This is a genomic window from Capnocytophaga sp. oral taxon 323, from assembly GCF_001278825.1.
Taxonomy (GTDB): Bacteria; Bacteroidota; Bacteroidia; order Flavobacteriales; family Flavobacteriaceae; genus Capnocytophaga; species Capnocytophaga ochracea.
Genome location: NZ_CP012589.1, coordinates 480,172 through 537,842, shown reverse-complemented (window position 1 = coordinate 537,842; position 57,671 = coordinate 480,172). Strand labels below are relative to the sequence as shown.

General features: G+C 37.0%; 54 protein-coding genes and 2 pseudogenes (2 of these 56 only partly in view). 18 read left to right on the top strand and 38 right to left on the bottom strand.

Annotated elements, in window-relative coordinates; genetic code table 11:
* A protein-coding gene (pyrF, locus tag AM608_RS02360; RefSeq protein ID WP_053580639.1) for an orotidine-5'-phosphate decarboxylase crosses the window boundary here: on the bottom strand, positions 1-9 show its beginning. Its footprint begins 810 nt before the window's first position; 9 of the gene's 819 nt are visible here — the first part of the coding sequence; its start codon is at positions 7-9; the stop codon falls past the left edge of the window.
* A protein-coding gene (locus AM608_RS02355; RefSeq protein ID WP_002672069.1) for a hypothetical protein crosses the window boundary here: on the bottom strand, positions 1-238 show its 5' portion. 2 nt of this gene lie to the left of the window's left edge; 238 of the gene's 240 nt are visible here — the first part of the coding sequence; it begins with the start codon at positions 236-238; the stop codon is cut by the window's left edge — 1 of its three bases falls inside, at position 1. The genes pyrF and AM608_RS02355 overlap by 11 nt, the downstream gene beginning before the upstream one ends.
* Positions 235-924, bottom strand: a complete 690-nt coding sequence (locus AM608_RS02350; protein ID WP_016479549.1) for an NAD-dependent deacylase — start codon at positions 922-924, stop codon at positions 235-237. The genes AM608_RS02355 and AM608_RS02350 overlap by 4 nt, the downstream gene beginning before the upstream one ends.
* 397 nt (positions 925-1,321) lie before the next feature.
* Positions 1,322-1,600 carry an HU family DNA-binding protein gene (locus tag AM608_RS02345; protein ID WP_002672062.1) on the bottom strand — a complete coding sequence of 93 codons (279 nt, stop codon included), beginning with the start codon at positions 1,598-1,600 and terminating at the stop codon, positions 1,322-1,324.
* A 198-nt stretch (positions 1,601-1,798) separates the two neighbouring features.
* On the opposite strand from AM608_RS02345, the gene AM608_RS02340 reads away from it, so the two are divergent.
* Entirely contained in the window at positions 1,799-2,740 is a 942-nt protein-coding gene (locus AM608_RS02340) for a transcription antitermination protein NusB (RefSeq protein ID WP_053580638.1), read from the top strand.
* Between the two features lie 82 nt (positions 2,741-2,822).
* Positions 2,823-3,131: a preprotein translocase subunit YajC gene (yajC, locus tag AM608_RS02335; protein WP_002672058.1), complete on the top strand. Its 309-nt coding sequence runs from the start codon at positions 2,823-2,825 to the stop codon at positions 3,129-3,131.
* 78 nt (positions 3,132-3,209) lie between these two features.
* Here the strand turns inward: yajC and AM608_RS02330 are convergent, their stop codons facing one another.
* Positions 3,210-3,899, bottom strand: a complete 690-nt coding sequence (locus AM608_RS02330; protein ID WP_009419714.1) for a PAS domain-containing protein — start codon at positions 3,897-3,899, stop codon at positions 3,210-3,212.
* 371 nt (positions 3,900-4,270) lie between these two features.
* Between AM608_RS02330 and AM608_RS02325 the strand changes: the two genes are divergently transcribed.
* The gene (locus tag AM608_RS02325; protein ID WP_002672050.1) at positions 4,271-5,926 is read left to right on the top strand and encodes a ribonucleoside-diphosphate reductase subunit alpha; all 1,656 of its coding nucleotides are present in this window, start codon (positions 4,271-4,273) and stop codon (positions 5,924-5,926) included.
* Positions 5,927-6,029: 103 nt separating this feature from the next.
* On the opposite strand, the gene serC is transcribed toward AM608_RS02325, so the two are convergent.
* From serC to AM608_RS02310, 3 genes are all read right to left on the bottom strand, one after another.
* Complete coding sequence (gene serC / locus AM608_RS02320; protein WP_053580637.1) at positions 6,030-7,091, bottom strand: 3-phosphoserine/phosphohydroxythreonine transaminase; 1,062 nt, start codon at positions 7,089-7,091, stop codon at positions 6,030-6,032.
* Positions 7,078-8,043: a D-2-hydroxyacid dehydrogenase gene (locus tag AM608_RS02315; RefSeq protein WP_053580636.1), complete on the bottom strand. Its 966-nt coding sequence runs from the start codon at positions 8,041-8,043 to the stop codon at positions 7,078-7,080. The genes serC and AM608_RS02315 overlap by 14 nt, the downstream gene beginning before the upstream one ends.
* A gap of 164 nt (positions 8,044-8,207) precedes the next feature.
* Positions 8,208-8,489: a GNAT family N-acetyltransferase gene (locus tag AM608_RS02310; protein ID WP_002672042.1), complete on the bottom strand. Its 282-nt coding sequence runs from the start codon at positions 8,487-8,489 to the stop codon at positions 8,208-8,210.
* A 209-nt stretch (positions 8,490-8,698) separates the two neighbouring features.
* Here AM608_RS02310 and AM608_RS02305 point away from each other — a divergent pair, with 209 nt between their 5' ends.
* The gene (locus tag AM608_RS02305; protein ID WP_009417152.1) at positions 8,699-9,367 is read left to right on the top strand and encodes an alpha/beta fold hydrolase; all 669 of its coding nucleotides are present in this window, start codon (positions 8,699-8,701) and stop codon (positions 9,365-9,367) included.
* 75 nt (positions 9,368-9,442) lie between these two features.
* Here AM608_RS02305 and AM608_RS12220 read toward each other — a convergent pair whose 3' ends face one another.
* The gene (locus tag AM608_RS12220; RefSeq protein ID WP_172672739.1) at positions 9,443-9,607 is read right to left on the bottom strand and encodes a hypothetical protein; all 165 of its coding nucleotides are present in this window, start codon (positions 9,605-9,607) and stop codon (positions 9,443-9,445) included.
* 119 nt (positions 9,608-9,726) lie between these two features.
* On the opposite strand from AM608_RS12220, the gene hemN reads away from it, so the two are divergent.
* Positions 9,727-11,091 (top strand): oxygen-independent coproporphyrinogen III oxidase, encoded by a 1,365-nt coding sequence (gene hemN, locus AM608_RS02300; protein WP_053580635.1) that lies wholly within the window; start codon positions 9,727-9,729, stop codon positions 11,089-11,091.
* Between the two features lie 158 nt (positions 11,092-11,249).
* Positions 11,250-11,633, top strand: a complete 384-nt coding sequence (gene mscL, locus AM608_RS02295) for a large conductance mechanosensitive channel protein MscL (protein ID WP_009417159.1) — start codon at positions 11,250-11,252, stop codon at positions 11,631-11,633.
* 96 nt (positions 11,634-11,729) lie between these two features.
* Here mscL and AM608_RS02290 read toward each other — a convergent pair whose 3' ends face one another.
* From AM608_RS02290 to recQ, 5 genes and pseudogenes are all read right to left on the bottom strand, one after another.
* A complete protein-coding gene (locus tag AM608_RS02290; protein WP_053580634.1) occupies positions 11,730-12,629 on the bottom strand; it encodes a NifU family protein in 900 nt (299 codons plus the stop codon).
* 26 nt (positions 12,630-12,655) lie between these two features.
* Positions 12,656-13,290, bottom strand: a pseudogene (locus tag AM608_RS02285) (viroplasmin family protein).
* An 88-nt stretch (positions 13,291-13,378) separates the two neighbouring features.
* Positions 13,379-14,452, bottom strand: a complete 1,074-nt coding sequence (gene prfA, locus AM608_RS02280; RefSeq protein WP_053580633.1) for a peptide chain release factor 1 — start codon at positions 14,450-14,452, stop codon at positions 13,379-13,381.
* A 113-nt stretch (positions 14,453-14,565) separates the two neighbouring features.
* Positions 14,566-16,149, bottom strand: coding sequence for a phosphoenolpyruvate carboxykinase (ATP) (pckA, locus tag AM608_RS02275; protein ID WP_053580632.1), 1,584 nt, complete (start codon positions 16,147-16,149; stop codon positions 14,566-14,568).
* 668 nt (positions 16,150-16,817) lie between these two features.
* Positions 16,818-19,007 carry a DNA helicase RecQ gene (gene recQ / locus AM608_RS02270; RefSeq protein WP_009419726.1) on the bottom strand — a complete coding sequence of 730 codons (2,190 nt, stop codon included), beginning with the start codon at positions 19,005-19,007 and terminating at the stop codon, positions 16,818-16,820.
* Between the two features lie 532 nt (positions 19,008-19,539).
* Here recQ and gldF point away from each other — a divergent pair.
* The 7 genes from gldF to AM608_RS02230 all read left to right on the top strand — a co-directional run bounded on the left by gldF (position 19,540) and on the right by AM608_RS02230 (position 28,002).
* Complete coding sequence (gene gldF, locus AM608_RS02265; protein ID WP_053580631.1) at positions 19,540-20,259, top strand: gliding motility-associated ABC transporter permease subunit GldF; 720 nt, start codon at positions 19,540-19,542, stop codon at positions 20,257-20,259.
* Positions 20,256-21,944 (top strand): gliding motility-associated ABC transporter substrate-binding protein GldG, encoded by a 1,689-nt coding sequence (gene gldG, locus AM608_RS02260; RefSeq protein WP_053580630.1) that lies wholly within the window; start codon positions 20,256-20,258, stop codon positions 21,942-21,944. Before gldF ends, gldG begins: the two co-directional genes overlap by 4 nt.
* 1 nt (position 21,945) lies before the next feature.
* Positions 21,946-23,139: a tRNA 2-thiouridine(34) synthase MnmA gene (gene mnmA / locus AM608_RS02255; protein ID WP_053580629.1), complete on the top strand. Its 1,194-nt coding sequence runs from the start codon at positions 21,946-21,948 to the stop codon at positions 23,137-23,139.
* A 69-nt stretch (positions 23,140-23,208) separates the two neighbouring features.
* A complete protein-coding gene (locus AM608_RS02250) occupies positions 23,209-24,483 on the top strand; it encodes a glycosyltransferase (protein ID WP_053580628.1) in 1,275 nt (424 codons plus the stop codon).
* A 355-nt stretch (positions 24,484-24,838) separates the two neighbouring features.
* Entirely contained in the window at positions 24,839-25,150 is a 312-nt protein-coding gene (locus AM608_RS02240) for a hypothetical protein (RefSeq protein WP_002672015.1), read from the top strand.
* Positions 25,151-25,285: 135 nt separating this feature from the next.
* Entirely contained in the window at positions 25,286-26,584 is a 1,299-nt protein-coding gene (locus AM608_RS02235) for a TolC family protein (protein WP_053580626.1), read from the top strand.
* Positions 26,585-26,775: 191 nt separating this feature from the next.
* Positions 26,776-28,002: an alpha/beta hydrolase gene (locus tag AM608_RS02230; RefSeq protein ID WP_053580625.1), complete on the top strand. Its 1,227-nt coding sequence runs from the start codon at positions 26,776-26,778 to the stop codon at positions 28,000-28,002.
* Positions 28,003-28,108: 106 nt separating this feature from the next.
* Here the strand turns inward: AM608_RS02230 and AM608_RS02225 are convergent, their stop codons facing one another.
* Both AM608_RS02225 and dnaA read right to left on the bottom strand, forming a co-directional pair.
* Positions 28,109-29,281, bottom strand: coding sequence for an alanine dehydrogenase (locus AM608_RS02225; protein WP_053580624.1), 1,173 nt, complete (start codon positions 29,279-29,281; stop codon positions 28,109-28,111).
* Complete coding sequence (gene dnaA, locus AM608_RS02220) at positions 29,281-30,702, bottom strand: chromosomal replication initiator protein DnaA (protein WP_009417739.1); 1,422 nt, start codon at positions 30,700-30,702, stop codon at positions 29,281-29,283. The genes AM608_RS02225 and dnaA overlap by 1 nt, the downstream gene beginning before the upstream one ends.
* Positions 30,703-30,903: 201 nt before the next feature.
* Between dnaA and AM608_RS02215 the strand changes: the two genes are divergently transcribed.
* On the top strand, positions 30,904-31,320 hold the full coding sequence (locus AM608_RS02215) for a thioesterase family protein (protein ID WP_048747655.1): 417 nt from the start codon (positions 30,904-30,906) through the stop codon (positions 31,318-31,320).
* A gap of 97 nt (positions 31,321-31,417) precedes the next feature.
* Here the strand turns inward: AM608_RS02215 and AM608_RS02210 are convergent, their stop codons facing one another.
* The gene (locus AM608_RS02210) at positions 31,418-32,245 is read right to left on the bottom strand and encodes a purine-nucleoside phosphorylase (RefSeq protein ID WP_009417762.1); all 828 of its coding nucleotides are present in this window, start codon (positions 32,243-32,245) and stop codon (positions 31,418-31,420) included.
* A 117-nt stretch (positions 32,246-32,362) separates the two neighbouring features.
* Positions 32,363-33,178, bottom strand: coding sequence for a M48 family metallopeptidase (locus tag AM608_RS02205; RefSeq protein WP_015782949.1), 816 nt, complete (start codon positions 33,176-33,178; stop codon positions 32,363-32,365).
* A gap of 946 nt (positions 33,179-34,124) precedes the next feature.
* Between AM608_RS02205 and AM608_RS02200 the strand changes: the two genes are divergently transcribed.
* The 3 genes from AM608_RS02200 to AM608_RS02190 are packed head-to-tail and all read left to right on the top strand — an operon-like array spanning position 34,125 to position 36,796.
* Positions 34,125-35,384: a tetratricopeptide repeat protein gene (locus AM608_RS02200; RefSeq protein ID WP_034575722.1), complete on the top strand. Its 1,260-nt coding sequence runs from the start codon at positions 34,125-34,127 to the stop codon at positions 35,382-35,384.
* Positions 35,385-35,423: 39 nt separating this feature from the next.
* Positions 35,424-36,212, top strand: coding sequence for a tRNA pseudouridine(38-40) synthase TruA (gene truA / locus AM608_RS02195; RefSeq protein ID WP_053580623.1), 789 nt, complete (start codon positions 35,424-35,426; stop codon positions 36,210-36,212).
* 59 nt (positions 36,213-36,271) lie between these two features.
* Positions 36,272-36,796: a membrane protein gene (locus AM608_RS02190; RefSeq protein ID WP_009421613.1), complete on the top strand. Its 525-nt coding sequence runs from the start codon at positions 36,272-36,274 to the stop codon at positions 36,794-36,796.
* 56 nt (positions 36,797-36,852) lie between these two features.
* Here the strand turns inward: AM608_RS02190 and rsmG are convergent, their stop codons facing one another.
* Positions 36,853-37,470 carry a 16S rRNA (guanine(527)-N(7))-methyltransferase RsmG gene (gene rsmG, locus AM608_RS02185; protein WP_053580622.1) on the bottom strand — a complete coding sequence of 206 codons (618 nt, stop codon included), beginning with the start codon at positions 37,468-37,470 and terminating at the stop codon, positions 36,853-36,855.
* Between the two features lie 67 nt (positions 37,471-37,537).
* On the opposite strand from rsmG, the gene AM608_RS02180 reads away from it, so the two are divergent.
* Entirely contained in the window at positions 37,538-38,482 is a 945-nt protein-coding gene (locus tag AM608_RS02180) for a DUF4421 family protein (protein WP_253273501.1), read from the top strand.
* On the opposite strand, the gene AM608_RS02175 is transcribed toward AM608_RS02180, so the two are convergent.
* The 19 genes and pseudogenes from AM608_RS02175 to AM608_RS02085 form a co-directional block, all read right to left on the bottom strand.
* Positions 38,430-39,581: a class I SAM-dependent methyltransferase gene (locus AM608_RS02175; protein WP_053580620.1), complete on the bottom strand. Its 1,152-nt coding sequence runs from the start codon at positions 39,579-39,581 to the stop codon at positions 38,430-38,432. The genes AM608_RS02180 and AM608_RS02175 overlap by 53 nt on opposite strands.
* Before the next feature lie 31 nt (positions 39,582-39,612).
* Complete coding sequence (gene corA, locus AM608_RS02170) at positions 39,613-40,701, bottom strand: magnesium/cobalt transporter CorA (protein ID WP_009417725.1); 1,089 nt, start codon at positions 40,699-40,701, stop codon at positions 39,613-39,615.
* Positions 40,702-40,937: 236 nt separating this feature from the next.
* Positions 40,938-41,567, bottom strand: a complete 630-nt coding sequence (locus AM608_RS02165) for a class I SAM-dependent methyltransferase (protein ID WP_053580619.1) — start codon at positions 41,565-41,567, stop codon at positions 40,938-40,940.
* Between the two features lie 15 nt (positions 41,568-41,582).
* Entirely contained in the window at positions 41,583-41,870 is a 288-nt protein-coding gene (locus AM608_RS02160; protein WP_053580618.1) for a YciI family protein, read from the bottom strand.
* Between the two features lie 34 nt (positions 41,871-41,904).
* Positions 41,905-42,582 (bottom strand): SDR family oxidoreductase, encoded by a 678-nt coding sequence (locus AM608_RS02155; RefSeq protein WP_053580617.1) that lies wholly within the window; start codon positions 42,580-42,582, stop codon positions 41,905-41,907.
* A 1-nt stretch (position 42,583) separates the two neighbouring features.
* Positions 42,584-44,059, bottom strand: a complete 1,476-nt coding sequence (locus tag AM608_RS02150) for a DASS family sodium-coupled anion symporter (RefSeq protein ID WP_053580616.1) — start codon at positions 44,057-44,059, stop codon at positions 42,584-42,586.
* A gap of 165 nt (positions 44,060-44,224) precedes the next feature.
* Positions 44,225-44,503: a SemiSWEET family transporter gene (locus AM608_RS02145; RefSeq protein WP_009417746.1), complete on the bottom strand. Its 279-nt coding sequence runs from the start codon at positions 44,501-44,503 to the stop codon at positions 44,225-44,227.
* Between the two features lie 71 nt (positions 44,504-44,574).
* Positions 44,575-45,082, bottom strand: a pseudogene (locus tag AM608_RS02140) (hypothetical protein).
* On the bottom strand, positions 45,079-45,522 hold the full coding sequence (locus AM608_RS02135; RefSeq protein WP_009417735.1) for a hypothetical protein: 444 nt from the start codon (positions 45,520-45,522) through the stop codon (positions 45,079-45,081). The pseudogene AM608_RS02140 and the gene AM608_RS02135 overlap by 4 nt, the downstream one beginning before the upstream one ends.
* 261 nt (positions 45,523-45,783) lie before the next feature.
* Positions 45,784-47,238, bottom strand: coding sequence for a lipopolysaccharide biosynthesis protein (locus AM608_RS02130; RefSeq protein WP_009417722.1), 1,455 nt, complete (start codon positions 47,236-47,238; stop codon positions 45,784-45,786).
* 3 nt (positions 47,239-47,241) lie between these two features.
* On the bottom strand, positions 47,242-48,591 hold the full coding sequence (locus tag AM608_RS02125) for a lipopolysaccharide assembly protein LapB (RefSeq protein WP_053580615.1): 1,350 nt from the start codon (positions 48,589-48,591) through the stop codon (positions 47,242-47,244).
* Between the two features lie 42 nt (positions 48,592-48,633).
* A complete protein-coding gene (locus tag AM608_RS02120; protein ID WP_053580614.1) occupies positions 48,634-49,080 on the bottom strand; it encodes a GyrI-like domain-containing protein in 447 nt (148 codons plus the stop codon).
* A gap of 314 nt (positions 49,081-49,394) precedes the next feature.
* A complete protein-coding gene (locus AM608_RS02115; protein ID WP_053580613.1) occupies positions 49,395-49,952 on the bottom strand; it encodes a hypothetical protein in 558 nt (185 codons plus the stop codon).
* Positions 49,953-49,968: 16 nt separating this feature from the next.
* A complete protein-coding gene (locus AM608_RS02110) occupies positions 49,969-50,661 on the bottom strand; it encodes a hypothetical protein (protein ID WP_053580612.1) in 693 nt (230 codons plus the stop codon).
* Between the two features lie 110 nt (positions 50,662-50,771).
* On the bottom strand, positions 50,772-52,391 hold the full coding sequence (locus tag AM608_RS02105) for an ABC-F family ATP-binding cassette domain-containing protein (protein ID WP_053580611.1): 1,620 nt from the start codon (positions 52,389-52,391) through the stop codon (positions 50,772-50,774).
* Positions 52,392-52,568: 177 nt separating this feature from the next.
* Positions 52,569-53,264, bottom strand: a complete 696-nt coding sequence (locus AM608_RS02100) for a bifunctional 2-polyprenyl-6-hydroxyphenol methylase/3-demethylubiquinol 3-O-methyltransferase UbiG (RefSeq protein WP_053580610.1) — start codon at positions 53,262-53,264, stop codon at positions 52,569-52,571.
* Positions 53,265-53,283: 19 nt separating this feature from the next.
* On the bottom strand, positions 53,284-54,597 hold the full coding sequence (locus AM608_RS02095) for a restriction endonuclease (protein ID WP_053580609.1): 1,314 nt from the start codon (positions 54,595-54,597) through the stop codon (positions 53,284-53,286).
* Positions 54,578-56,923, bottom strand: a complete 2,346-nt coding sequence (locus AM608_RS02090) for an McrB family protein (protein ID WP_053580608.1) — start codon at positions 56,921-56,923, stop codon at positions 54,578-54,580. The genes AM608_RS02095 and AM608_RS02090 overlap by 20 nt, the downstream gene beginning before the upstream one ends.
* Positions 56,924-57,019: 96 nt before the next feature.
* Complete coding sequence (locus tag AM608_RS02085; protein ID WP_015782926.1) at positions 57,020-57,526, bottom strand: Lrp/AsnC family transcriptional regulator; 507 nt, start codon at positions 57,524-57,526, stop codon at positions 57,020-57,022.
* Positions 57,527-57,671: the final 145 nt, after the last annotated feature.

The window sequence follows — 57,671 nt, the reverse complement described above, 5'->3', positions numbered from 1 at the left end:
AGTAGTCATTTTCTTCTATACGGGCGATTTCTCGTTCGTAGAAAGCGATAGCTTCTTCTATAAGGTTCTCGCTTTCAGCCTCTAACTCTTTGGTGTCTTCTTCGTCAAACTCTTCAAGCCATTCTACTTCATCGTTGTCTAAGTTCAGCACGAAGCGCGGATACTCTAAATGCACCACAAACATAGCGTCGGGCATATCGGTGTTGTCACCTAAAATAAATTTTGGGAAGTTACTCATTTCAATTCTTTTATTAGTTCAATAGCTTTAGCTACCCCTCTTGAAGCAACGTCTTTAATTACAGTGATTTTATCTTTACTACTGATGCTTGGACGTGGGTCTATATAATATATAGGTGTATCTTTCTTGGCACAGTTCATCAATCCAGCAGCGGGATACACTTGTAATGAAGTACCTACAATAACCACTATATCGGCAGTTTCTACCTCTTCGGCAGCCTTTACAATCATTGGTACATCTTCGCCAAACCACACGATGTGAGGTCGTAATTGTGCTCCACTGGGGCTCAGATCGCCCACTTTAATGTCGTCAGTACAGTCGTAGAGCGTATAGGGGTCATCTACTCCCCTCATTTTTAGCAGTTCGCCGTGTAAGTGAATAATGTGATGGCTACCCGCACGTTCGTGCAAGTCATCTACATTTTGAGTGATGATCACTACGTCGTACTCTTTTTCCAACTCGGCTAATAATAAGTGAGCGGGGTTAGGTTGCACATTTTTCACCTGTTTGCGCAAACCGTTGTAGAAGTTCAATACAAGTTCGGGGTCTTTCTCAAAACCATAAGGTGTTGCCACTTGTTCTATATCGTGACCTTCCCACAAACCATCGGCATCTCGGAAAGTTTTTACACCACTTTCAGCGCTAATCCCTGCTCCCGTGAGGACTACTATTTTCTTCTTTTTCATATTGGTAATGTTAGTTATAGTCTTGTCAGAGAATTAATTTGCGCTTTCGTGCGCTTTGCACCTTGCCAAAGTTTTAAATTGTCCGTCGTGCTACGACTTGCCTGTTGGGCTACGACTCTTAGCAAAGTAGAAGTCTACCAATTTCCTACTTCTTATCTCTACTTTAGAATCAACTTAACTTCACTTTTCCTTCGTTCATTGTTCGTCTTTTGTTCGTCTTTTGTTCGTCTTTTGTTCGTCTTTCCTATAAGCTTTCTATAAGCTTTCTATAAGCTTATCCCAAATTAACCATTAATCGTTAACCATTAATCATTAAATAAGGCTTCTATGCTAATTAACTCATCTACTAATAAATAAAAAAAGTCCCTTTCAACTGAAAGGGACTTTTTTACTGCAATTACTTTTTGTTTACTGCTTCAGATAATTCAGCCCCTGCTTTGAATTTTACAACTTTCTTAGCAGGCACTTTAATTACTGCACCAGTACGAGGGTTGCGAGCCTCTCTGGCTTCTTTTTTAGCAACTGACCAAGAACCGAATCCTACGACAGCTACTTTGTCACCTTTTTTTAGAGCCTTTTCAACACTTGAAAAGAACGCTTCAACAGCTTTTTTAGAGTCGGTTTTTGTAAGTCCAGACCCTGCTGCAATTGCATCAATTAATTCTGATTTGTTCATATGATAACTTATAAATACAGTTAATAAGGACAAAGGTAGTAATATATTTCATCATAGCAAGTATAAAACAAGAAAAAATGCGATTTTTAGTAAAAAATTAACATTTTAGGTGCTTTTTTAGCGCTTTTTTTTGGCTTGTTAAACCTTTTTTTCTACTTTTGCACTCTCAAAATAAAGTTAAGAAAGTTCTTACAAATTATGCTTACAAGACGACATATTAGGGCAAAAGTAATGCAATCAATTTATGCAATGCGTCAGAGCCAAAGTCAGGATTTAGACAAAGAATTGAAGTTCTTGCAAAACAGTGCTGATGAAATGCGACACCTATATTTATTAATATTATCACTTTTCATTGAACTGCATTCTTTGGCAACTCATCAACACAAAGTAGCTCAGAAAAAATATTTGGCTACTACTGAAGAAAGAACAGTACATCAAAAATTTTCTGAAAACCTTTTGCTCTTAGCCATCGTTCATAATACATTATTACAAGAAGCCATTGCTGATGCACGTATAAACCATTGGGAAATACACGAAGAGTATGTGCGTACTATATATAAAAGCATTATAGAAAGTGAGTTTTATAAGAAATACAGCAAACAAAAGAGCAGTTTTGAAGTTGATAAATCTTTTTTAATGACTATTTTTGAAGAAATTATAGCTCCCGATGAGACAATATATGAATATATTGAAGATTATAATCTCACTTGGGTAGATGATTATCCCATTGTAAATACCTATATAAGTAGGTTATTTAGAGAAGTGCTTCCTACCTCACCTGATAAATATTTTGTTCCTTCACTTTATAAAGATGAAGAAGAAAAAGATTTTCTTACAGGGTTACTAAAAAAAACAGTGCTCAATGATAGTAAGTGGGAGAATGAAATTATTAGTAGAATGACGGGTTGGGAGAAAGATCGTGTGGCTGTAATAGATAGTATATTGTTAAAAATGGCTGTTTGTGAAATGCTTAGTTTTCCTAGTATTCCAGTGAAAGTAACACTTAATGAATATTTAGAACTTGCCAAGGAATATTCTACTACTAAAAGTAGTGCGTTTATTAATGGTGTAATGAAAAATGTACATAAAGAACTCGAAGAAAGACAACAAATTAAAAAGATAGGAAGAGGACTTTTATAATTGAAAATTGAAAGCCAAAAGCTAAAAGTTCTTAATTACAATTTTCTAAAATAACTAAAAACTAATAATTAAATTAATAAATATGCAACAATTGATGAACAGTGGTTTACTACCTCTTATATTGATAATCTTAGTATTCTACTTTTTTATGATTCGTCCGCAAGTAAGACGACAAAAACAAGAAAAAAACTTTATTGAAGGAATGAAAAGAGGCGATAAAGTAATTACTAAAAGTGGTATGCACGGACGCATTGTAGAACTTACTGATGATACTTGTGTCTTAGAAACACTTTCAGGAAAAATCAAATTTGAACGTTCTGCTATTTCTATGGAACTGTCAGCTAAATTAAAAGACGATAAGAAAGAAATTCAAGACAAGAAAGAATCATAGTCATAGAAAGAACCAAAAATGAGAGCGTATCTATTGCAATAGATACGCTCTCATTTTTATTGTGATATTTGCAAAAATCTAATTCGTAGAAAATAATTTTGCAAAGAAACTCTTGCGTTGCATCATAGTTTCTTCTTCGTGATGTTCTTCACTAAATATATCATCAGAAATTTCATAGTCTCCAATGTTAGTATCAGTGTGAGGCATATTAGGGATAGGATCAAAGTGAATTTCTCGCTTGCTTTCGTCCATAATATCCATAATATATTCAATATATGATTTGCCTTGTTTTTCTAAAAAGCCCTTAAAATAACGATTACTGAGCTCCATATCTCCTATTTTTTCAAGTTTAAGGAGCGTTTGATATAAAGGCTCAATATGCTCTGTAATTACATACTTAGGTACTGAATGCTGACGCGCCATAATAGTAACAACATCCCCAATAATATTCCTGCCTACTTCAAAATCGGTAATTACCCAATAATACTTACCCGATTTAGCTAAGTTTTTAATAATAGCGTGAAAGTTCCTCCCCGCCAAAATATTATCCCAAGTAATCTTAAATATGATTTTAGGCATATCGGGGTGACGAATGATGCTATGTGGTTTTCCTAATAATTCAACCGCAGGATAACCACAAACATCTATAAATGTTTGATTTACGTCAGTAATAGCACCCAACTTATCAGTAGTACTGATAATAGTTTTTGTTTTATCCCACACTACTTCTTCATCAATAGGTATAGGTCTAGTAATTAGTTCTGACATAAGATTTCCTTTTATACTTAACGCTACAAAAGTACAAAAGTTATCTGAAAGAACAAAATATTTTAGATAAAATCGTATTACTATTTTGTTTTAAATATAACAATTCTTTTTAACACGTTGATTTGTAGTAATTAACAGCTATATTTCTACTCTTCTATATCTTCTTATTTTTAGTAGTTTTTGCTTTCCCGTACATTTATTTTTTATTATTTTAGCTATTCAAGTAATATAAAAGTATAACTGTATGTTAAAAAATTATCCTAAGAGGCTGATTTTGCTATATTGTTAAAAACTTTGTTAATAACTTATTTTGGATAGAGGGTGAAATTAGAATATAAAGCTGTTACTTTGCACCCCGAAAATAAAAAGTTATGAACGAAGAAAAAGACATTTGGTGGCTCAATGAAGAGTCTGAACAAATCCTCAATAGAGGCTATTTACTAAAAGGAGAAAGCGTAGAAGGTGCAATAGACCGCATTACAAGTGCTGCTGCACATAGGCTTTATAAACCCGAATTACAGCCCGCTTTCAAAGAAATGATTACTAAAGGGTGGATTAGTTTCTCATCTCCTATTTGGGCAAATATGGGTACTGAAAGAGGTTTGCCTATTTCTTGTTTCAATGTGCACGTACCTGATAGCATCGAGGGGATTACTCATAAACTTGGAGAGGTGATTATGCAAACCAAAATAGGGGGGGGTACTTCTGGTTATTTTGGCGAATTGCGTAGTCGCGGTTCTGCAGTTACCGATAATGGTAAATCAAGTGGGGCAGTTAGTTTTATGAAGTTGTTCGATTCAGCTATGGACGTTGTATCACAAGGAGGAGTAAGGCGCGGTGCTTTTGCTGCTTATTTAGATATAGACCATCCCGATGCCGAAGAGTTTCTACAAATTAAAGATGTAGAATTTCCTATTCAGAATCTTTTCTTTGGTATTTGTGTACCTGATTATTGGATGCAAGAAATGATAGATGGTGATGTAGAAAAACGTCGCCTATGGGCTCGTGTCTTGGAGTCTCGCCAGCAAAAAGGTTTACCTTACATTATCTTTACGGATAATGCCAATCGTAATCGTCCTCAAGTGTATAAAGATAAGGATATGCTCATCCGTTCAAGTAACTTGTGCAGTGAGATTATGTTACCTTCTAGTGAAGATGAATCGTTTATTTGCTGTCTTTCTTCTATGAACTTAGAGCTCTTTGATGAGTGGAAAGATACCAAAGCGGTAAAGTTAGCGGTATTCTTTTTAGATGCGGTACTTTCAGAGTTTATAGAAAAAACAAAGGGTAATTACTATTTACAGGCAGCTCGTAATTTTGCTATTCGTCACCGTGCTTTAGGTTTGGGTGTGTTAGGATATCATTCTTACTTGCAACGCAATATGATACCTTTTGAGAGCTTTGAGGCAACTCAGTTCAATGCCCGCGCTTTTAGATACATTCGTGAAGAAGCTGATAAGGCAACTAAAGAATTAGCTCATATTTATGGAGAACCAGAAATTTTAAAAGGATATGGTAGACGAAATACTACCACTATGGCAATCGCTCCTACCACTTCCAGCTCGGCTATTTTAGGACAGGTATCACCAGGTATCGAGCCTTATTCGAGCAATTACTATAAAGTAGGGCTTTCTAAAGGGAACTTTATGCGCAAAAATAAGTATCTCACCCAACTTTTGGAGGAAAAAGGTCTTAATAATGAAGAAGTATGGCGTTCTATTCGTTTGAATAATGGCTCTGTACAACACTTGCAAGAGTTATCTCAATTAGAGAAGAATGTGTTTAAAACTTTTAAAGAGATTTCACCGATGGAAATTATATCACAAGCGGCGCAGCGTCAAGCGTACATTGATCAAACGCAGAGTTTGAACTTAAATATTCCTTCAGCGATGCCTATTCGCGATGTGAATAAAGTGCTTATTGAGGCTTGGAAATTAGGAGTTAAAAGTTTGTACTATCAGCGCAGTCAATCAGTAGCAAAAGAAATGATGATGAATTTTGTAAACTGTAGTAGTTGCGAAGCTTAATACATTTGATTATAAAGCCTTAGAGATTAAATAACATATTGTATAATATAAAATAAGTCCGATATTTGTATCGGACTTATTTTGTTTTCCATATTATTCTTCTTTACGCGGTGCGTTCAAATTCTTTAAGTACATCTACTAATACTTGTACACTTTCTAAAGGCAAAGCGTTGTAGATAGAAGCGCGATAACCTCCCACACTGCGGTGTCCTTTTATTCCACTGATGTTGGCTTCTTTACACAAAGCGTCAAAGCGTTTTTTGGTGCTTTCATCGGTGAGGTTGAACACTACATTCATTAGGGAGCGGTCTTCTTTATTAGCATACCCTACTACTAACGGATTGCGGTCGATTTCTCCGTAAAGCAAATCGGCTTTAGCTCGGTTGCGTTTGCCTAAGGCTTGCAATCCACCTTGTGCTTGTATCCATTCGAGTACTAATAGGTTTACATATACTGCAAAAGTAGAAGGTGTATTGAACATACTATCGTTTTTAATATGCAACTGGTAGTCCATCATCGAAGGTAGTTTCCGACTTACCTTGCCCAATAAATCCTTCTTCACAATCACTAAGGTAGACCCCGAAGCTCCTAAATTCTTCTGTGAACCCGCATAAATCAAACTAAATTGTTTGTAATCTAACGGACGTGAGAAAATATCAGAACTCATATCGGCTACCAAAGGGACGCTCGTTTGAGGTAAACTGTGGTACTCGGTACCGTAAATCGTATTATTGGTAGTGATGTGCAGATAATCGATATCAGTAGGGACGGTTACATTTTTTGGAATATACTTATACCCATCGGCTTTAGAAGAGGCTATCACTTCGGCATAGCCAAAGAGAGCAGCTTCCTTTTGTGCTTTGTTAGCCCAAGTACCTGTATCTATATAAGCAGCTTTGGTTTCGAGGAGGTTGTAAGGCACCATCAGGAATTGCATACTAGCTCCTCCTTGCAAGAAGAGTGTAGTGTACGAATCGTCCAATCCAGCGATTTCCAATGCCAATGCACGAGCGCGTTCTATCACGCGTACAAACTCTGGACTGCGGTGTGATATTTCTATTACCGATAAGCCAGTCCCCTCAAAATCTAATAAGGCTTCAGAGGCTTTTTGGAATACCTCAGGTGCTAAGATAGAGGGGCCTGCGCTAAAATTATGCTTTTTCATTTTCCTTATGTTCTGTTTTATATTTTACGATAAAATCTTCTACTTGGCGTTTCAAGATACGCCATAACTTATCTTGTGCGTATTCGCTCGCCCAAGCCACGTGAGGAGTGTAAATCACACGAGGGTGGTTGGCTATTTTTAGTAGAGGGTCATTAGCCATTGGCGGTTCTTCTTCAAACACATCGGTAGCAAAGCCCATAATGCGGTTACTTTCTATAGCTTCATATACCGCCTGAGGGTCTACTATAGCCCCACGAGCCATATTGATAATTAATGGTTTTTTACGCAATTTGGAGATGAAATCTTCATCTACTAAATGCTTAGTCTCAGGAGTAAGCGGACAGTTAAGCGAGATAATATCACTCTGTGCCAATACCTTGTCGAACTCAGTATATTCTTTACTACGTGGCGCTTTACCTTGGCGTTCAGCCCATAGCACTTTCATACCAAAGGCTTCAGCTACTTTACTAATAGCTTTCCCTATGTTGCCTACTCCTATAATCCCTAAGGTTTTGGTATGCAATTCAAACACCAGTGGTTCAGTAAGGCAAAAACGACCATCTTTTTCCCAAGTACCATCTTCTACACTTGTGTGATAGGTTTTTAGGGCACGCATAGCCGATAGTAACAACAAGAAGAAGTGTTCTGTTACACTTTCAGTAGAGTAACCCGCTACGTTTTTCACTTCTATACCTAAGGCTTTCGCAGCCTCTTTATCAATATTATCCATACCCGTAGCAGTAAGGTGAATGAGCTTAAGGTTAGGCAATTGCCTAAGGATACTCTCATCGAGTTTCACCTTGTTCACGATAGCTATATCAGCAGGTTTGAGACGTTGAACAATTTCATCGGGAGCTGTTTTTTGGAAGGCTACCCATTGGGCTATCCCTTTTGGGATATCTACATCTATGCGCTCAGAGAGCGTGTTGCGGTCTAAAAATACGGCTTTCATATAATATATTATTAATTCTTTTTTATCTACATAGTTAAGAGAGTAGGGGAGAGCCCTGCTCTTTTTGTTAGAGCGTATACCTTACATACTCTGCCCTCGCATACTTCATCTGTATATAATCAATCTAAAACGAAGTTTTTTAATTAACCGTTAATCATTAACTATTATATCCTAATACCAGCAGGAAGTATGTCTTTACACTCCTTATTGCGCTTAAAAAAAGCAATAGCCACAGGACAAACGGGCACCACTCTATATTTTTTCTCAGCTACTAAGGCTATTACCCCTTTAAAGAATTCATCAATGAGCGCTTCGTCCGTCGTTTCAGGTAGCAATGTTTTGGTAAAGAATATCTTACGTTCCTGAATAGCGTATTCTACAAAGGCAAGTTCACCGTTGATTTTGGCTTGGTATTGACGTGAAAATTCGCTGTCTATTACTTCCATTGTACTATGTTTTTAATTAGTAATATTCGTTATTTGACAAAAATGTTGTACTTTTGCTTCTATCTAGATAAGAGATAAGAAGTAAGAAATGAGCATTATACCTCATTCACATATCTAACTATCGTTAGTTTTTACTTTTTACCTATAACCTGTTACTCATTTAAAATTTGGTGCAAAGTTACTTATTTTTCGTAAAAAAGCAATATCAAATGAATATAAAAGATAATCTTTCTATTTATTTAATGCCTGGAATGGCTGCCAGCCCTAAGATTTTCGAGCGTTTGCAATTCCCCAACAATTTTCGTGTGCACTTACTCGACTGGATTACTCCTGAAAAAGAAGAAAGTTTAGCACACTATGCAGGACGTATTGCAGTAGCAATTACCGAGCCTTCTCCTGTGCTCTTAGGAGTGTCCTTTGGAGGAATTATTGTACAAGAGATAGCTAAGCAACTGAACGATTATCGAAAAATAGTCCTCATTTCCAGCGTAAAAACACAGTATGAACTACCTAAGAAAATGCTCTTGGCACGCTATACAAACCTGCATAAGCTATTGCCCACTCGTACTATCAGCGATTTGGAGTTTTGGAAAAGATTTTCTTTTTCTGAACTGATGACCAAACGAATAGCTCTATACGAGAAATATATAGGAATGCGCTCCCCTGCCTATCTCGATTGGTCAATAGACCGTATAGTGAATTGGCAACAAAAAGAACCTTTACCCCACACAGTCCACATTCACGGAGATAAAGATCCCGTTTTTCCTATTCAGTATATAAAAAATGCTATTGTAGTAAAAAATGGTACTCATATTATGATTATAAATCGGTATAAGTGGTTCAATGAAAACCTTTTAAATATATTGCAGTCAAATTAGAAAAGTACAAGATTAAAAGAGTCTTGCTATTTTTTCTGCAAACGAATCTAAACATAGATGTCTAATATTCAATATTCAAATAACTTTCCTTTGCCTTAGGTTCGTTATTCCTTCGTTCATAGTTCGTCTTTTGTTCGTTGTAGAGCCACTGTAGAGCCACTGTAGAGCCACTGTAGAGCCACTGTAGAACCTCTTGTTGTTCGTCTTATAATTATTCACCCGTGTAGCTTGTTCCGTCATTCGTACCTCGTCATTAGTTTGATATTATTGGTATTACGGTATTAGCGAATCTATATTTTTTTTCTTTTCTCTTTTCACTTTCCACTTTTTTTTATACCTTTGCCCCGTTTTTACAGAAAATGGCAATATCTCTCATTCAGAAATACAATGTAGCTGGACCTCGCTATACTAGCTATCCTACTGTTCCCTATTGGGATAGTAGTACTTTTTCTACTGAAAAATGGTTAGAGAGCTTACGAAAATCCTATGCTGAGAGCAATAGTACCGAAGGGATTAGCCTATACATTCATTTGCCTTTCTGTGAGAGTCTTTGTACTTTCTGTGGTTGTCATAAACGCATTACTAAGCGTCACGAAATGGAAGCCCCTTATATAGAGGCAATACTTAAAGAATGGCAGTTATACACTGATTTTTTGGAAGAACGCCCTCGTATTAAGGAAATACACTTAGGGGGAGGTACGCCTACCTTTTTTGAACCTTTGCAGTTGCGCCGTTTGATAGAAGGTATTTTTGAACGTGCTGATAAAGCTGATGCTCACGAATTTAGTTTTGAAGGTCATCCTAATAATACCACTGAAACTCACCTACAAACGCTTTACGACTTAGGTTTTAGGCGCGTGAGTTATGGTGTACAAGATTATTCGCTTAAGGTACAAAAAGCCATTCACCGCATTCAACCTTTTGAGAATGTACAGCGTGTTACCCAGCAAGCCAGAGCTATCGGCTATACCTCTGTAAGCCACGATTTGGTCTTTGGTTTGCCGTTTCAAACCTTAGACGATGTACTCTTCACCATTGATAGGAGTAACTCTCTTCGTCCCGACCGTATTGCTTTTTATAGCTATGCGCACGTACCTTGGATAAAAGGCAGTGGACAACGCGGTTTTAAAGATGAAGATGTGCCCACAGGTGAAGTAAAGCGAGAGCTGTATGAAGTAGGAAAACAATACTTATTGAAAGCAGGATATGCCGAGATAGGAATGGATCACTTTGCTTTACCTACTGATAGTATGTATAAGGCTTTCAAAAATCATCAATTACATCGCAACTTTATGGGCTATACAGCCTCCAAAACTCAAGTGATGATAGGCTTAGGAATGTCTTCTATCAGCGATAGTTGGTACGGTTTTGCCCAAAACGAGAAAGATTTAGATGCTTATTATGCACGTCTTGAGAAGAATGAAATACCCGTGTGTAAAGGGCATATTCTCAATAAAGAAGATTTAATTATTAGGCGTCATATCCTCAACTTGATGTGTCAGTTTACTACTTCTTGGAACGACGAATCTCTTCAGTTTCCTGAAATAACAGAAGTGATAGCACATCTCAAAGAGATGCAAAACGATGGTTTACTGCATATAGCAGGTAATCATATAGAAGTTCCCGATGAGGGAAAACCTTTTATTAGAAATATCTGTATGGCTTTCGATTTGCACTTACAACGCAAAATGCCTAATACCAAAATATTTAGTATGACTGTGTAAAGTTATACTTAACCATCATAGTGATTGAGTTTTTTAGTTAGTGATGAAAAGGGACAGTTGTGAAATTCGTCCCTTTTCTTTTTGTATTTCCGAAAAAAGTATTATTTTTGCCCCGAATTAAGTAACAAATTATTTTTATAAACTTAAAATGAATCATTATGGGATTTTTAAAAGAATTTAAAGAATTTGCCGTAAAAGGTAACGTAGTCGATTTAGCCATCGGGGTTATCATTGGGGCAGCTTTTGGTGCTATTGTATCATCATTAGTGTCTGATGTTATTACCCCTTTGTTATTAACACCTGCTTTGAAAGCTACGGGTGCTGAACACTTAGAAGGTTTGGTATGGAATGGAGTAGCTTATGGTAAGTTTCTTGCCGCTGTAATTAACTTCTTCTGTATTGCACTTGTATTGTTTATGCTTCTAAAAGGTATCAACAAGCTAAACAAACAGAAAAAAGAAGAAGAGGCTCCTGCTACACCAGCTGGTCCTACTCAAGAAGAGTTACTTACTGAGATTAGAGATTTATTGAAAAATAAATAAGAAGAATTTCGTGTAACCGCAACACTACACATTTCAAGAATTGTTTAACTAAACCACGCTCTACAAGGCGTGGTTATTTTATTTCAGAAAATGTTCTTATCCGTTAAGAGCGTTTACATTAATATAAGGATTTTGTAGCTTATCTTTTAAGATGACTTCAATTCCCTTTTTTAAGGTTAGGGTAGAGGAGGGGCAACCACTACAAGCTCCTTGCAGTATTACCTCTACGTAATGCGTTTCTGGATTGTACGAAATAAACTGAATATTTCCTCCGTCAGAGGCTACAGCAGGTTTTACAAACTCATCTATAATAGCTACAATTTGTTTTGATACCTCATCAGTAGTAACCATAGAGAGTAGTCGTTCTTGTGTTGCTTGCTGATGTCGTTTAATTTCAGAAGAAGAAATAAGCGTATGCCCTTCTGAAAGATAATTCTTAATGAATTCTCGTATATTAGGAGTAACCATTGCCCATTCTTTGTTATCTTTTTTAGTAACTGAAATATAGTTATCATCAAAAAATACCTCCTCAATAAAAGGAAACTGAGTGAAAAGAGCTTTAGCCATAGGAGCCTCATCAGTCTCTTTTATATGCTTATATTCTATAATAGTAGGAACAAGACGTTTATTGACGACAAACTTCATTACTGAAGGGTTAGGTGTTGTTTCAGTATATACGGAAATAACCTTCTTTTGTTCACCCTCAGTGTTTACAATTTCTCTCCCTGACTGTAAATAAAGCAATACTTGCTGTGCCACTTCTTCTTGTACATCTTTCCATTCTATAATTGGAAATCGTTTCAACGCAATAAAATTACTCGAGATATATACTGTCTTTACAAAAGGAAGGTAAAACAGCTCTTTTGCTAAGGGTGAGTTTTTAGCTTCATCAATATTTTTATACTCGTAACTACCTTTTACTAAGGCTTTATTCGCCTCCAATTTAATAATATCAGGACTGGAAGTAGGCTGTACAGATAGAGTAATATCAGTCATTTATTTTTTAGATTTAAGAAGAAAAGTTAAGAGTCTTTTCTACCAAAGTCCGCAGGATTTTCGCCCCACGCTTTGGTTTCCCATTTGAGAATACGATTAGGATAAGTATTTTCTTGTAGCCATTTTTCAGCACGAGTTATTAGTTCAAATATTTTTGCATTATCAGATGTCTTTCCAAGCTTAGTTTTACATACTTTTGTTGTACCCAGCGCATTGCTATTTCACTATCCGAATAGATAGGCATTGTAAGGTTGCGTTGTTTTAAGAAAGCCAAAGCGTGTACTATAGCCAAAAACTCCCCTATGTTATTGGTACCATCTTTCATAGGTGAAAGCCTAAAAATCTCGGCTTGTGTTTCAGTATCTACCCCCCGATATTCCATTATACCAGGGTTACCGCTACAAGCAGCATCTACCGCAATAGAAGGCAAAATAGGCTTCCCGATAAGTTTTAATGCATCTGATGAAAGTGCAGGCTCTTCTACCTTTTTACCTTTGTACGTTTCATAATTCCCTGCATAGGCTTTTTGTGCCATTTCTTCCGTAGGGAAACTTTTGTATTTAGCGTTCGGAAAATTATTAACAGCCTTCTTACATTCAGCCCACGAGGTAAAGACCCCCGTTTGGTGTCCCTCCCATACTACATAATACTTCTTTGCCATCTCACAAAATAAATAGGATTGCCAAAAAGAAAATAACAGCTACTATCGCTACAATAACAATATTGCTATTTTCTTTTTTAATAATAGTTTAAAAAACATCTCCTTCTTTTAGCTTCTCAGCATTTTCAGCCAATTGAAGTTCATCGATAAGACGTTGTACATCACCATTGATAACATTTTGCAAATCATAAAGGGTAAGACCTATACGGTGGTCGGTTACACGCCCTTGCGGATAGTTATAAGTGCGTATTTTAGCTGAGCGGTCACCGCTGGAAACCATTGATTTTCTACGAGCAGAATCAGCTTCCATCTTCTTTGCCAGCTCCATTTCGTACAAACGTGAACGCAATACTTTAAGTGCCTTTTCAAGATTCTTGTGTTGCGATTTCTCATCTTGGCAACGTACCTCAATGCCTGTAGGAATATGTTGCAACTGAATAGCCGAATAGGTTGTATTCACCGACTGCCCTCCGGGTCCCGTAGAAGTAGTACGAATGATTTTCACATCAGCCATATCAAGTTCCACATCAAATTCTTCTGCTTCTGGCAATACAATTACAGTTGCTGCCGAAGTGTGAACACGCCCTTGTGTCTCTGTTTGAGGCACTCGTTGTACACGATGTACTCCTGCTTCAAATTTTAAGGTACCATATACATTGTCACCCGTTACTTCAAAAATAATTTCTTTATACCCGCCAGCAGTTCCTTCATTAAAGTCCATTACTGAGGTACTCCAGCCTTTACTTTGGCAGTATTTGGTGTACATACGGTATAGGTCGCCTGCAAAGATTGAAGCCTCATCTCCACCTGTTCCTGCACGAATTTCCATTACGGCATTCTTAGCATCTTCGGGGTCTTTGGGGATAAGCATATACTTGATTTCTTCTTCTAACTGAGGCAAACGCTCTTTGCTTTCCTCTAATTGTAACTTTGCCATTTCCACCATTTCGGCATCGCTGCCATCAGCAATAATTTCCTCAGCTTCTTGCAAGTTTCTAGTTACGTTTATATACTCATCGCGCTTATCCATCAGCTCTTTAAGGTCTTTATATTCCTTGTTGAGCTGGATATAGCGCTTTTGGTCTGCAATAATATCAGGTTGAATGATTAAGTCCGAAACTTCGTCGAAACGTTGTTTTACGATATTTAATTTGTCGAGCATTTTTTATCTTTAAATTCTATTTGGGGTGCAAAAATAGTAATAATATTAGTAAAAAACAAAAATAAAAGGCTGTTCTTAAATGAACAGCCTTTTGAATATGGTTATCTAAATAATTACAATTTAGGAGCTCCAGCAAGGACGTCAGCACTTGCACCTTCAGCAAATTTTTTGTCTTTGAAGTTTTGTACAAATGATTCAGCCAATTCTTTGAGTTTAGCACTGAATTGTGCTTTGTCACTCCAAGTATTTTCTGGGTTCAAGATACTTTGGTCTGATACACCTTCACAAGATTGAGGTACTTTGAAGCCAAAGATAGGCAATTCTTTGTACTCAACATTGTTAAGTTTGCCGGTAAGAGCCGCAGTGATAAGAGCGCGGGTATCTTTCAAGCTACATCTTTTCATTTTACCGTTGTAACCAGTGTTTACCAACCATACGTTTACGCCAGTTTCTTTGATTTTTTCAGCCAAACGTTTACCGTATTCAGCTGGGTGAAGAGGCATAAAGGCAGCTCCAAAGCAAGCAGAGAAAGTTTTTTGAGGAGTAGTAATACCTACCTCAGTACCGGCAACTTTAGAAGTATAACCAGAAACAAATTGATAAGCAGCTTGTTCAGGAGTCAATTTAGAGATTGGAGGCAATACGCCGTAAGCATCGAAAGTAAGGAAGAAGATGTTTTTAGGATTGTGTCCTATAGAACCTGGCTGGATATTTGCGATGTGGTAAATAGGATAAGAAACACGAGTGTTTTCAGTGATATCAGTGCGAGAGAAATCAACTACACCTTTATCGTCCATAATTACGTTTTCAAGGATAGCACCTTTCTTAATAGCTCCAAAGATTTCAGGTTCTTTTTCAGCAGTAAGGTCTACTACTTTAGCATAGCAACCACCTTCAAAGTTAAATACTGTATTTTCAGGAGTCCAACCGTGTTCGTCGTCACCAATTAAATGACGGTTAGGGTCAGCTGAAAGAGTAGTTTTACCAGTACCTGATAAGCCGAAGAAGATAGCAGTATCACCACCTTTACCTACGTTGGCTGAACAGTGCATTGGCATAGTGTTGCGGAACACAGGCAATTCAAAGTTCATAGCTGAGAAGATACCTTTTTTAATTTCTCCGGTATAACCTGTACCACCAATCAAAGCAATTTTTTTGGTGAAGTTCAAGATAGCGAAGTTAGCTTGGCGAGTACCATCTACAGCAGGGTCAGCTTCAAAACCAGGTGCATTTACTACCAACCAATCTTCTTTAAAAGAAGGAAGTTCGCTATCATCTATACGCAAGAACATATTGTAAGCGAAAAGGTTGCTCCAAGGAAGCTCAGTAATGGTACGAATGTTAGTACGGTATTTAGGATCTGCACAAACATAACCATCGTGAACGTAGATTTCTTTGTTAGATAAGTAAGCTACTACTTTTTCATATAGTTTGTCAAATTTTGCAGGTTCAAAAGGAATGTTAATACTTCCCCACCATACGCGATCTTTGGTGATATCATCTTTTACGATGAAACGGTCTTTAGGAGAACGCCCTGTAAATTTACCTGTGTTGATAGCAATAGCTCCTGAAGAAGCTTCAACGCCTAATTTTTTATCCAAAGTTTCTTGGTGTAATTCGTCAGCAGTTAACTGATAACGAACATTAGCGTTCTTAATTCCGTATTTATCAACGGAAAGTGTTTTTGGTTTACTCATAATGTCTTAAATTTGATATTAATTTAACAATTCTTTTTTATCTAATAGCAATATAAAATTGCCTCAATTTTTGAGAGGTCTCTCAAAAACCGGTGCAAATGTACAAATTAATTTTGATACTGAAAAATATTTTTTAATGTTTTTTTGAAGTTATTTTTACGAGTATTTATAACACTCTATGTACTCCTTATTTACCCGTATTTTCAAGCTTTAATAAAAGATTTTTAGGTTTTATAATAATGCTCTAAATCATCTTATCTTTACTTTATTTCCATTTATCTTTTGTTCATTCTTTATTTGCCTCTGTGGCTCGCACCATCATTTATTCGTCATCTATTCGTCTTTTCTCTATCTGCCCGTGCGGCTCGCACCGTCATTTGTTCGTCATTTGTTCGTCATTTGTTCGTCATTTGTTCGTCATTTGTTCGTCATTTGTTCGTCATTTGTTCGTCTTTTCGCTATCTGCCCGTGCGGCTCGCACCGTCATTTGTTCGTTATTTGTTTATCTGCCTGTGCGGCTCGCACCTGCCCGTGTGGCTCACACCTGCTTGTGTGGCTCACACCGTTTTCACTAAAAAAAGTGTCTGAGAAATTATAGCTAACTCTCAGACACTTTATTTAATCTAACTTACTTATTTTATTATAGGTTAAATGTAAAACTTCTCATATTAATTTGCTACTTCACTAATAAATTTCAATCGGTAGATTCTTAGTTCATCATCTTCGTAATCACCGGCAAACTCTTTAGAAGCTAATGATATTTTATCACTTTCAGCTTCCATAAAGTATTCGTGAAGCTCTTCTTGTTGCTCTTCATCAAAGATTTCATTCACCCAATAGTCAATATTCAGCTTGGTACCGCTGTATACTATTTGCTCCATTTCTTTGAGAAACTCATCCATTTCCAATCCTTTAGCTTGTGCGATGTCAGGCAATGGTAATTTGCGGTCTATATTCTGAATGATAAACAATTTCAAAGCTGAGTTAGACCCGGTAGTTTTTACTATTAAATCCTCAGCGCGCACAATGTCATTCTCTTCTACGTAACGCTCAATGAGCTTTACAAACTCACTACCATATTTCTTAGCCTTGCCTTCCCCTATACCGTGTACATTAGTAAGCTCTTGAATAGTAATAGGGTATTTAAGAGCCATATCTTCTAGCGAAGGGTCTTGGAATACCACAAATGGAGGTACCCCTTTTTGTTTGGCTACTTTCTTACGCAAATCTTTGAGCATTTCAAGAAGTACAGGGTCGGCTGCTACGGCATTAGCACTGTTGATATCTTCGGGTTCTTCTTCATAACTGTGGTCTTCAGTCATCATAAATGAAGGTACATCTTTTAAAAACTCTTTTCCTTTGTCGGTGATAAACATCACTCCGTAAGTTTCTATATCTTTACGTATGAGTCCGTTTACCATCACCTGACGGAGGAGTGCCATCCAGTAAGCATCGTCTTTTTCCTTCCCAATACCAAAGAACTCTTGTTCGTCAATACGGTGTGCTTTGATAATAGCACTCACTTTTCCAATAAGCGTATTTACAATCTCTTTAGCTTTAAATTTCTGTTTGGTAGCAATAATTACGTTTAGCAATTTCACCACATCGTCTTTGGCTTCTTTCTTTTCTTTAGGGAAACGTACATTATCGTCCATATTAGCACCTTCGCCATTCACCTCGTCAAACTCTTCACCAAAGTAATGTAAGATAAATTTACGGCGCGAACTAGACGTTTCGGCATAGGCTACAATATCTTGCAAGAGCGCTTGTCCTATTTCTTGCTCAGCTATAGGTTTGCCTATCATAAATTTTTCCAGCTTCTCTACATCTTTATAAGAATAGAAAGCTAAGCAATGCCCTTCACCACCATCGCGACCCGCACGTCCGGTTTCTTGATAGTAACTCTCTATACTTTTAGGAATATCGTGGTGAATTACAAAGCGCACATCGGGTTTGTCAATACCCATACCAAAAGCAATAGTTGCAACTACCACATCTACTTCTTCCATCAAGAACATATCTTGGTGTTTGGCGCGTGTTTTGGCATCTAATCCTGCGTGATAAGGCACTGCCGAAATGCCGTTTACTTGCAAGGTTTGCGCGAGGTCTTCCACCTTTTTACGGCTAAGACAGTATATAATCCCTGATTTTTTACTGTTCTGTTTCACAAAACGAATGATATCGGCATCTACATTTTTAGTTTTAGGGCGTACCTCGTAATACAAGTTTGGACGGTTGAACGACGACTTAAACACGTTAGCTTCCTGCATTCCTAAGTTCTTCAAAATATCTTCTTGTACCTTAGGAGTAGCCGTAGCAGTAAGCGCTACAATAGGTATATTACTGCCCAAACGCTCGATAATGGTTCTAATATTGCGGTACTCAGGACGGAAATCGTGTCCCCATTCCGAGATACAGTGCGCCTCATCTACCGCTACAAAGGAAATAGGTACTGTTTTGAGAAAGTTAGCATATTCCTCTTTGATAAGCGACTCGGGGGCGACGTATAGCAACTTAGTCTTGCCTGCACTGATGTCTTCCATTACCTCTCGAATTTCATTTTTAGTAAGCGAAGAGTTGAGCACGTGGGCAATACTATCGGTTGACGAAATACCACGCATAGCATCTACTTGGTTTTTCATCAAAGCGATAAGCGGAGAGATAACAATAGCAGTTCCCTCCAAGACTAAGGCAGGTAATTGGTAACACAATGATTTACCACCGCCTGTAGGCATAATAACAAAGGTGTTCTCTTTATTAATTACACTGGTAATAATTTCTTCTTGATGCCCTTTAAACGCTTCAAACCCAAAGTAGTGTTTCAGGGCATTGTGTAAATCATCTTTTGTCATTTCCATATTAAAAATTCTTCTGTTTTAGTGTTGAGTTTTTCTGTTATTACATTCAGTTTACAAATATACGACATTTTTATAAACCACAAAAATTTTTGATAAAAAAATATTGTCACACTTATAAATGTTCTTTTATAAAGCTACTAATGGGAAGCCTATATGCTCCCAAAATGCAAGCTTTGTCAGAACTTGACTTTTCTTGTAAATATGAAATTTTTTCATTCGATAAACTTAATTCTACGTGTTTAAAACGGCATTTAGAGGGTTAGGGGAGAAGGCGAAAAGAAAAAATACATCACTTATATTTTTTACTTTTACAATATTATAAAGGGAGTAAAGAGAATAAAATTTGCATTACATTTTTCACAATAAGAAACCAATACTCTTGAAAATATGATAATTGTTACTAACTTTTATTGCCCCCTATAGTGGTAATATCATATTATTTTTGTATTTTTGCACGCTGAAAAATCATTAAGAATAAAGATTATTGTTAAAGACTTTTTAAATCTCAAATTCTTACCTCTTAACTATAAAAATGTACGCACTATTCAAAAAAGAAATCCGTTATTTCTTCACTTCGCCCATTGGTTTTACTATCATTGGGCTCTTTATCGTACTCAACGGCTTGTTCCTATGGGTCTTTAAAACAGATTACAACATTTTCAATGCTGGTTTTGCCGATATGTTGCCTTTTTTTAGGCTTTCGTCTTGGGTTTTCGTCTTTTTAGTACCCGCCCTTACGATGAGAAGCATCTCAGAAGAGAAAAAAAGCGGTATGTTAGCCCTTTTGTTCACCAAACCGGTCAGCACCCTGCAAATGGTGCTCGGCAAGTACTTGGGTATTCTCTTCTTACTCTTTGTAATCCTTTTGCCGTCAACCCTGTACGTCTATATGGTATGGGTATTGGGCAACCCCGTAGGCAACTTAGATATAGCAGGCACTGTGGGGTCTTACATAGCCTTGTTTTTGCTGGTAGCCGCTTTTGCCTCAGTAGGCTTATGGGCGTCGTCTATAAGTAGTAACCAAATCATTTCCTTTGTGTTAGCGGCCTTTCTGTGCTTCTTTTTCTTCTTTGGTATCGACCAACTTATTGCCTTTGTAGCCCCCGAAGATTTTGGTGGGGTAGGCTTCCAAACGCATTTCGATGCTATCAGTAGGGGAGTGCTCGACACCCGAAATATCGTGTATTTCCTCTCTGTTATCTCATTTTTCATATATCTCACTACCTTATCACTCAAAGCCTACAAACGATGAAAAAACTCTTTCAAAACTCTATTAGCAACGTAGTTATAGCCTTAGTGTGCCTCCTTGCAATTAATTATATAGCCAAACAATGGCACACGCGGATAGACCTCACCCAAGACAAACGTTATACGCTCTCGGAGGTGAGCAAGAAAACACTTGCTAAAATACAGAATCCTATCGTGATTGATGTATTGCTCAAAGGAAATATCCCTACCGAATTTAAGAAATTACAGACTGAAACAATTCAGTTATTAGACGAGTATGCTGCTGTCAATAACAACATTATCGTCAATTTTGTAAACCCATTAGAAGGGGAGGAACACCCCGAAAGTGTGATTCAAGAACTGATAAATAATGGCTATCAGCCCTTGCAAATCACCCAAAATGAAGCGGGAAAATCTTCTATCGAGTATATTTTCCCTTGGGCAGTGATTAGCGATGGCAAGAAGAGTGAACGCGTGCGTCTCTTTGTAAACAAACTCGGCTCTACCGACCAAGAGCAGGTACAGAACTCAGTACAGAAATTGGAATACAATTTTACCGATGCGCTCTATAAATTTGCCTTAGATAAAAAGAAGAAAATCGCAGTGCTCAGAAGTAATGGTGCTTTGAAAGATATCTATATGGCCGACTTCCTCAAAACAGCGCGCGAATACTACTTTATAGCACCTTTCACCCTCGATTCAGTAGCTACCAATCCCGAGAAGACTCTACACGACCTCGAAAAATTCGATTTACTGCTCGTGCCTAAGCCTACTGAGCCTTTCACCGATGCCCAAAAGCAGGTCGTAGACCAGTATATAATGAATGGCGGTCGTGCTCTATGGCTGATTGACAATGTAGCGGTTTCCTTAGAAGATATGTACAAAACAGGTGGAATGACAATGGCAATGCCCGTCAATCTAAACCTTACCGATATGTTTTTCCAATATGGTTTCCGTATCAATTACACTTTGGTAAACGATTTGTACTTTTCTGAAATCATTGTAGCCACAGGCGATGGCTCTCAAACCCGTTATATGCCTATTCCTTGGGTGTATAATCCACTGGTGATTTCAGGCAATAATCACCTTATCAACAATCATTTAGATGCAGTGAGGTTTCAGTTTGCCAATAGCATCGATACGCTGAAAAACGGAGTGAAGAAAACAGTGCTTCTCGCCAGTTCACCTTTCTCAAAAGCCGATGGTACCCCTCGCGAAATCAATTTGCGCTTCGACCCCAATAACCAGAATAAAGAAGCCTATAAACACGGAAATATTCCCTTAGCAGTGCTTTTGGAAGGAGAGTTTAACTCAGTTTATAAAGATCGTATTCGCCCCATAAACCTCAAAGAAAAATCCGATAGAAGCAAGCCTACAAAAATGTTGGTAGTCGCCGATGGTGATATTATCAAAAACGATATAGATAGCAAAAATAACATCCCCTTAGAACTCGGTTTTGATAAATGGACAAGCAAATATTATGACAATAAATCCTTCTTGCAGAATGCTTTAAACTATCTTTTAGACGATACTGAGTTTTTGAGTTTGCGCAATAAGAAAGTTCAATTAGCCTTCTTAGACAAACAAAAAGTAGCTGAAAGTGTCAGCAGTTGGCAAATAAAAGTATTTGTGTATCCATTATTGCTTTTGATATTGGTAATGCTTTCAGTATTGTATTTTTATAGGAAGAAGAACATAAAGAAAGGATAAAATGAAAAGAGTAGTAGTAGGACTTAGCGGAGGGGTAGACAGTAGCGTAGCTGCCTATTTGTTAAAAGAACAAGGGTATGAAGTGATAGGCCTTTTTATGAAGAATTGGCACGATGATTCAGTTACTATTTCCGACGAATGTCCTTGGTTAGAAGATAGTAATGATGCGCTTTTAGTAGCCGAAAAGCTCGGTATTCCATTCCAAACAGTGGATATGAGTGAACCCTACAAAGCCCGTATTGTCGATTATATGTTCAATGAATACGAACACGGCAGAACGCCCAATCCCGATGTGTTATGTAATCGCGAAATCAAGTTTGATGTCTTTATGAAGCTTGCTCTTAGTTTGGGTGCCGATTACGTAGCAACGGGACACTATTGTCGCAAAGAAGAAATAGAGATAAAAGGTGAAAAAATCTACCGGTTACTATCGGGGAAAGATGAAAATAAAGACCAATCGTATTTCCTATGTCAGCTTTCACAAGACCAACTTAGTAAAGCACTTTTCCCTATTGGAGAATTGCAGAAATCGGAAGTGAGAGCCATTGCCAAAGCTCAAGATTTGATAACTGCTGATAAAAAAGATTCTCAGGGACTTTGCTTTGTAGGAAAAGTGCGTTTGCCCGAGTTCCTACAACAAAAATTACAACCCAAACAAGGCGATATTATTGAAATCTCCAATGATTGGAAAGGATATACTGACTTTGATATGCCACGCACTTTTGAAACTTATGAAGACGAATTGGAGTATTTGTCACAACGTTTTGTTTATCAACCTAAAGACGGTAAAAAAGTAGGTACTCATCAAGGAGCTCATTATTTCACCAAAGGGCAACGCAAAGGCTTAAATGTGGGAGGAACCAAAGAACCTTTGTTCATCATAGAAACTGATATCGAGAAGAATATCATCTATACAGGACAAGGACACACTCATCGCGGATTGTTCCGCAGTGCTTTGTTTATCGCAGCCCCTGATGAACATTGGATTCGCGAAGATTTGGCATTAAAAATATATGAATCGAAAGAGTTTATGGTACGTATACGCTATCGTCAGCCATTACAGAAAGCGGTTTTATATAAAGTCGAAAACGGTTTGTATATTCATTTTTCAGAACCTCAAAGTGCTGTTACTGAGGGACAATTTGCTGCCTGGTACAACGGAGATGAATTAGTGGGTAGCGGTGTTATTTCATAGAAAAAAAAACACCTATTTGTAAAATGGTTATAATGTATATTATGTCAAATAAAAGATAGGGAAAAAGATATGAGAAAGGTAATTATCATCACTTATTATTGGGTGCCTGCTGGCGGACCTGGTGTACAACGTTGGTTAAAATTTGTAAAATATTTACGAGATTTTAATATAGAACCTATTGTATATATTCCTGAAAACCCAACTTATCCTATCATCGATAATGAAATAGGAAACGATTTGCCTACCGATATACAAATTATCAAACATCCTATATGGGAACCTTATGCTTGGGCTTCGTTATTCTCTAAAAAGAAAACCCAAAATATTAGTTCAGGTATCATTCCGCGTAAAAAAGTTTCTATTTTAGATAAAGTATTACTTTGGATACGTGGTAATTTCTTCATTCCCGATGCTCGCAAATTCTGGGTAAAACCTTCTGTAAAGTATCTGAATAAGTTTATAAAAGAAAACCAGATAGAAACTATTATCACTACTTCGCCTCCTCACAGCGTACACCTTATAGGTTATGAGTTAAAGAAACAAATTCCTCACCTCAAATGGATTAGCGATTTCCGCGACCCGTGGACAACTATTGGTTATTACAAAGATTTACGTCTTACCAAATGGGCAGATAAACGTCAGCATTATTGGGAAAAAGAAGTGTTACAACAATCAGACTTGGTGATTACAACAAGTTTCAAGACGCAAAAAGACTTTCAGCAGCTTACCAATACTCCTATTGAGGTGATTACCAATGGTTACGACGAGGAAAAAACAATCACCCCTCCCCTATCCAATAAATTCCTTATTTCGCACATAGGTTCCTTATTATCAGATAGAAACCCCAAAATACTGTGGAAAATATTAGCCGAATTAGTACGCGAAGAACCTCATTTTGCCGAAGATTTCACACTTTGTTTTGCAGGCAAAGTAAGTGAAGAAATCGAAGAAGATATTCGCCATAACGGACTTACACCTTATTATATTAATAAAGGTTATATTAGCCATCAAGAAGCTATTGGTTTGCAAAAGCAATCGCAAGTATTGTTGCTCATCGAAATAGATTCCGAAGAAACACAAGGTATTATTCCGGGTAAACTGTTTGAATATATGATTTCAGGGCGACCTATTCTCGCCATAGGACCTCATAACTGGGATGTTACACCTATTCTCACTGAAACACAAACAGGTACTTTTGTAGGATATACCGATGCCTCTCAGATGAAAGCCAAAATAGTAGAGTTCTATCATCAATTCCTACATAAAACACTTAAAACCAACCCCAAAGAAGTAGAACAATACAGCCGTAAAGCTCTTACTCAGCGGTTGGCTCAACTGATATGAAAAGTTTTCTTATTTATCACATTTTTTCTATTAATGAAAGATTTTCTACGATAAATAATCTTTTTCTTTTGTTTATTAAAAAATAATACATACCTTTGCAGAGAAATCTCAAAAGGTACTTTTTCTGCTTCTTTTACAAAAGAAGAGAAAACTATCTGGGGAAAACAATTTCCTATATAGAGAATTAAAAAATACATCTTAATAAAACGATTTTTCATATAGAAAACCAAAAAAACTATCTTGGGAAAATTATTTCCTATGTTGGGAACTGAAAAAACTATCTTAGTAAAACGATTTTCTATCTAGGAAACAAATAAAACAAGTAATTATTTCATAAAATTTAATTGACAATCTTATGGCAAAGAAAACTTATTCAACCAATTTAGTCGAATCACAAGTGATGATTGACGGGTTAAAAGGTCGTAATGACAAATTGCCTTTGGGCGTGAAAGCCGAAGACATTACCAAGCTTGAAGAACTCCGCAAGAAGATGGAAACGCTCAACAGCGAACAAGAAAAACTCAAAGCCGACCTCAAAACTAAGACTCAAGAGCTTAGTAAGACTATTACCGAAATAGAAAGTAAAGTATCTTTCATTAAAAAACTCATAAAAATTGATATTCCCCAAACACAATGGAAAGAATTTGGTATTGAGGACAAACGATAAGAAAAAATACCTTGTTAGGCAGTATGTCCTAACAAGGTATTTTTTGTTAATGATAAATAGTTAAGAACGAATTACTTTGTATAATATAATAATTCGGGAACAATATATAATATCAAACTTATTGAATAGAACAAAATGATGAAAAAGTTATTTTTTTTACTTTGTTTACTGCCTTTTTCAGTAGTAGCACAAAAACTGTGGACATTAAGCGACTGTATTCAGTATGCCAAAGAAAATAACCTATCTATTAAACAATCGGAAATAGATTTAAAAGCCACAGATATTGATAAAATGCAAGCCAAAGCAGGTTTCTTGCCCTCGGTGAATGGTAACGCATCTTATAACTTAAATGAGGGGAAAAATATCAATCCTGTAACCAATCAGTTTGAAAATGCTTTCTTTCAATCGGCATCAGGAGGAGTAAGCGTAGACCTTACTCTTTTTGCAGGACTACAAAATTGGCGCAAGTTACATCAGGCGGAACTTAATCGCATAGCTTCTCAATATCAGTTAGATAAAATGAAAGACGATATAGTACTGATGATTATCAATGCCTATGCTGAAGTGTTGAGTAATAAAGAACAAATCAAGAATTTGAAAGCACAGTTAGAAATTTCAAAGGAAAGTTTAACGCGCACCCGTGAACTTATTGGTGCAGGTTCTTTACCCAAAGGAGATATTTATGAAGCCGAAGCACAACTGCTCACACAAGAACAGCAAATAATAGCTACCGAAAACGCTCTCTTTATTGCAAAAATGGGTTTGGCACAATTACTTTTGTTAAAAAACTATCGAGATTTTGATATTGCAGATAGTGCTTTTGAGCAACCTTCTGCTGATATTCTTAATAAAACTCCTGAAGAGATTTATGAGCGTGCCAAAGAGGTAATGAGCGATGTAAAATTAGCCGAAGCAAATATGCAAGTAGCTCAAAATAATTTGCGCTTATCACAATCGGCTTATTCACCACGCCTTTCGGCTCAATGGGGTTATAGTTCACGATGGAGTAAGAATCAATCGCAAGATTTTTGGCAACAGCTTGATGCTAATAAAGGTATGTATGCAGGGTTATCGCTTAATATTCCTATTTTTAACGGATTTTCAACTTTAGGAACTGTAAAACGTCAGCGATTAAATTTTCTAAAAAGTCAATTTGCTAAAGAACAAGCAGAACTTACTTCTGAGAAGAACATTTATCAAGCCTATAACGATGCTTCGAATGCTAAAAAGCTATATGAAGCAAGTGAAAAGACGGTACAAGCAAAACAACAGGCGTTTAGTTATGCGCAAGAGCGTCATAATGTAGGTTTAATGAATACTTTTGATTTTAGTCAAGCTAAATATCAGTATGAGAATGCTCAAAACGATTTTGTTAAAGCCAAATATCAATATATTTTTAAGTTAAAAGTATTAGAATATTATTTTAGTCATTAATACAAAGTCGATGTTTTTTTGTCCAACTTTGGTACTTTCGAACAAGCCTTATTATAGATTATTTTAGATAAAGTAGAACCTTTAGCTTTGTTGTCTACCCAAATACCTGACAATTGGAAAGGTGTAATCAAAGATGCTCGCAACACTAAGTACAAAAGTCATAAAAAGTAAAATTACTAATTTATTTATATATGAAAAAATACATACTATTCAGTGCTATAACCTTATTTGTTGTAGGGCTACAAGCACAAAACAAATTCAAAGTAACGCCTGATGAGGCACGTAATGGTTCGTATACTATTAGTCCTACTTTGCCTAAAGACGGAATGATAAAAGCAGGCACGGTTCTTACACTCAAAGCAACTCCTGCCACTGGCTATATTTTTGATAGTGGCTATTACTCTTTACCAGAACAGTGGGGGGCTATGTTTTATGAACAATCTACACCTGAGTTCAAAGTGAAAGTAGACAAAGATATGAATGTAGGAGCTTGTTTTATACCTAGAAAAGCGGAAGCTAATCTGAAAGTAGTGCAAGATATCGTTTATGCTAAACCGGGAGTAAAACCGCTGAAATACGATGTATATAGTCCTAAAGGTAAGCAAAATCTACCTTGTATCGTAATTATTCACGGAGGTGGATGGAGCTCCAATACTGAATCGGTGATGAGAGGTTTGGCACGCGAACTAGCAAACAGTGGCAGATATGTGGTTTTCAACATTGATTATCGCTGGATAGACAAACTTGACGGAGATAGTACTCCTACTCAATTGCACCAAATTATAGAAGATGTGTATGGGGCTTTGTTACACATTGCTGAAAACGCTGCTAAATACGGAGGCGATAGCAGTAAGTTACTTCTTACGGGCGATAGTGCGGGAGGACATTTATCGGCTTCAGCAGCAAATTTTGTAGAACGCATAGGCGATAGAGGTTTTGGTAAAACGCAAGGTGTTTACGAATTTATGCCTACCTATATGCCTAAAGGGAAAACTGTGGCACAAGTGCGCAATGAGTTGGCTAAAGCTATCAAAGCTGCTACACCCAGCTATGGAGTATTTCGTTCTGAAATGCTTACCCATCGCTTTAAAGACTATCCTTATTTAAATGAAATTGCACCTATCAACAGTATTCCAGAGGCTTCTAAAAGAACAGTACCCCAATTGTTGTTTAGAGGTTCAGAAGATGAACTTATAAAAGATGAAGAGGTTAAAGCTTACGAACGTGCCCTTTCCAAAGCCGGTCAGAGGGTGGAGTATATACAAGTAGGAGGTGCCAATCACGCTTTCTTCGATTGGAAACCTGATACTAAAACACAAGCAACTTTCAACAAATACGGCAAATACCACGCTCACGAAATGTTGTTGTTCTTTGATTCAGTATTAGAAGATCTTAACAAAACAGAAAATACAAATTAGAAAATAGAAAAAGGAAATTAGAAATAATAGCAAAATGTCCGAGAAGTTACCTCTATAACTTCTCGGACATTTTATTATCAAAGTATTAAGTAAACTTATTCTGTATCTATAAAAACAATAAATGTAAAGGTTTGTAAGGCAATCCGAACCACTCGGAGATGTTGTGATGAGTAAGGATTCCGTGATAAGAATAGAGTCCATTTCTAAAACCTTTGTCTATTTGTAAAAGGTTTTCTACACCTCCCTCCTCTCCTATTTTCAGTAAGTAAGATAATAGGATATTGCTGAGCAAAGTTGAAGCTGTATGAGCATAACGGGAAGGTAAATTAGGCACTCCACAATGTACTACTTCGTATTTTGTAAAGGTAAGTTGTTCTAAAGTGGTAAGTTGACTGGTTTCTATACAGCCCCCTATGCCAATACTAGCATCTACTATCACAGCACCACGCTTCATTTGTTGTACCATCTCTTCGGTTACTACTATGGGCGAGCGACATTCTCCACTCATAGCCCCTATAAGCACGTGGCAATGTGTTAAGGCTTCTCGGAGTAACTGAGGTTGCAAAGTAGCGGTATATACTGAGGAGGGCAAATGTGTGCGCAGTTTTCTCAAATCGGTGAGAGAAGGAGCAAATATCTTTACATTGGCACCCAATCCTAAGGCAGTTTTAGCAGCAGTTTCGGTGAGTTCGTTTGCTCCCAAAAGTACTACCTCAGCAGGCGGTATTCCAGTGATATTGCCGAGCAAGAGTCGGTTTTCTTCTGCAAGCAGTTCAGAGGCAGTGAGCACAGCTGCAATACCTGTGAGCTCATCAACCGACTGCTGTATAGGGTGATTTTCTGCTTCGTCCTTTATATATTCAAAAGCTAAGGCAGTGATTTGCTTTTGTGCAAGCGTCTCGAAGTAAGTTTTATCTTGTGTGTTAAGTTGTAAAGCCGACAACAATACGGATTGAGCATTAAAGTAAGCGAGTTCATCAGTAGTGGGTGGTTGAACTTTTAGCACAATAGGACACGCGAATACTTCTTGGGTATCATATACTATTTCAGCACCTGCCTCACTATAGTCGGTATCAGAGAAATGAGCCTCCTCCCCTGCCCCAGCCTCTATTAGTATTTGATGTCCATTAGCTACTAATACCGCTACTTCATCGGGAGTTAAGCAGATGCGATGCTCCTGAAAGGTGTGCTCTTTGGGAAGCCCTATTTTCAAAGATTTTTGTTCATTGCTTACCGCTAATCGTTCTTCTTGTGGTAATAGTTGAGATAAGGATTCCATCAGTCAGAGAATTTAGTTTCCAAATCACTTACATATTTCTTGAATGCACGGTCGGTTTCTATTAGATTTTCCACCGTTTTACAAGCGTGTAGCACCGTAGCGTGGTCGCGTTGTCCTATCTGGCTTCCAATAGTAGAAAGCGAATTTTTGGTGTATTTCTTCGAGAAAAACATCGCCAACTGTCGTGCTTGAACCACATTGCGCTTTCTGGTTTTTGAATGCAAGGATTCTATATCTAAGCCAAAGTAATCGGCGATGATTTGCTGAATATGGTCAATCGTCAAATCGTTTCGATTATTCTTCACCGATTTATCAATAATGCTTTGTGCAAGTTCTATAGAATACTCTTTGCGGTTGAAAGCTGCTTGTGCAATCAGTGAATTACTCACTCCTTCGAGTTCACGCACATTGGTACGAATATTTTCAGCCAAATAAGCGATGATATCCTCGCCTATTTCAGCGCCATCATTATAGAATTTATTTTCTAATATCTTATAGCGTGTTTCATAGTCGGGCGTTTGTAGTTCGGCTGAAAGCCCCCATTTAAAGCGAGAGAGCAAGCGCTGTTCGATATCGAATAAATCAACCGGTGCTTTATCGGAAGTGAGGATTACCTGTTTCCCATTTTGGTGCAGATGATTGAAGATGTGAAAGAAAGCATCTTGGGTTTTTACCTTCCCTGATAGGAACTGAATATCATCGACTATCAGCACATCGATGAGCTGATAGAAGTGAATAAAGTCGTTAAGTGTATTCTTATCTTTATCTTTGGCTGTGGAAGCACTGATAAACTGTTGGGTGAACTTTTCGGCAGAGACGTATAGTACCTTCTTTTTAGGGTATTTTTCTTTAATATCTACCCCAATTGCGTGTGCCAAGTGGGTTTTACCTAAGCCTACTCCTCCGAAGATAAACAGCGGATTGAAAGCCGTACCCCCAGGTTTGTTGGCAACTGCCATACCTGCAGAGCGGGCTAAACGATTGGAAGCCCCCTCCACAAAGTTGTCGAAGTTCTGATGTAAGTTCAGCTGAGGATCAACAGTTATTTCGCGAATACCCGGTATTACGAAAGGATTTTTAAGTCCAGGGTCTTTGGTTTCAGTAGCTAAAGTCAAAGTCTGTTTTGCTAATTCCGGCCGATTAGTACTAGGAAGTTGTTCTTTAGTAAGAGGAGTATCGACAATATATACGAGGCGAGAGTTTACACCTAAGGTAAAAGTCATAGCTGATTTGAGAAGAGAAATATAATTTTCTTCTAACCACTCGCAAAAGAATTTACTGGGCACTTTGATTTTTAGGGTATTGCCCTCTAATTCCACAGGTACGATAGGAGCGAACCAAGTGTTAAATGGTTGCTCAGTGATATTGTCTTTTATGAATTCAAGACACCTACTCCAGACTTTTTCAGCTGCTTCTTTCATCTTTTTTAGTGCTACTTTTTAGCTAAAAATTTGATTATTAGATTTTTTTACTAATTTTGCCGGTGATAAAACTGTTGTTTTTTCAGTGAGCAAAGTTGTGAATAATTTTTGAATAAAAAAAATATTTAACATTTGTTTTTGTACTTTTATTTTATATGGGAGTACTGTTAATGTTTTGTTAATATTTATATCTATCTAAATATGAAAGAATTATATTTTGATTATGTATTGCGTACACGCTATGCAGAAACTGACCAAATGGGGGTAGTGTACTATGGAAATTATCCTCAGTATCTTGAACTGGGAAGAGTGGAGTGGCTAAGGTCTATTGGCTTTACCTATAAGGCGATGGAAGAAGAAGGAATAATGATGCCTGTGGTATCTCTGCAAATTCAGTATAAAAAGCCTGCTTTGTATGACGAACTCATTACTATTCGTACCAAGTTAAAAGAATTACCCTCTACAAAAATAGAGTTTAACTATGAAATTCTCAATGAAAAAGGAGAATTACTCTCTACGGCTAATACTGTATTGGTGTTTGTAGATGCGAGGACTTTCAGACCGGTGCGTTGCCCTGAGAAGGTGCTAAAGCTTATAAAAGCAAAAAGTGAAGAGTAAGGAGTAAAAAGTAAATAATTTGGTAATTTAACTTTGCCAAAGGTTGTAGCACAACAAGCTATTGAAACTTTGGCAAAGTTTATACCACAACTAAAAACTATTGATAGCTTTTAATCAAATTCTTCACCAATAATATCACGTTTGGCATTGCGATATTAGCGGCGTTGAGTACTTCTTCGTGTGATACATCGGGGGAGATGTCGGGACCACCTAAGTCGGTGATGACTGAAAGGGCACACACTTCCATATTCTGATGACGTGCTACAATTACTTCGGGCACGGTACTCATACCTACAGCATCACCTCCTAAAATGCGCACCATACCATATTCGGCTGGGGTTTCAAAAGAAGGACCTTGCAAACCTACATACACTCCTTTTTGCAGCTTGATTTTATGTTTCTTAGCTATCTTTTCGAGCTCGGTTATCATAGCTTGGCTATAAGGCTTGCTCATATCGGGGAAGCGTGCACCAAATAGGTCTAAGTTCTTACCGCGTAGAGGGTGCTCAGGAAATAAATTGATATGGTCGCGAATAACCATTACATCACCTATTGAAAAGTTAGGGTTCACCCCTCCTGAAGCGTTAGAAACAATCAGACGTTTAATTCCTAATTGTGCAAAAACGCGTATTGGGAAGGTTACTTCTTGCATTGTATATCCTTCGTAATAATGCACACGCCCTGCCATCATTAGCACATAGCGGTTTTCTATTTTACCGTAAATCAGTTTACCTTTGTGTCCTTCTACAGTAGATTTAGGGAAGTTAGGGATATTGTTGTATTTAATCTCAGAAATTACTTCTACTTCATCTTCTAACTTATTGAGTCCAGAACCTAAAATAATAGCAAATTCAGGAGTGTGCTCTGTGATGTACGACTGTATGATGCGAGCCGTTTCATTAATTTTATCGTAAACTTGTTGCATATCTTTATAATGTTTTATTTGTTACCTATATTGGTGTGAATAATACTAAAATGTTGACAACCTCTCCCTATACTCCTTCAAAAGAGGAATTGTAGCGATGCTTATCATATCTTTTAGCTATTGAAAATGGGTGACTCCAAATTTAGCAGCTTCAGCACGTGCTTTGGGTACTAAGGCAGTGAGGTTTTTGATACGAGAGGCATCAGAAGGGTGGGTACTTAAAATAGTAGGTGTAGATTTACCATTATTCTTGGCACTCATACGCTTCCATAGCTCAGGAGCCTCAGCGGGGTCATAACCAGCAATTGCCATAATCTGGATACCTATGGCATCGGCTTCTGTTTCGTTGGAACGACTAAAGGGCAACATTACCCCTAAGTTAGACCCTAAGCCGTAAGCGAGCATAAACTGGTCGGTATAAGCAGCGTATTTGCTGGTTTGCAAGGCTACTGAACCTGCAATAGCACCTATTTGTTGTAAGGTAGCAGCACTCATACGTTGTGCCCCGTGGTCGGCTAAAGCGTGAGCCACCTCGTGCCCCATTACCACTGCCAAACCTGTTTCGGATTGTGTAATAGGTAAAATTCCCGTATAAACCACAATCTTTCCTCCTGGCATACACCAAGCATTTACCTCGGGACTATCTACCAAGTTATATTCCCAACGATAATCATCTAAATAGCCTTTATAACCATTGGTATCGAGCCATAGTTTGGCAGCTTTGGCTATGCGTTCGCCTACGCGTTTCACCATAGCGGCATCATTTGTGTTTTTCACTACCTTATTAGATTTTAAAAAGGTGGAATACTCACTAAAAGCCATCGGAAATACCTGACTATTAGGCATAAAGTTAAGGGTACTCTTCCCTGTAAAAGGGTTTGTCTTACAAGAAAAGACAATTAAAAGGAATGCGATTAAAGTTAATTTCTTCATAAGATTTTATTTGAGGGCAAAGATACAAATAATAATCGGAAATACAATAGTAATACTTTATAAATTTTATTGTTAATAAAAAACAATAATATAATAGGTGAAAAGTATTCTTTTTACAGTGAGACTACGTGCCAGAAATTAAACAAATTGGTTTCAAAATTAAAAGAGAATTAAGGATATGCCTTGTGAAATGATTATTTTAAGACTTCAACTTTGCCAAAGTTTAAACTTTGGCAAAGTGTATACCGCAAAGGAGACTAATAATCAGTATTGTAAATATATAGGACTCACATTAATATCATAGGTGAAAAGTATTCTTTTTACAGAGAGACTACGTGCTAGAAATTAAATAAATTCGTTTTAAAATTAAAAGAAAATGAAGGTTGATTAATACAAGCACTATATGACTTTGGAGAAGCTGAGAAAAAAATGCTAAAATTTCTAAAATAGAGCATATTTTTTTAAAATAAGACAACAAAATTCTTTTTCATCTTTTAGCGAATTAAAAATAATAATTGTTTGTATATCAGTTAGATATAAAATATACCTATCTTACCTTTTAGATGTATCTTAACCGAAGGAAGAGCGAAGGAAAGACGAACCTAAGACGAAGGAAAGACGAAGGAAGGAGGTTACTAAGTTGAATCTCAATTAGTAGAAAGAGGTATTTACGTTATTGAGAAAAAAATCATAAAAACGTGATTTTGGCGAAAAAATGCAATTTTTAGTGTGAGTAACTTTTGAGGAACGTTTATGAGAATTGAAAATAGAGAGATATAACTTTCGAGGAACTTCAACGGACTAATTGTCAGAAGTATGCGGTTGGCACAAGTTTTGTTGCTAAATAAAAAGTTGATAATATTTGGTGCTTTAAAAATAAAGTGCTACATTTGCGACTTCAAATTAGTACATAAAACAAAAAACTGCGTTAAAATTGCAAAACAATATGAGAAAACCATTATTAATGGCTGCTGCCTTACTGATTTCGGCAGTGGCGTTCGGACAAAAAAAAGAACTCAAAGAGATTGAAAAACAAATCCGTAAAGGAGATTTAACAACTGCTAAAAGCGGATTAAGCTCCATTAAAGGTTCTATTGAGGGTACTGAATTTGCACCTCAGTTCTATTTCTTGGAAGCACAAGTGAATGTGGAGGCTGCCAAGAAAAATGAAAATGTATTGGCTTCGTTGCAAGCGGCTTCTTCAGCTTTTGCCAAAGTAAGACAATTAGAAGGAGGTAAAGGCAAATACACAAACCAGTTGCAAACTTTGGCTGATGAGGCTATTAATATTGCAGCTAAGCAAGCACAAGACAATTACGAGCGTAAAAACTACAAGAATGCTTCGGTTGCTTTTGAACAAGTATACCGCCTCAGTCCGCGTGATACTGTATTTTTGTACAATGCGGCAGTAGTATCGGTTGAAAATAAAGATTATGACAACGCTGTGAAACTTTATAAAGAGTTGAAAGACTTAGGTTATGACGGTGCTGAAACACTTTATTTGGCTACTAATAAGCAAACTAAAAAAGAGGAAACTTTCCCTGATAAAAACCAGCGTGATTTGATGGTAAAAGCAGGTACTCACGAAAAAGCTAGAAATGAAAAAACGCCTTCAAAACGTGCTGATATCGTGAAAAATATTGCCTTTATTTACGTAGAGCAAAACAAGACTGATGAGGCGCTAAAAGCTTTTGCAGAAGCAAGAAAAGCTTATCCTAAAGATGCTAACATCATTCTTGCTGAAGCGAATGTTTACTTGCAATTAGACAATAAAGAAAAATTTAAACAACTAATGCAAGAAGCTGCACAGCTTGACCCTAATAATGCTGACCTTCACTACAATATTGGGGTTATCAATATGCAACAAGGTAACAATATAGAGGCTCGTAAAGCTTTTGAACAAGCCCTTAAAATTAAACCTAAATATGCTGATGCTACTTTGAACCTTTCGACTACTTACATTAATGAAGGTAATGCTTTGGTTGAGCAAATGAATTCATTAGGCAATTCGGCTGCTGATACTAAGAAATTCAATGAACTTAGAGACCAAAAAGAAGCTTTGTTTAAAAAAGCTGCTGAAGTATTAGAAAGCTACGTGAAAGCTAATGGCAACGATAAAAATATCTTGGAACAACTAAAGAGCATTTATGGAGCTTTGAGCGACAGTGCTAACTTCCAACGTGTTAAAAAACTATTGGGTGAATAATAATTTAGTATAAGATGTTCGTTAAAAGGTAACAGAGTTATGCTCTGTTACCTTTTACTTTTTATAAAGATAAAAATGCGTTATTTTATAGAACTTTCTTTCTTTGGTAAAAACTATTACGGTTGGCAATCCCAGCCCAAAGCTATTTCAGTGCAAGAAGTTTTACAGAAGGCTCTTTCTACTCTTTTGAGAACGCCTATAGAAGTTGTGGGAGCAGGTCGCACTGATAGTGGTGTGCACGCTTCGCAGATGTATGCTCACTTTGATGTGACAGAAGCGTTGCCCGCTAATCTGGTTCACAAGTTAAATGCTTTTCTTCCAAAAGATATAGCAGTTCATCATATATATGAAGTACAGCCTAATGCACACGCCCGTTTTGACGCTTTGAAACGCACTTATCAGTACCATATTAGCACTCAAAAAGATGCTTTTGCTTACGATTATGCGATGGCATTTACTCTTCCGTTAAATGTAGCGCTTATGAATGAAGCGGCTCAAATACTTTTTGATTATACTGATTTTCAGTGCTTCTCTAAAACACATACCGATGTAAAGACATATAATTGCAAAATATACGAAGCGCATTGGAATAAGGTGGAGAACCAACTCATTTTTACTATTACTGCCGACCGTTTCTTGCGTAATATGGTACGGGCGATTGTAGGAACACTTATAGATGTAGGCTTACAGAAACTTTCGCTTACAGATTTTGAAGATATTATCCTCAGTAAGAAACGCAGTAAAGCAGGAGCATCGGTTCCTGCTTGTGGGTTATATCTCACTCATATAGAATACCCCGAAAGTCTCTTTGTTGAAAAAAAGGATTAAATATTAGCATTATTCAAGAAGAATTACTACCTTTGCAAACTTTTAAAACAAAAACAGAAATGAAATATTTACAGAACAAATATTTAAAGATAGTTATAGCCGTGCTTATCATAGCGTGGGCGGTATATCAGTTCACACAGGGGAATATAGGAAATGGTATAGCGCTTATTTTGCTTTCTCTTATTCCTATTTTACTCTATTTTCGGAACGAATTTATACTTCTCACATTCTTACGTTTGCGCAAGCAAGACTTTGCAGGAATGGAAAAATGGCTCGGTAAAATAGCAGACCCTCAGACAGCTTTACTCCGCAAACAACAAGGCTATTACAACTATATGTACGGTATTATCTACTCGCAAAAGAACCTTACTCAAGCAGAAAAATACTTTCGTAAAGCCCTACAATTGGGACTTACGATGAGTTATGACGTAGCGATGGCAAAATTGAGTTTGGCAGGTATTATGATGCAAAAGCGGAAAAAACGCGAAGCGCAGGAGCTCCTCACTGAGGCTAAAAAGCTAGATAAACAAAACTTGATGAGCGACCAAATAAAGATGATGCAACAACAACTCAAGAAAATTTAAAGCATAAAAAAGGCTGTCGTTTTAGACAGCCTTTTTTATGATTTGGTTCTAATATTTTACCCCTTTAAATACACTATTTTCTTAGTATCGAAGAAAGGTTCATCGTAATAACTACTGATATCAGTCAGTACTGCCTTAGGGAAAGGTGCTAACTCCTCAGTAAGGTCACCGCCTTTTAAGTAAAGAATACCATTAGGGAGGTCGTTTTTGGAAGTCTTCTTGAACTTTCCTTTTACCCAAGGTACAAAGTCCTTCATTTGAGTAACAGCACGACTTACCACAAAGTCGTAAGTATCTTTTAGTTCTTCGGCTCTTATCTGCATAGCCGTTACATTGGTTAGCCTTAAAGCTTTTACTACTTCTTGTACTACTTTTATTTTCTTTCCGATAGAATCGACCAATGTAAACTGACAGTTAGGAAACATTATAGCCAAAGGTATGCCAGGAAAGCCTCCACCAGTACCGACATCTAATAGTACTGTACCATCAACGAACTGAATGCGCTTAGCAATAGCCAAACTATGCAACACGTGTCGCTCGTAGAAATCGTCTATATCTTTGCGAGAGATGACGTTTATTTGAGCATTCCACTTTTCGTACAGCGGTTTGAGCTCTGCAAATTGTTGTTGTTGCAACTCACTAAGTGAGGGAAAGTATTTGAGTATGATTTTCATAGTTGCTAAAAATGTATTACTTTTGCACCCGTTTTTATATATTATAATGAATTTACGAGCCTTATTATTGATTTTTTTGTGGGGAGGTTGCCTTTCGTTCTTTGCACAAGAGCGCGATACTACCTACATTCAACCTTATCCGCAAGAAATATGGCTCAGAGCATATACTCCTACCAAAATGCTCATACTTACGCAAGGGAAAGAGGCTTATTCACCCAACTACCCATTTAGTTTAGGAGTTGGAATAGGTTTGCGCAAGATATTAGGGCTTAACGTACTTTATGCACAGAACTTATTCCGACTAAAAAATGAAACAAATCTAAAAACTCGCAGTATTGATATACAAGCACATAAATACGGTAAACGCATACTTATAGATGCTTATTATCAAGACTATACAGGATTTTATATCGATAGAGGTAAAGGGAATTATACCCTCTTCCCTACCCTTTCTACCCAGCAAATAGGTGTAGAAAGCACTTACGTATGGCGTGCAGACAAGTTCTCGGCGCGAGCTGCCTTTGAGCAAAGCGAACGCCAAGTGAAATCGGCGGGGAGTTTGCTTTTTGGCAGTGGTTTCTATTGGCATCGCATAGAACCTGATGCTAAAACAGAGAATGTAAGTAGCGAGGCTTTTGAGAATTTCCAAATAGGTTTTCACGTGGGCTATGGCTATTCGTGGGTAGCTGGCAAACACTGGTTACTTACAGGGGCGTTTATTGGTGGATTGAATTTTGGTAACCAAATGGACATACTGCAACAGCTGAATATTAAGGTTTATCCTACTTCTGTGACGCGCTTTTCGTTTGTATATCTGAAAGATGATTGGACTGTAGCCTTATCGGGAATTTTTAATAACAAGTCAGTTTATCCTACCGATAACAAACCTATTCGCTTGATTACTCCCAGTGTACAACTATCGTTTACTAAGCATTTTTACCTCAAAAGAAAAAACTTTCTCACTCGATTGCCTTCCCTAAAAGTACGACCAACCCCTCAACGGAACGGGTAAAGATAAGATATTCATTACCACCTTCCACGATATGGTATTTCTTTTTAATTTCTGCTACCGATAACGGATAGTTTTTAGAGAGAATACAATATTTACTACCTTTTTTTAACTCTTTAGGATTGATAGGAGTTACCTGCAAAACACGTCCGACAAAGGGCTTTTTTAGCTGCTCGGAAGTGTATAGATGAGTATTTACGTCCAACTTCTCTACCTCAAAACGCTGCGTTATATAATTAAAAGCTCCTGATTTCAACAAAGCATTATTAGGAATATACAAGTACTTTTTAGGCGCACTATACACCACTTGAGAACTATGCAACACTTCTTCTGCAAATTGCAAAATAGGCTCTTCAGTCTCCAAATTCACACAATGTATTTGTACTTGCGTTTCTTTTTTAGGTTCTTGTACTACCAATACCTCCTTTACTTCATTGCGCAAGGCTACCAAATGTATATGTGTTATCTTGGGTAGCGTATGCAACAGATAACTAATGTCTATCATAGGTGATAGTTTGGTAAGTACTTTATCTGCTTTTTGCAATAGTACAGACTGTAACTCTAAAATATTAGGTGAGAGGTCTTCTAAGAGAAACTTCTTTTGTTTGAGTGCGTCTCTACGGGCAGGATCGAGATAAATAAGGTTGTAATGTGCTGTTGTGGCTTTCAAAAAAGCTTCTGCGCTTCCATTTATAAATGTAGCCTTGCGCCCTAGAACCTGCCAATTATGTTCTACTTTGCTCAGAAGTTCCTTATTTTGTTCTATCAACATAACTTCTTTAAACTTCTCTGAAAGAAAAAATGCATCAATACCGAACCCACAAGTAAGATCTAAAAAACGTTCTCCGTGCAAGCCTTGTGCCTTGTACTGAGCGGTTGCCTCGGAGGAGGTTTGCTCTAAATTAAGTGTTGGAGGGAACAATATACCTTCCGTAGTAAGCAAAAAAGGAAGTTTTTTAGTTGCTGTACGCCTGCCTTCAATCTGTTGTGCTAACTCTTTGTTAGAAATGCCATTGAACACAGGTTTCTTGAGGAGCAATGTTGTAGTTGTCCCCTCGTATTCCCTGATAAAGCGTTGTACATTCTCCTCTAACAAATACATAGTGCGCAAAGATAGTGCATTTTTACAAAAATCAAAGCCATTTTTTGCGTTTGAAGTAGAAAATCATTGTTACTGAAATACCTATCATCACCAACCATACTAACGGATATGCCCACCATACTTCTAATTCAGGCATATACTTGAAATTCATACCGTATACCCCCACAATAAAAGTGAGCGGAATAAAAATAGTAGAAATAAGGGTGAGCAAGCGCATAATGTTGTTCATTTTGTTACTCATTGCCCCCATATAAGTATCCGTAAGTCCCCAAAGGATATCGCGGTAGGTGCTTAAAGTCTCTACAATTTGCACCGTGTGGTCGTGGAGGTCACGGAAATAATGCTTAGTATCGATGTCGATAAGATGATGAGGGGTTTTCTCTATCTTGTTTACTACCTCACGCGAGGGCGTAATTGATTTCTGCAAAAAGATAGCACTCTTTCTCAACAACTGGATTTCGGAAATCATATCTTCACGAGGGTGAATAATAATATCATCTTCAATGGTTTCAATCTTATCGCTTACTTTATCCAAAATCACAAAATAGTTGTCTACAATAGCATCTAAGAGTCCGAATAGCAAATAGTCAGCGGGGCGTTTGCGCAGACTGCTATCGGCGTTTTGCAAACGTTTGCGTACGGGGTCAAACACGTCTTCGTCTTCACTTTCTTGAAAAGTGATGAGGTAGTTTTTGCCCAATAATAATGCTAAGTGCTCTGAAATGAGTTGCTTATCTTTGCCGTAGTACAGCATTTTAATGATCACAAGAATATGTTCATCGAGGATTTCTACTTTCGGACGGTGTTCGGTATCGAGTACGTCTTCCAAAAATAGGTTATCTAAATGAGTATAAGCACCTAACTTTTTTACTTCCTCAATATTGTTTAAGCCGTTTACATTCACCCACGTGATACGGCTATCGATTATAAATTTAAGAGCTTCCTCAGCCGAAGAGACTTTCTTTACCTCACAAGAATGCTCGTTATAGGCAAAGACTTCTATATTGAGAGGCTTCTCTTTATTACCGAAATACACCAGACTACCGGCAGGCAAACCTACCTTTTTGGAGCGATTTGCCTTGCGTTTCCTCTTGGTAGTAGAAACTATATTTTTACTCATATATAATTATTATATTAAAATATTGGTTATTAATATTTTATTAAAACATTTTAAAGCTAAAGTATAAGTATTATAACAAAAACGAAAGCATTAGTAAGCGTAATAAATGCTTGTTACTTTTGTTTAAATTGGTGGTTAATATACTGATTATTAGATTATTTTCACATTTATATACATAGTAAATAGATACTTTATAGAATATACATTAAATAAAAAGTTTATATTTTTATTATAAGTTACTTATATTCAGTATTTATTAGCTCGTAAAACACCCAACCTTGCATTCTTTCTTCTTGTATTAAGGATAGTCCTACTGAGTTTAAAAATTGACTAAAATTTTCTGTTCTTTTTAGTTTAGGAAGGTAATAACTAATCTTTGCATATTCACAAGCAATGAGAAAAATGCCTTTGTTTGAGAGTATGCGTTTGACTTCCAAAAAAGCCTCTTTGAGGTCTTGCCAATGGAAGTGTGTTTGAAAAGCAGTTATCAAATCAAAAGTTTTATCACCAAATGAGGTATGCCGAATGTCCTCTAACTGAAAGATAGCCCTTGTATGAAGCTTCTTTGCTTCCTTAATAGCGATTTCGGATATTTCAATTCCCCAAACTTCACTATGAGGAAAATATTCAGTGAGCAGGACAGTTGATTTGCCATTTCCTACTCCTATATCTAATATTTTTCGTAGAGCTTCTGACGGTTTATAAAATCCTAACGCCCATTGTACCATTGGTATATAAACACGATTAAAAAGTCTCATCATTATTACACCTACAAAACCCGAAGGCTTTTTAGACTGCTGAATTAGGTAATAAAGCAGGAGTATTAAGATTGAGAAAGTAAGGGCTGTTAGAAAAATAATTTTCACTTGTTAATTGTGGTTTTAAGAGAGTACCTTACCGAACTCCTCAGAGAATTTGGTAGGAGTAAACTCAATGACCTGGTAGGTTGCTATTTGGTGCTGATAAAAAGGGTCTTGGGCAATGATAGCTTCTACCTCTCCCCTACTACCTGCCTTGCACAAAATTATACCACCTACACGAGGTACTTGTGCTCCTGAAGCGACAAAATGTCCTGAAGCATAATGCTTATCTAAATAAGCGCGATGTGTTTCTAAATGTTTTTCAACCTCTGAAAGGTCTTTTTGATACGTTAAAATAATGATATACATATTTTAGTTTATTAGTCGTTAGTTTTTAATTGTTTTATGGAGTTGTATTGGCTACTTGTAATACTTTTCCATTGAATACCTTACTACCATTAAGGGCAAAATCGACAATGTAGCGTGCCATTTGTTGTGGGGTGATATTAGCTTTATAATCAGGGAAGGCTTCAGTGAGCATTTCGGTCTGTACCGCACCTAAGGCTAAAGTATTGAAAACGATACCGCGCTCTTTGTATTCTTCGGCTAAGAGCTCCGATAAGGTAATAAGAGCACCTTTAGAGGAACTATACGCTGCCAAACCGCCAAACTTCAAACTCCCTTGTATGCCTCCCATACTGCTGATACTTACCACGTGCGACCCATTCCTCATAAAAGGCAATACTTTCTGAGTGAGTTGTGCCACTCCGAACACATTCACCTTATACACTTCTAAAAAGTCAGTTTCAGTAAGTTGTTCAAAGGGTTTGTTAATAAGTTTGCCTGCGTTATGAATGAGTATATCCACGGACTGCCATTGTTGCAAATAAATGACTACCGTTTGTAGGTCTTCTGTTTTTGTAATATCAAAAGAGAAACAATGTACATTAGGCAAATTGAGTGCCTCTATAGTAGCAGTATGCCGCGAAAGGGCTAAAATGTTATGCCCTTCCGCAGCCAACTGTTGTACCAGCGCAAAGCCTATACCTCTGCTGGTACCTGTTATGATAATGTTCTTCATATTAGCCTAAGAGATGTGTTTCTCCTACAATAAATAAAACAAGGTACCCTATCACCATACTGATAAGCCCTACGATAAGCCCCATTTTTAGCATATCGTTTTGTTTTACTAAGCCTGTAGAGTACGCAATAGCATTCGGAGGGGTAGAAATAGGTAAACACATCGCTGATGATGCTGCCAAAGCTATCCCAATAAGCACTGTAGAGGTACCTCCTATTGCGCTTAGGTTTTCTCCCATTCCTTGACAAATAGTTACCAAAATAGGAATTAACAAGGCTGCCGCAGCGGTATTGGAAATAAAGTTACTGAGAAGATAACAAATAAGTCCTGAGGCAATCAATACTATTATAGGCGACCACGACCCAAATGGAATGGTATCAATAGCAAGTTCGGCTAAACCCGATTCATTGATACCTAAACCTAAAGCAAATCCTCCCGCTACCATCCAGATAACGCTCCAATTGATGGACTGTAGGTCTTTGGCAGTAATCACACCTGTTGCTGCAAAAATACCCATTGGTACTAAGGCAACGGTATTGGCATCAATACCCGTTAATTCACTGGGGAGTAGCCATAAAAGAATGGTAATGATAAAAGTGCCACTAACTACCCACATACGCCAACCTTGGTGTACTTTTCCTAGAATATGTAAGTTAATTGTTTTTTGAGTAAAAGGGAAGAATTTTAATATAAGTCGCCACGAGATGAAGAGTAACAAAAGTACCAATGGGAACATAAACGACATCCATTCGCCAAAATCAACGCCCATATTCAGTCCTTTTGGGTCATTAAGAGCTTGTAGAGCAATAGCGTTAGGGGGTGTACCAATAGGGGTAGCCATACCGCCCAAGTTAGCAGCAATCGGGATACTCATCGTGAGTGCGGTACGTCCTTTGCCACTTGCAGGCAATGCTGCAAAAACAGGTGTAAGGAAAGTGAGCATCATAGCTGCCGTAGCAGTATTGCTCACAAACATTGAGAAAATACCCGTAATGAGCAGGAAACCCAATAACACATTCTCGCTTCTATTCCCAAACGGACGTATCAAATTCTTGGCAAGCAAGACGTCTAACCCCGATTTGGTGGCGGCAATAGCCAAGAAAAAACCACCTAAAAAGAGTATAATTACAGGGTTGGCAAAGGTAGCCATAATCTCTTTACTGCTGAGTAGTTTTCCGAAAATCTCGTTCTCTTCTCCTTTAAAGAAGAACAGACTGTGGTTAGAAACCGTTAAACACATTAGGGTGATGATACCCAGCGAAGTAGCCCACGAAGGGATAGCCTCACTAATCCACATAAGAGTGGCAAACACAAAAATAGCGATAATTCGCTGATGTACCACCGTTAGTCCGCTAATATGAAACACCTCAGTAGGTAAATTCCACACTACAGCGGTTACAATCACTATACATATCAAAGCGATAAGGTGTTTTTTTTCAAAGTGATTGGTCATTACATTTTCTAATTCTTTAGACATAATATTTTGGTAAGTTTAAAAAGTTATTTGCTATTTAACAAACGAATGACAAAGGTATAAAAAAAGAATAATCCACCAAAGAAAAACGATAGTTTTTTATTGATGGATTTATTTATATTTTACTTTCTTTGTTTTAATTGAAATATATCCTATAACTCAATCTATTTAAAGAGAAGTAATAAAAGTTAAAAATCCTAAAACAACCCCTACCAAATTAGGAATAATGAGAATATAATCGGGCTTAGGTTCTTTTGTCCATCCATACACTACCCAGATAAGACAAGATCCTGCTGCAAACAATGGTTGCCAAGGTTGTGCTTTGTGTCCTTCTAAGTTAGCCATAATTTGAGGAATATAAGCTACAAACACTGCTACCCCTATAAAGGCTCCAATCGAACCTATAAATAAATTAATTTTTTGTTTGGTATTTCTTTTTTCTTTCATAAAAAAATATTTTTTTGCAAAGATAATAATTTCACAAAGAAGTATCAAAAATAATTAGAAAAATTTTGGTTTTACACTCCCCATAATGAAGCCTGTAATCTTTTGATATAAGAATCCTCAATAACATCAATAATAGCCAAAGTATCTCTTGGAATAGAAATACATTTTTCCAAAAGGCTTTTCAGTAAGTTTTCCAATGCCAAAGTATATTCTTGATAAGTAATAAGCTCTTTTGTCTGTTCTATAAATGATAAAACTAGTGAATTGGTTGAGAAATCACTAGTAAGTTGCTTTATAAACAAGTTAATTGTGTAAGAAAGTATACTGATAGGGTCGCAAATTCTAATTCCTAATTTCTCTTGAATAAGAGCCTCTACTTCTTCTTTGGTTTTTTCCCATTCTTCTCCTTCTCCCATAAACTGTAACTCATTGATAACCTCCCACAGCTCATTTGTGGTATTATAGTCTCTGAAAATTGGAAGTATAATCTCCTACTTTTTTAGCATTATAGCCTTCTTTCCAAAGGGCTTGTAAGCCTTGAATGTAATAGACAATTGCTTTTATCTCTTCTAAAGTCATTTTATTACACTTAGTTTTTCAGGTTCATTAATAGGAATTCTTAGTCGTAAGCCAAGTTCAGAACGAGCGATTATATGGTTTGTATCCTCAAAATAGGCTTCCTTAAAATACTCGCTATTATCCAAAAACAAAAACCATAAAAGTTTCCCTTTTTCTTTATTGATAATGTAAATAAAACCATCTCCTTCCCAACTACATTCACCTCCATAAATTTTATATTGGGCATTCTCTACCATAATTTTCGGATAGAGATTAGAGACATAATCCTCTTCGTTATAAGAAAAATAACTATCTAAGGTAGATTGGCACAAAATTCTTAGGTGATACTTCTCTTTAATCCATTGTCCTTCTAAAACAAGCATATCACCATTAGGGTAAGTAATAGATTTGATAATAGGATAAGTGTAATTTTCAAGAATGTTTTTGATACGTGGATGCATATTACATTTATTTTTTTAGTACATTTTATGGTTACTAAAATCCAATGACAAAGATACAGAAAAAAAGTATCATATACAAAGATATTTTGGGATATCTTTTATGATGAACAAATTCATAACAATTATACAAACATACTTAGCATAGAGTTTCACTGAACAATAAATGAGAGAAGAACGAACCTACAGTGGGTCTACAGTGGCTCTACAGTGGCTCTACAGTGGGTCTACTCTATACGAAAAGCGAATACAAGGACTAATTTACTAATTACTAAATCGGCGAATAAGCTTTATTAACTCCTCCGAAATTCCCAATTTAAGAAGAAAAAATACACTGACTCCCCCTACGAGTAATGATTTTAAGCAGATATTTACAAGAGGGTGAAACGGAAAGTCCCAAAAGAAGAAACCTCCTATGACTACGATACCAAAGAGGGTGGTTTGTAACGTTTCTTTATAAAAAGGCTGCAAGTTGTATTTGCGATACACAAAAACCGACTTGAGTAGGTTATATGAACTAAAAGCGATTAGGGTTGCTAATCCCGCCCCATTGATGCCGTAAAGCGGTATGAGCCACATATTCATTAAAACGGTGCCTATGACCAAAAAAACACCCAAAAACAGTACGGTACGATAATAAGGTGAATTGAGCAATACTGCATTGTTGAAGCCTACTAAGGCGTCCGATAGCTTTACTACTGATATTATGACAAGCACTGTGAGTCCTGTGCTGTAATCCTTATCGGGCAGAAGAGCGTAACACTGCTGGGCGTTGACGATGATAAGCACACAAATCACCATACTCACAAAATAAGTATTCACAGTGCTGCGTTTATATAGGTCGGATAGCTCTTTTAGCTTGCTTTGATTCATAAATTGTGCCGTCAGCGGACTCACAATCTGGTACATACTCCTATACGGAATGGCAATCACCGTAGCTGTAAAAATGGCTACATTGTACACCGCTATTTCGCCAATGGGTAAGTATTGGTTGAGCATAAACTTATCAATATCCATCAATACGGAAGCTACCGAGCCCGATAAAATCACAAAAAAGCTGTACAAAAAGACTTCTCTCTTGTTCTTAGGCAATCCCCAAGCAAATTGCGGTCGGCGGACATAGAAAGCGAAAACAAACATTAGGAGCATACGCAAGGCATACACCCAAAATACGCCCCATATCAGTTGGTGAAAGTCGATGAGCTGGAAATAAATAGCTAATAGCAGGAGCATCACCCCTACCCTATGGAATACCTCTTTAAGGAAATTGCCAAAAACGGTTTTTAGCTGTACGCGCGTCCACGCATAAGCAATTTCAAAGTAAGCCATTGCTACGGAAGTGAGGAAGATGAGGAAAACGTAATCGCGCACTTCTTCGTTTTTAGCCGAAAGCCATTGCGCAATCTGTTCGTACCCAATTACCCCGACAAAGGTGGCAGGCACAATGATGAGCAAAGGCAAAAAGCAAAGCATCAGGTTGAATTGCGCTTGCTCTTTCTTATCTCGATAAGCAGTATAATAACGCACCAAGGTATTGTTCACCCCAAAGGCAATAAGAGGGGACAGAATGGTGGCGGTGGAAGTAACATAACTCACTAATCCGTACTGAGCTTTGGAGAGGAAGTAAGTAAACAAGAAAAGGGTGTTCAGTGCCCCTATGGCAAACCCTAAATAGGTAGCCAACACATTCTTAAACGATTGACGGAGCACTATCCCCATAAACTATTGTATTTTAAAGTTGAATTTGTGTTCAAAAAACGACTGCCATTCGGGTGCGTGTTGTAAACCTAAGTGGTAATAATGAGTAGCCTCCTCTAAATCGTCTAATCCGTAATAAGCCAAAGCAATACGATAGTAATTCTCCAGCTCGTGCGGGTAGATTTGCACTATATCGGCAATGATAGACAAGGCTTCTCGGTATTTTTGAGAGAGTAATAGTAGGTCAATCCATTCGATGAGGGTAGTATAGGAATAATCGCCGTTTTGTACCGCTTTCCGATAGCCGTATTCTGCTTCTTTTAGGTTCTGAAAGTGATAATAATTCAGCTCGGCATAACGGCGCCAATAATAAGGCTCATTAGATTCAAAAGTAAGTACCTTCTTAATGTATTTTAGAGCCTTAGCGTGATTATGACGCAAGTAATGGAAGTCGGCTAAGGTAATCCAAGCCTTGTCGAGCTGAGGATCTTCGTGAGTAGCCCTGAAATAATACTCTTCTGCCTTGGCATCGTTACGCATTTTCTCATAACAACGCCCAATGTGCAGATAAGCTAAAGCCGAAGGGTCGTCTAAGGTAAGAGTAATCTTATAGTTTTCGATAGCTTTTTCGTAATCTTCTATCATTTCGAGCACACGAGCTTTCTCGAAATAAGCCCCCGTGAAAGTATCGTCGCTGATGATAGCAAAATCGAAGCAACGCAAGGCATTTTTATGGTCGGTAATGGATAAATACAGCTTACCGAGGTAATACCAAGCGACTTCACAATAAGGATTTTGGTCTAAATAAGTGTTTAGAAAGTCGGTTGCCTCTTGCACTTCTCCCAACACCTCATAGCAGAACACCAACTGTTGGAGCGCGGTATAATCCTGAGGGTCTTCTTTCAAACATTTGGTAAAATACTTTTTGGCATTGGTATAATCCTCCGTATAGAGGTATTCCATTGCCATTAGGGCATAGATATTCGAAACGTCATCGGTAAGTGTGATGGCGTATTGTAGCAACTCAATAGCACGATGATGTTTGTTCATTTTAGAGTACAGATTAGCCTGTTGGACGTGTACTTCGGCATTCATAGGTTCTATGAGCAACAGTTCATTGAGGAGTTCCGAAGCCTCTTCTAAGCGGTCTTCAAACACCAATTGTTCTGCATTTAGCAATTTAAGTGATGAAGCATCGGGGTGTTGTGACAAACCGATTTCCAAGGCACGTTTCGCTTTGCTAATGCGTCCGTATTCTAAGTAATATTCTACGATTTCTTCAAATTCATCAACGTCGAAAAAGAGAATGTTATTCTCTTTGAGCATCAATTCGAATTTGGTAACCGCGTAGTTTTCTTCTTCTGGTAACATCATTTTAGTTAAGAGGTTTTTTGGTAATCCTCTATTTTAAGTTCGCTATTTGTTCTCTTTTACACCTATAAAAATATCTACTTCGGAGGTATCACCTTGCTGAGACTTCTCGGTGTAGCACTCATAGTCATATACATAAGTACGATTGAGCGTGGCGTCGTTGTCCCAGATATGTTGCCACATCGCCCCTACTGCTTGAGGCATTGCGCCTTTGGCTACAAACTTTTGAAAGGTTTGCTCAGGGAATTCCCTGCCCTCTAAGCCGTCGGGAATCGTGCTGAGCGTGGTAACTTCCACCCCTATTATACAAGTATAAGGCTCGGTATAGTCCTTTTGGTAATCAGTGTAGATGCTGTAAATGGCATCGCTTACCTTATTGGGTATTTTTGCCATAAGTTGCTCGCTAAAAAAGCGTTGCCAAAGGTTCCCGATGTCTTGCATCGCTTGTCCGTTCTGATTGGTAGTGCGTACACTAATTCCGATGATTTTCATTTTTTATATGATTAATTGTTATATAGAACATCACTCTTGGAAATATTCTCAAAAATGAAGGAATAATTCTTGAATTTTTCGAATGAAATAAATCTTGTAGCCATTTTCTTGTCTTTTTTAATGGTTAAACAAATAATTTTAGTAAATTTCTAGTTTATATTGTGCCCTATGGACTTGATTTTGTATCCTACGGACTTGATTTTGGTTTCTACCGAGTTAATATTGCGTTCTACGGTGGTGATTTTCTATTCAACGGACTTGATTTTTTGTTCTATGGGGTTAAAATTACATTCTTCCTACTTTTAAAATAAACATTAAAAGCCAAAAAAGCTTGGATTAGTCAATATATTAGCCAATATATTAGAAGCAATATCTCCGCCAAACTTCTTTAAGGTTTCAACTATTTTAGATTTCTTTTTCTCAGGTTCAAGTTCCTTATCATCTATGATAGTTTGTATTTCTTTTTGTTGTTTACCATTCAATTCATCTTGAAATGCTTCAATGATCAGATTAATACTTACACTTGTTTGTTGGTTTTGACTTTGAGTAATATTAAAATGAAAGTTTTTTTCTTGTTTTGTACTTCCTTTTTTAGGTTCATCAGGAATTTCTTTTATAGCATTTAATAAAGCTAATATTTTTCTATGATTTTCTGGATCAATATCAATTGATAATTTTTCAAAATCATTTAATTCACTTGAATATTTTGATTTGATTAATCTTTTTATTATTGAAATCCAATTTTGATATTCATCTTCTTCTTTAGTTTTATAAACATCATAAGGAAAACAAATATCTTTATTATAATTAGGATCTTTATATATACTTTTACCTAATTTTTCTCCTTTTGAAATAAGTTCATCTATATTCATATTTTTAATATTCTTTTTAATCTTGTTCTGTTTGGTCTAATTTCAAGTCTGGATAATGATCAATTTTACTTTGTAAAAATAACCTTGAAATATAACTCAATGATAACGTTATTATAGGTATCAGAATAACTCCTAATATATGTAAAACAATAGAAAGACATCTATCATCTATAAATTTCATAAATTCTTTTAATAACAAAATTCCCCAAGAAATAGTTATTATAAAAGAGAAAAGAATTGCAACTTTTGATGTAGAAATATTAGCTCCATTGATAGGACTAAAATATTTATTTTCTGTTTCTTTATTAGCAAAAACAGAATATACTCTTTCTTCATTCTTTAATTTCAGATATTTTTTTTCACAATCATTAACTAACATTATAAAATTTATATTCCAATAATAATATCCTTTACAAGAAAGAAACCATAATAGAGAAATTATATATCCTAAAATAAGTATCATTATTATTTCTAATTCAAATGATGAAGATTTATTAGAAGTTTTAAGAGTACAAAAACCTATAAATAAAGTACCTATTGCAATATAAAAATAAGATAGCCATTTATTGAAATTATCATAATGGAAATTCCTTGCTGCAATTAGTGTTTTATATCTTTCAAGAGGTGTAAACTCTTTGCATCCATCTACTGAAGTATTATTTAAAGAAGAATTTTCTTGTTGGTTAGTCATTTCTTGATTATTTTCCATTTACTTTTATTTTTTAATTTTTATTATATATTTTTCCTCCAAAACACTCTGGCAAAGCTCATTTAAATCACCTTTTTATACAACGAACTTTGCCAAAGTGTTATTAGTCACTATCCTCGGTACATCTTTTCCCTCAATTCCTGAATATTCTTGTCGTCCATATACTCATCAAAGGTCATATAGCGGTCGATAATGCCACTAGGGGTAAGCTCAATGATACGATTGGCGACGGTTTGTGAAAATTCGTGGTCGTGGGTGGTAAAAAGCACGGTGCCTTTGAAGTTTTTCAGCGAGTTGTTGAAGGCGGTGATGCTCTCCAAATCCAAATGGTTGGTAGGTTCGTTGAGCATTAGCACATTGGCGCGCAACATCATCATACGGCTGAGCATACAGCGCACTTTCTCGCCTCCTGATAGCACTTTACAGTTTTTGAGAGCTTCTTCGCCACTGAAAAGCATCTTGCCCAAGAACCCACGTACATATACTTCCTCGCGTTCTTCCTCTGTTTTTGCCCATTGGCGCAACCAATCCACCAAAGAAAGGTCTTGAGTGAAGAAATCGGAGTTATCCACTGGCAGGTAAGACTGCGAGGTGGTGATACCCCACGCAAAAGTACCCGCATCGGGCTTGAGGTTGCCGTTGAGAATCTCATAAAAGGCAGTAGTGGCACGCGAATCCTTGGAAATTACAGCTACTTTGTCGTCTTTGGCTAGGTTGATGTCCACATTTTGGAACAATACCTGTCCGTCCACAGACGCAGCGAGGTTTTCCACGTGTAGGATTTGGTCGCCTGCCTCGCGGTCACGCTCGAAAATGATAGCAGGGTAACGACGAGAAGACGGTTTGATTTCCTCAATATTGAGTTTCTCCAACATCTTCTTACGAGAGGTTGCCTGCTTTGATTTTGCCACGTTGGCACTGAAACGCGCAATAAATTCCTGCAATTCTTTGGCTTTCTCTTCCGCCTTTTTGTTCTGTTGCGCACGCTGACGGGCTGCCAACTGACTACTTTCGTACCAGAAAGTATAGTTACCCGAATAATGATTGATTTTTCCGAAGTCTATATCGGAGATATGGGTACAAACAGCATCGAGGAAGTGTCGGTCGTGAGAGACTACAATCACCGTATTGTCATAGTTTGCCAAAAAGTTCTCCAACCAGCTGATAGTCTCGAAGTCGAGGTCATTCGTAGGCTCGTCCATTATGAGTACATCGGGGTTACCAAAGAGGGCTTGTGCCAAAAGTACTCGCACTTTGAGCTTGCCGTCCATTTCGGACATCATAGTGTAGTGCATATCTTCGGTAATGCCCAAATTGGAGAGCAGGGCTGCCGCATCACTCTCGGCATTCCAGCCGTTCATCTCATCGAACTGTATTTGTAGCTCACCGATGCGTTCGGCGTGCTCATCGGAATAGTCCGCATAGAGGTCGTCCATCTCTTTTTTGACTTTGGAGAGGACTTTGTTGCCCATAATCACGGTGTCGAGCACAGTATAGTCGTCATAAGCGTAGTGGTCTTGTTCGAGCACCGACATACGCTTGCCCGGTTCGAGGATAACGCGCCCCGAAGTAGGTTCTTGCTTGCCTGAAAGGATTTTTAGGAAGGTAGATTTGCCTGCCCCATTGGCACCGATGATGCCGTAGCAGTTGCCTTGTGTAAAAGTTACGTTTACCTCATCGAAGAGGACGCGCTTGCCGAATTGTACGGATAAATTGGATACTGATAACATTGTTAATGATTAATGTTTAATGATAAATGATTAAATTAAATATCTACTATAAATATAACGTTGAGTTACTTGTTTAAGGCACATAACATTCCTAATCGTGCCATAATGTATTGTTTTAAAGTGCAAAAGTACGGAATATTTGTGAGATATGAAAATAATAGCAATCGTATAGAGAAGTTATTTCTGAGCTGTTACAATAAGCGCCATTGAAGTTTCAGGATTAAAAGGCTCTTTTTTGAAGTTGCCGTATAGTTTAAGGTCTTTAAAACCTATTTGAGAGAGCCATTGGGTGAGTTCTTGGGAAAGAATAGACTGTAAAAGCTCTTCATTGGCAATAGTTTCGTCCAAAACTGTCCTAAATATTACCTTGTTATCGCTATTTAAGTGATAAGAACGCTCAAACTTTACTTTTTCGTTCTCTATTAGAGGTAGGTTACCGAGAAAATTACTTTCTTTCTGGGCAAAATACTTCTCAAAGTTTACCATTTGCAAGATAAGTTTGCCTCCTTGCGTGAGTTGGTTATAAGCCTTTTTAAGAAAAGTCTGCACTTCGTCTTTATTATCCAAATGTGGGAGCGTGTTCCCAATGTTGATAATAGTATCGAGCATAGGTAAAGTATCGATAGCAAGCATATTGAGCTCTTGCACTTCAATATCCTTGGCAGTAGCCTGAGCAATGAGTGCCTTACTGAGGTCGATAGCCGTAACATCATAGCCCTGTGCGCGCAGATAGGCGGTAAGGTTGCCCGTACCTGCCCCTACATCAAGAACTGTCTTGCCGTACACTTCGGCATCGAAAAAGACTTTATGTGCAGGCGATAGCGGGAAGATAGCATCGTATTTCTCAGCGATACTATTGTAGAATTGTGACATATTTTTTAATGATAAATGATTAATTGTTAATGATTAATGGAACAGAAACACTTAATTTGTAAATATTTCTGTACTGATGTATCTCCTTTTTATTTGCGATGTTTAAATCGGTATTTTGTTCGAATGAGGGGTAGATGATAAGGCAATCTATCAACCTATCGCCATCTATTTTTAGGGCTTTATAAACCCTTTCCAAACGCGCATAAGCACTCACCTGACGAATATCGTCTATCACTCTACTATCTTCATAAACAGTTTTGTATTTGGCATCAATCACCATTTTGTATTCTGGAGTGTTGAGCAAGAAATCTAATTCGGTATAATCACCCGTAAAATGATAGTATACCTCTCCCCTACTGCCGAACTGTTCTTGTAGTTTTTTGTATACATATAACTCAAAAAGTTTGGGCATATCTATCCAAAAAGGCGGAATAGCCACTTTTTGTTGGGTTGTTTCAGTGATATTATACGAAAAACGCTTCAAAATCTGCTTTCCGATGCGAATAGCTTCCTCATATTCTTTAAAAAAAGGATTAGTAGTGATTTTTTTGAGGTTTTCTACGTTAAGTTCTTCTGAAATCAACTCAAAATGCGGTCTACAATACGTAATAAGTTCTCGAATAGACTCGTCATTGCCTGCAAAGTAATTAGAGTGTGTATTCTTAAAGCTGATAATAAACTGCAAGACTTTCTTCAAAAAGCGATTTTCGAGGCTATCCATTCCAAACTCTTGATACCTACATACGTGAGCTGTGAGTTTGTTCTTAAAAACATTTTGTTTGAGGTGCTTATCTAACTGTATCTTGCCTTTGATGCGGTTATTAAGATTCTCCTCCACCGTGTAGTACGATTTTTTAAGTCCTTTGCGCACAATACGCTTCAGTAGCAATAGGAATTGTACCATTAGGAAAGGCGTGAGCGTGTCTTTTTGTTGTTCGATGGCAATTAGCGGTTCGTCCCAATAGATTTTGATAAGATTTTGTGTATGTTTGGGGTCGAGCACCGTAATGCTGAGAAGCATTTTTAGGTAGTCGATTTCTGCCCATTCTTCCTCTTGGGTAAGTAAGCCTTCAACAATCTGTTTTTTATTCATTTTAGGCTCTATATATACGAATTTGTGATGTTTTACCAACCACAAAGCTCCCACGTAATAGCCTGCCTGCAAACACACTTCTTCCTCATTTGTACGACTAATTTCAAAAGGATATATAGGATTTCCCCATTTATCTTTCTTCAATACATACGGACAAATCTTAGGTATTGCTTCAAAGTAAATGCTTTCCTCTTCTTTTTTGATGCTATAGGGTTGATGTTCAAGAAGGGTTATTTTCATAGACTAATGTTTTAATTTCTTGCATTTGTTCTTCAATCTTTATATTATCTATGAGTATCCCATCTTTTATGTATTCCAATAGAATAGGCTTGATTTCGTATTCCCAACGAATAGACATAGGCACATCTTTTCCATCGCTATATTTTTTCTGAATAAAATACGACTGTCCAAGCCACACATCTTCTGGTTTAAATTCAGGTGATAAGGTTTTGGCACGTTTTAATTCAGTATCTGTATTGTTAATATATTCATCATAGTTCTCAATAAAAAGCTTACTTACTGCTTTAAACAAGTTTTTATCAAAATTCCCTTCTAACTCCTTAGGCAACATATTCACAAAAGCAAAGCGCCGACGAATGGCATAATCTATATGCCCTACCGAGCGGTCAGCCGTATTCATTGTACCGATGATGTAGAGGTTAGGTGGTAGAATAATTTTTCTACTTTCCTTAGTATCATCTAAAGCATACATACTCTCCACGGATTCCCCGCGATATTCCAAGGCATAGATGAGTTCCCCCAATACTGTTGAAAGGTTCGCACGGTTGATTTCGTCGATAATGAAAACGTAGTTTTTAAGTTTACTTTTATGAAAGATATACTTCTCTAAGAATTTTTCTATAAGTAATTTATAGTTTGAATATCTTATTTCTACCCCTAATAAATCTCTAGTATTTTTAGCTGTTATTTCAAAATTCTCTTCTATTACTTTTTCTATTAATTTCTTAAAGAAATTAAAATCAATAGTAGAGACCGTGTTATCTAATAAAAATTCTTCTTCTTTTATATTTGTAATAGCTGTTTTTTCATCAAGAATGTATTTGTTTTCTTTTTCTATAATATTTTGAATTTCTCTTTTAAACCTATCAAAATTATTGTTTATCCAAGATTTTATATTTCCATCACTATAAAGATAATTTGTTAAAGCCTCTTTAGCAAACTCAGCTAACACTTTATTTTCAGCTGTATAGACAATGCCTCCACTTGTTTCATTGGGTTGCGCTACAATGCCCCTTACAAAATCTTCGTAAGAGTAACTGGGGTGAAACTGAATCAGTTTAAACTGCTCATTACCCTCTAAACTATCATTGTCATTCAAACCTAATAGCTGTTTGGCAATACGCTTGGCTTCACGGGTTTTACCTGTACCTGGAGGACCTTGTAAAATGATTTGGTGTTTATAATGTAGTAGGTCAATAATCGTAGGCTTAATCGCTTGATTTGTCATATTACTTTCTATTGTTTCAAATTCTACTTTGTATTTCTTTTCAAAAACATATTCCCTGAAATAGCTATTATCATAACTTTTAGGATAAGTTTCCTTATCAAGTGCTATCTCTTCTTTGACAGCATTTTTGATATTAGGGTAATATGTTTCAATATGTTGTGGGGTTCCCTGATAATAAAGAAAAGCATTGTTAGGTCTTTCAAACTCTTCCCTTCTCAGTTTTGGGATATCTACTTCCCTTCCTGTAATAAAAAGAAATTCTTTGGGACTTACACTTAAACAAATCCTCTTCCCTATGTGATAACGAAGTGATTTTTCATCTAATCTAACACTGAACACTTGATTTTCGGTATCTCCTAATGCTAAATCCTCTATAATATTTCCTAATTTGTAAAAGAAAACAGAAGCCCAATGCTTAGGAATCTTATCCAATACGTTTCTAAATGCTTTTTCTGAAGAAATTGTCATATTCTGGTACACAATATCCTGAGCCAATAGCAAAGGTTCATCAAAACCTTGTGGAATAAAGTTGCTCGTGAGATGTTTTAACTCAGGATTGTTAAAATAAGTCGTGATTTCGGTAAGCAACTCAATAAAATGCTCGTATTTGCGCTCTTTTCGAGAAACTTCTCCTAAATACTCACATAACTTAGTATAAATATCCCTTTTATAAAAAGTATACTCATTAGGGAATTTCAGCGTCAGTAAAAAAGAAAGAGTACGCTCATCAATTTTTGTACTAAAATTTGTATTGCTTTTCTCTTTTAAGTCATCAATAACATTTTCAGTAAAAGTCCTGCATTTTCCCAATTTGGTATAGAAATCATCAGCCCCATAAACAATACCCAACAATTCCTTTAATTTCGTTGGATAGTTTTCTCCTAACGCTTCCAATATACCAAAAGGACGGTAATCTACTAAATTATCCTTTTTCCGAAAAGCCTCTTTAAACATTTCGTAAAAATCAGGGGCATTAATATCCCAATGCTGCTCAAAATGTTTTATTGCCTGCCATTTATACACTTCATCAGGATTAGAAGGTTTTTCTTGTAAGAAACGAATGTAATTGCTTATGAGCGCTTGTATTTTCTCATTCATAGTATTTCAGTTTTTGCGCAACAAAATTACTCAATTTTCTGTATAAACAAAAAGAGCTACCCGATTTTTCATTCAGATAGCCCTTTTAAAAAGTTCTTATTTAGTAGTTAAAAAATCATATAAATCCAATTCTCGGAAAGCCTTATGAAGCAAACGACTCTTATCGTTAAAAGCCTCTTCCATCGATATCATTGTCTCTGAGCGCGACACACCTTGAATGTCGTCTATCATATAAATAACTTCCTTAGCGTGTTTCACCCCCTTTGTCCTAATTTTACAAAACAGATTGTATTTCCCCGAAGTAATGTGTGCCTCTGTTACAAATGGGATAGCCTCTAATTGTTCCAAAACATACTCAGCTTGATGATTGCGCTCCAAAAAGATACCCACATAAGCAATAAAAGTATATCCCATTCTCTCGTAATCTACTGAAATGGCAGAACTTTTTATAATTTCCAATTCTTCCATTTTTCTTATCCGTACATTCACTGTCCCCGACGATATATCAAGTGCCTTAGCAACATCTATATAGGGTTTTCGTGCATCTTCTATAAGAATATCCAATATCTTAAGATCCATTTCATCTAATCTATATTTTGCCATCTACATTAAGTTTATGAGTTCTTTTTTTTAAAAGCGCAAAGTAACAATGTTTTTTTGTATATTCCAAATTGCAACATACTTTTTAAGTTGAAGTCTACCTATAACCTTTTTTTATCTCTGCCTTAGCTTCAACCTTCCTTCTACT

Bases quoted from the DNA above. Each gene is read 5' to 3' on its own strand.
- AM608_RS02350 (WP_016479549.1), bottom strand. From the start codon at position 924: ATGAAAAAGAAGAAAATAGTAGTCCTCACGGGAGCAGGGATTAGCGCT.
- AM608_RS02345 (WP_002672062.1), bottom strand. From the start codon at position 1,600: ATGAACAAATCAGAATTAATTGATGCAATTGCAGCAGGGTCTGGACTT.
- AM608_RS02340 (WP_053580638.1), top strand. From the start codon at position 1,799: ATGCTTACAAGACGACATATTAGGGCAAAAGTAATGCAATCAATTTAT.
- yajC (WP_002672058.1), top strand. From the start codon at position 2,823: ATGCAACAATTGATGAACAGTGGTTTACTACCTCTTATATTGATAATC.
- AM608_RS02330 (WP_009419714.1), bottom strand. From the start codon at position 3,899: ATGTCAGAACTAATTACTAGACCTATACCTATTGATGAAGAAGTAGTG.
- AM608_RS02325 (WP_002672050.1), top strand. From the start codon at position 4,271: ATGAACGAAGAAAAAGACATTTGGTGGCTCAATGAAGAGTCTGAACAA.
- serC (WP_053580637.1), bottom strand. From the start codon at position 7,091: ATGAAAAAGCATAATTTTAGCGCAGGCCCCTCTATCTTAGCACCTGAG.
- AM608_RS02315 (WP_053580636.1), bottom strand. From the start codon at position 8,043: ATGAAAGCCGTATTTTTAGACCGCAACACGCTCTCTGAGCGCATAGAT.
- AM608_RS02310 (WP_002672042.1), bottom strand. From the start codon at position 8,489: ATGGAAGTAATAGACAGCGAATTTTCACGTCAATACCAAGCCAAAATC.
- AM608_RS02305 (WP_009417152.1), top strand. From the start codon at position 8,699: ATGAATATAAAAGATAATCTTTCTATTTATTTAATGCCTGGAATGGCT.
- AM608_RS12220 (WP_172672739.1), bottom strand. From the start codon at position 9,607: ATGACGGAACAAGCTACACGGGTGAATAATTATAAGACGAACAACAAG.
- hemN (WP_053580635.1), top strand. From the start codon at position 9,727: ATGGCAATATCTCTCATTCAGAAATACAATGTAGCTGGACCTCGCTAT.
- mscL (WP_009417159.1), top strand. From the start codon at position 11,250: ATGGGATTTTTAAAAGAATTTAAAGAATTTGCCGTAAAAGGTAACGTA.
- AM608_RS02290 (WP_053580634.1), bottom strand. From the start codon at position 12,629: ATGACTGATATTACTCTATCTGTACAGCCTACTTCCAGTCCTGATATT.
- prfA (WP_053580633.1), bottom strand. From the start codon at position 14,452: ATGCTCGACAAATTAAATATCGTAAAACAACGTTTCGACGAAGTTTCG.
- pckA (WP_053580632.1), bottom strand. From the start codon at position 16,149: ATGAGTAAACCAAAAACACTTTCCGTTGATAAATACGGAATTAAGAAC.
- recQ (WP_009419726.1), bottom strand. From the start codon at position 19,007: ATGGAAATGACAAAAGATGATTTACACAATGCCCTGAAACACTACTTT.
- gldF (WP_053580631.1), top strand. From the start codon at position 19,540: ATGTACGCACTATTCAAAAAAGAAATCCGTTATTTCTTCACTTCGCCC.
- gldG (WP_053580630.1), top strand. From the start codon at position 20,256: ATGAAAAAACTCTTTCAAAACTCTATTAGCAACGTAGTTATAGCCTTA.
- mnmA (WP_053580629.1), top strand. From the start codon at position 21,946: ATGAAAAGAGTAGTAGTAGGACTTAGCGGAGGGGTAGACAGTAGCGTA.
- AM608_RS02250 (WP_053580628.1), top strand. From the start codon at position 23,209: ATGAGAAAGGTAATTATCATCACTTATTATTGGGTGCCTGCTGGCGGA.
- AM608_RS02240 (WP_002672015.1), top strand. From the start codon at position 24,839: ATGGCAAAGAAAACTTATTCAACCAATTTAGTCGAATCACAAGTGATG.
- AM608_RS02235 (WP_053580626.1), top strand. From the start codon at position 25,286: ATGATGAAAAAGTTATTTTTTTTACTTTGTTTACTGCCTTTTTCAGTA.
- AM608_RS02230 (WP_053580625.1), top strand. From the start codon at position 26,776: ATGAAAAAATACATACTATTCAGTGCTATAACCTTATTTGTTGTAGGG.
- AM608_RS02225 (WP_053580624.1), bottom strand. From the start codon at position 29,281: ATGGAATCCTTATCTCAACTATTACCACAAGAAGAACGATTAGCGGTA.
- dnaA (WP_009417739.1), bottom strand. From the start codon at position 30,702: ATGAAAGAAGCAGCTGAAAAAGTCTGGAGTAGGTGTCTTGAATTCATA.
- AM608_RS02215 (WP_048747655.1), top strand. From the start codon at position 30,904: ATGAAAGAATTATATTTTGATTATGTATTGCGTACACGCTATGCAGAA.
- AM608_RS02210 (WP_009417762.1), bottom strand. From the start codon at position 32,245: ATGCAACAAGTTTACGATAAAATTAATGAAACGGCTCGCATCATACAG.
- AM608_RS02205 (WP_015782949.1), bottom strand. From the start codon at position 33,178: ATGAAGAAATTAACTTTAATCGCATTCCTTTTAATTGTCTTTTCTTGT.
- AM608_RS02200 (WP_034575722.1), top strand. From the start codon at position 34,125: ATGAGAAAACCATTATTAATGGCTGCTGCCTTACTGATTTCGGCAGTG.
- truA (WP_053580623.1), top strand. From the start codon at position 35,424: ATGCTCTGTTACCTTTTACTTTTTATAAAGATAAAAATGCGTTATTTT.
- AM608_RS02190 (WP_009421613.1), top strand. From the start codon at position 36,272: ATGAAATATTTACAGAACAAATATTTAAAGATAGTTATAGCCGTGCTT.
- rsmG (WP_053580622.1), bottom strand. From the start codon at position 37,470: ATGAAAATCATACTCAAATACTTTCCCTCACTTAGTGAGTTGCAACAA.
- AM608_RS02175 (WP_053580620.1), bottom strand. From the start codon at position 39,581: ATGTATTTGTTAGAGGAGAATGTACAACGCTTTATCAGGGAATACGAG.
- corA (WP_009417725.1), bottom strand. From the start codon at position 40,701: ATGAGTAAAAATATAGTTTCTACTACCAAGAGGAAACGCAAGGCAAAT.
- AM608_RS02160 (WP_053580618.1), bottom strand. From the start codon at position 41,870: ATGTATATCATTATTTTAACGTATCAAAAAGACCTTTCAGAGGTTGAA.
- AM608_RS02155 (WP_053580617.1), bottom strand. From the start codon at position 42,582: ATGAAGAACATTATCATAACAGGTACCAGCAGAGGTATAGGCTTTGCG.
- AM608_RS02150 (WP_053580616.1), bottom strand. From the start codon at position 44,059: ATGTCTAAAGAATTAGAAAATGTAATGACCAATCACTTTGAAAAAAAA.
- AM608_RS02145 (WP_009417746.1), bottom strand. From the start codon at position 44,503: ATGAAAGAAAAAAGAAATACCAAACAAAAAATTAATTTATTTATAGGT.
- AM608_RS02135 (WP_009417735.1), bottom strand. From the start codon at position 45,522: ATGCATCCACGTATCAAAAACATTCTTGAAAATTACACTTATCCTATT.
- AM608_RS02130 (WP_009417722.1), bottom strand. From the start codon at position 47,238: ATGGGGATAGTGCTCCGTCAATCGTTTAAGAATGTGTTGGCTACCTAT.
- AM608_RS02125 (WP_053580615.1), bottom strand. From the start codon at position 48,591: ATGATGTTACCAGAAGAAGAAAACTACGCGGTTACCAAATTCGAATTG.
- AM608_RS02120 (WP_053580614.1), bottom strand. From the start codon at position 49,080: ATGAAAATCATCGGAATTAGTGTACGCACTACCAATCAGAACGGACAA.
- AM608_RS02115 (WP_053580613.1), bottom strand. From the start codon at position 49,952: ATGAATATAGATGAACTTATTTCAAAAGGAGAAAAATTAGGTAAAAGT.
- AM608_RS02110 (WP_053580612.1), bottom strand. From the start codon at position 50,661: ATGGAAAATAATCAAGAAATGACTAACCAACAAGAAAATTCTTCTTTA.
- AM608_RS02105 (WP_053580611.1), bottom strand. From the start codon at position 52,391: ATGTTATCAGTATCCAATTTATCCGTACAATTCGGCAAGCGCGTCCTC.
- AM608_RS02100 (WP_053580610.1), bottom strand. From the start codon at position 53,264: ATGTCACAATTCTACAATAGTATCGCTGAGAAATACGATGCTATCTTC.
- AM608_RS02095 (WP_053580609.1), bottom strand. From the start codon at position 54,597: ATGAAAATAACCCTTCTTGAACATCAACCCTATAGCATCAAAAAAGAA.
- AM608_RS02090 (WP_053580608.1), bottom strand. From the start codon at position 56,923: ATGAATGAGAAAATACAAGCGCTCATAAGCAATTACATTCGTTTCTTA.
- AM608_RS02085 (WP_015782926.1), bottom strand. From the start codon at position 57,526: ATGGCAAAATATAGATTAGATGAAATGGATCTTAAGATATTGGATATT.